Origin of the sequence: Indolivaga capnocytophagoides DSM 22835, assembly GCF_000426485.1 — a bacterium.
In the GTDB taxonomy this organism is placed as follows: Bacteria; Bacteroidota; Bacteroidia; order Bacteroidales; family Dysgonomonadaceae; genus Dysgonomonas_A; species Dysgonomonas_A capnocytophagoides.
This window is the reverse complement of sequence record NZ_AUFL01000017.1, coordinates 1-57671: the sequence shown is the minus strand read 5'-3', so window position 1 is coordinate 57671 and position 57671 is coordinate 1. Positions and strand designations below refer to the sequence as shown.

The 57671-nt window shown below is 38.1% G+C and carries 42 protein-coding genes, 1 tRNA gene and 2 pseudogenes (1 of these 45 running past the window's edge); 36 read left to right on the top strand and 9 right to left on the bottom strand.

From position 1 onward, the window contains the following. Both K322_RS0110320 and K322_RS0110315 read right to left on the bottom strand, forming a co-directional pair. Positions 1-116, bottom strand: the start of a protein-coding gene (locus tag K322_RS0110320; protein ID WP_026626820.1) for a helix-turn-helix domain-containing protein. It extends 2038 nt beyond the left edge of the window; 116 of the gene's 2154 nt are visible here — the first part of the coding sequence; it begins with the start codon at positions 114-116; the stop codon falls past the left edge of the window. A 34-nt stretch (positions 117-150) separates the two neighbouring features. Next, positions 151-522: a thioesterase family protein gene (locus tag K322_RS0110315; RefSeq protein WP_026626819.1), complete on the bottom strand. Its 372-nt coding sequence runs from the start codon at positions 520-522 to the stop codon at positions 151-153. A 581-nt stretch (positions 523-1103) separates the two neighbouring features. Between K322_RS0110315 and K322_RS0110310 the strand changes: the two genes are divergently transcribed. The 6 genes from K322_RS0110310 (at position 1104) to K322_RS0110280 (ending at position 11424) form a co-directional block, all read left to right on the top strand. After that, positions 1104-1988 carry a helix-turn-helix domain-containing protein gene (locus K322_RS0110310; protein ID WP_026626818.1) on the top strand — a complete coding sequence of 295 codons (885 nt, stop codon included), beginning with the start codon at positions 1104-1106 and terminating at the stop codon, positions 1986-1988. 352 nt (positions 1989-2340) lie between these two features. Beyond that, complete coding sequence (locus tag K322_RS0110300; RefSeq protein ID WP_026626817.1) at positions 2341-2889, top strand: hypothetical protein; 549 nt, start codon at positions 2341-2343, stop codon at positions 2887-2889. 106 nt (positions 2890-2995) lie between these two features. Further along, complete coding sequence (locus K322_RS0110295) at positions 2996-3793, top strand: fimbrial biogenesis chaperone (protein WP_026626816.1); 798 nt, start codon at positions 2996-2998, stop codon at positions 3791-3793. Further along, positions 3786-4826, top strand: coding sequence for a hypothetical protein (locus tag K322_RS0110290; RefSeq protein ID WP_026626815.1), 1041 nt, complete (start codon positions 3786-3788; stop codon positions 4824-4826). Before K322_RS0110295 ends, K322_RS0110290 begins: the two co-directional genes overlap by 8 nt. 224 nt (positions 4827-5050) lie before the next feature. Continuing rightward, complete coding sequence (locus K322_RS0110285) at positions 5051-7843, top strand: hypothetical protein (RefSeq protein ID WP_026626814.1); 2793 nt, start codon at positions 5051-5053, stop codon at positions 7841-7843. A gap of 305 nt (positions 7844-8148) precedes the next feature. After that, the gene (locus K322_RS0110280; RefSeq protein ID WP_026626813.1) at positions 8149-11424 is read left to right on the top strand and encodes a S41 family peptidase; all 3276 of its coding nucleotides are present in this window, start codon (positions 8149-8151) and stop codon (positions 11422-11424) included. A gap of 60 nt (positions 11425-11484) precedes the next feature. Here the strand turns inward: K322_RS0110280 and K322_RS0110275 are convergent, their stop codons facing one another. Further along, a complete protein-coding gene (locus tag K322_RS0110275) occupies positions 11485-13983 on the bottom strand; it encodes a sugar-binding domain-containing protein (protein ID WP_026626812.1) in 2499 nt (832 codons plus the stop codon). A gap of 409 nt (positions 13984-14392) precedes the next feature. Between K322_RS0110275 and K322_RS0110270 the strand changes: the two genes are divergently transcribed. The 22 genes and pseudogenes from K322_RS0110270 (at position 14393) to K322_RS0110160 (ending at position 47521) form a co-directional block, all read left to right on the top strand. Beyond that, the gene (locus tag K322_RS0110270; protein WP_026626811.1) at positions 14393-18304 is read left to right on the top strand and encodes a hybrid sensor histidine kinase/response regulator transcription factor; all 3912 of its coding nucleotides are present in this window, start codon (positions 14393-14395) and stop codon (positions 18302-18304) included. A gap of 191 nt (positions 18305-18495) precedes the next feature. Continuing rightward, positions 18496-21072: a cellulase family glycosylhydrolase gene (locus K322_RS0110265; protein ID WP_035331864.1), complete on the top strand. Its 2577-nt coding sequence runs from the start codon at positions 18496-18498 to the stop codon at positions 21070-21072. Between the two features lie 62 nt (positions 21073-21134). After that, the gene (locus K322_RS0110260) at positions 21135-24086 is read left to right on the top strand and encodes a SusC/RagA family TonB-linked outer membrane protein (protein ID WP_026626809.1); all 2952 of its coding nucleotides are present in this window, start codon (positions 21135-21137) and stop codon (positions 24084-24086) included. A 30-nt stretch (positions 24087-24116) separates the two neighbouring features. Further along, positions 24117-25706, top strand: a complete 1590-nt coding sequence (locus tag K322_RS0110255; protein ID WP_026626808.1) for a RagB/SusD family nutrient uptake outer membrane protein — start codon at positions 24117-24119, stop codon at positions 25704-25706. A gap of 58 nt (positions 25707-25764) precedes the next feature. Further along, positions 25765-27474, top strand: coding sequence for a DUF5114 domain-containing protein (locus K322_RS0110250; protein WP_084158562.1), 1710 nt, complete (start codon positions 25765-25767; stop codon positions 27472-27474). Between the two features lie 62 nt (positions 27475-27536). Then, on the top strand, positions 27537-28571 hold the full coding sequence (locus tag K322_RS0110245) for a glycoside hydrolase family 53 protein (protein ID WP_026626806.1): 1035 nt from the start codon (positions 27537-27539) through the stop codon (positions 28569-28571). Positions 28572-28945: 374 nt separating this feature from the next. Next, entirely contained in the window at positions 28946-31405 is a 2460-nt protein-coding gene (locus K322_RS0110235; RefSeq protein WP_051290750.1) for a DUF4982 domain-containing protein, read from the top strand. 186 nt (positions 31406-31591) lie between these two features. Then, positions 31592-32383 carry a DUF2797 domain-containing protein gene (locus tag K322_RS0110230; RefSeq protein WP_026626804.1) on the top strand — a complete coding sequence of 264 codons (792 nt, stop codon included), beginning with the start codon at positions 31592-31594 and terminating at the stop codon, positions 32381-32383. A 134-nt stretch (positions 32384-32517) separates the two neighbouring features. Continuing rightward, positions 32518-34572 (top strand): polyphosphate kinase 1, encoded by a 2055-nt coding sequence (ppk1, locus tag K322_RS0110225; protein ID WP_026626803.1) that lies wholly within the window; start codon positions 32518-32520, stop codon positions 34570-34572. Further along, on the top strand, positions 34544-35428 hold the full coding sequence (locus K322_RS0110220; RefSeq protein WP_026626802.1) for a Ppx/GppA phosphatase family protein: 885 nt from the start codon (positions 34544-34546) through the stop codon (positions 35426-35428). The genes ppk1 and K322_RS0110220 overlap by 29 nt, the downstream gene beginning before the upstream one ends. Before the next feature lie 100 nt (positions 35429-35528). Beyond that, the gene (locus K322_RS0110215; RefSeq protein ID WP_026626801.1) at positions 35529-36146 is read left to right on the top strand and encodes a TetR/AcrR family transcriptional regulator; all 618 of its coding nucleotides are present in this window, start codon (positions 35529-35531) and stop codon (positions 36144-36146) included. A 106-nt stretch (positions 36147-36252) separates the two neighbouring features. After that, on the top strand, positions 36253-37503 hold the full coding sequence (locus K322_RS0110210; protein ID WP_026626800.1) for a TolC family protein: 1251 nt from the start codon (positions 36253-36255) through the stop codon (positions 37501-37503). A gap of 11 nt (positions 37504-37514) precedes the next feature. Beyond that, positions 37515-38420 (top strand): HlyD family secretion protein, encoded by a 906-nt coding sequence (locus K322_RS0110205; RefSeq protein WP_026626799.1) that lies wholly within the window; start codon positions 37515-37517, stop codon positions 38418-38420. A gap of 4 nt (positions 38421-38424) precedes the next feature. After that, positions 38425-39336 (top strand): ABC transporter ATP-binding protein, encoded by a 912-nt coding sequence (locus K322_RS0110200; RefSeq protein ID WP_035331863.1) that lies wholly within the window; start codon positions 38425-38427, stop codon positions 39334-39336. Between the two features lie 4 nt (positions 39337-39340). Beyond that, positions 39341-40072 (top strand): annotated as a pseudogene (locus K322_RS0110195) (ABC transporter ATP-binding protein); the annotation flags it as partial. Positions 40073-40175: 103 nt separating this feature from the next. Next, complete coding sequence (locus tag K322_RS0110190) at positions 40176-41282, top strand: ABC transporter permease (RefSeq protein WP_026626796.1); 1107 nt, start codon at positions 40176-40178, stop codon at positions 41280-41282. 175 nt (positions 41283-41457) lie between these two features. Next, positions 41458-42570 (top strand): ABC transporter permease, encoded by a 1113-nt coding sequence (locus tag K322_RS0110185; RefSeq protein ID WP_026626795.1) that lies wholly within the window; start codon positions 41458-41460, stop codon positions 42568-42570. A gap of 146 nt (positions 42571-42716) precedes the next feature. Continuing rightward, entirely contained in the window at positions 42717-44816 is a 2100-nt protein-coding gene (locus K322_RS0110180) for a S9 family peptidase (RefSeq protein ID WP_026626794.1), read from the top strand. 158 nt (positions 44817-44974) lie between these two features. Then, positions 44975-45051 (top strand) — tRNA-Asp (locus tag K322_RS0110175). Between the two features lie 266 nt (positions 45052-45317). Further along, the gene (locus K322_RS0110170; RefSeq protein ID WP_026626793.1) at positions 45318-46556 is read left to right on the top strand and encodes a site-specific integrase; all 1239 of its coding nucleotides are present in this window, start codon (positions 45318-45320) and stop codon (positions 46554-46556) included. A 13-nt stretch (positions 46557-46569) separates the two neighbouring features. After that, a complete protein-coding gene (locus K322_RS0110165; RefSeq protein WP_026626792.1) occupies positions 46570-46989 on the top strand; it encodes an ArsR family transcriptional regulator in 420 nt (139 codons plus the stop codon). A 1-nt stretch (position 46990) separates the two neighbouring features. After that, positions 46991-47521: an ORF6N domain-containing protein gene (locus K322_RS0110160; RefSeq protein ID WP_026626791.1), complete on the top strand. Its 531-nt coding sequence runs from the start codon at positions 46991-46993 to the stop codon at positions 47519-47521. Between the two features lie 10 nt (positions 47522-47531). Here the strand turns inward: K322_RS0110160 and K322_RS0110155 are convergent, their stop codons facing one another. Genes K322_RS0110155 through K322_RS0110130 form a run of 6 tightly spaced genes read right to left on the bottom strand, consistent with a single transcriptional unit; the run spans position 47532 to position 51123 of the window. Further along, positions 47532-47708 carry a histone H1 gene (locus tag K322_RS0110155; RefSeq protein ID WP_026626790.1) on the bottom strand — a complete coding sequence of 59 codons (177 nt, stop codon included), beginning with the start codon at positions 47706-47708 and terminating at the stop codon, positions 47532-47534. 40 nt (positions 47709-47748) lie between these two features. Next, the gene (locus K322_RS0110150) at positions 47749-48348 is read right to left on the bottom strand and encodes an HD domain-containing protein (protein ID WP_035331860.1); all 600 of its coding nucleotides are present in this window, start codon (positions 48346-48348) and stop codon (positions 47749-47751) included. A gap of 8 nt (positions 48349-48356) precedes the next feature. After that, positions 48357-48644: a putative quinol monooxygenase gene (locus tag K322_RS0110145; RefSeq protein WP_026626788.1), complete on the bottom strand. Its 288-nt coding sequence runs from the start codon at positions 48642-48644 to the stop codon at positions 48357-48359. Positions 48645-48655: 11 nt separating this feature from the next. Beyond that, on the bottom strand, positions 48656-49906 hold the full coding sequence (locus tag K322_RS0110140) for a Y-family DNA polymerase (protein WP_026626787.1): 1251 nt from the start codon (positions 49904-49906) through the stop codon (positions 48656-48658). Beyond that, complete coding sequence (locus tag K322_RS0110135; RefSeq protein ID WP_026626786.1) at positions 49906-50685, bottom strand: hypothetical protein; 780 nt, start codon at positions 50683-50685, stop codon at positions 49906-49908. The genes K322_RS0110140 and K322_RS0110135 overlap by 1 nt, the downstream gene beginning before the upstream one ends. Before the next feature lie 3 nt (positions 50686-50688). Next, positions 50689-51123, bottom strand: coding sequence for a LexA family protein (locus K322_RS0110130; RefSeq protein ID WP_026626785.1), 435 nt, complete (start codon positions 51121-51123; stop codon positions 50689-50691). A gap of 344 nt (positions 51124-51467) precedes the next feature. On the opposite strand from K322_RS0110130, the gene K322_RS0110120 reads away from it, so the two are divergent. The 8 genes and pseudogenes from K322_RS0110120 to K322_RS0110085 all read left to right on the top strand — a co-directional run bounded on the left by K322_RS0110120 (position 51468) and on the right by K322_RS0110085 (position 57595). Then, complete coding sequence (locus tag K322_RS0110120) at positions 51468-51731, top strand: hypothetical protein (protein WP_084158561.1); 264 nt, start codon at positions 51468-51470, stop codon at positions 51729-51731. Between the two features lie 11 nt (positions 51732-51742). Then, complete coding sequence (locus tag K322_RS0110115) at positions 51743-52762, top strand: hypothetical protein (protein WP_026626783.1); 1020 nt, start codon at positions 51743-51745, stop codon at positions 52760-52762. Between the two features lie 5 nt (positions 52763-52767). Further along, entirely contained in the window at positions 52768-53148 is a 381-nt protein-coding gene (locus K322_RS20625) for a PcfK-like family protein (RefSeq protein ID WP_084158560.1), read from the top strand. Next, positions 53145-55346, top strand: coding sequence for an AAA family ATPase (locus tag K322_RS0110105; protein ID WP_035331858.1), 2202 nt, complete (start codon positions 53145-53147; stop codon positions 55344-55346). Before K322_RS20625 ends, K322_RS0110105 begins: the two co-directional genes overlap by 4 nt. Before the next feature lie 168 nt (positions 55347-55514). Further along, positions 55515-56525: a tyrosine-type recombinase/integrase gene (locus K322_RS0110095; RefSeq protein ID WP_026626781.1), complete on the top strand. Its 1011-nt coding sequence runs from the start codon at positions 55515-55517 to the stop codon at positions 56523-56525. A 112-nt stretch (positions 56526-56637) separates the two neighbouring features. Continuing rightward, a pseudogene (locus K322_RS20620) lies at positions 56638-56853 on the top strand (PcfJ domain-containing protein); the annotation flags it as partial. Beyond that, positions 56850-57086, top strand: a complete 237-nt coding sequence (locus tag K322_RS19130) for a hypothetical protein (RefSeq protein ID WP_051290749.1) — start codon at positions 56850-56852, stop codon at positions 57084-57086. The pseudogene K322_RS20620 and the gene K322_RS19130, both read left to right, overlap by 4 nt. Before the next feature lie 122 nt (positions 57087-57208). Beyond that, positions 57209-57595, top strand: coding sequence for a hypothetical protein (locus tag K322_RS0110085; protein ID WP_051290748.1), 387 nt, complete (start codon positions 57209-57211; stop codon positions 57593-57595). The last annotated feature ends 76 nt before the right edge of the window (positions 57596-57671 follow it).

Genomic DNA, 57671 nt, shown 5'->3' with positions numbered 1-57671 from the left:
TGATGTAGAAATGTTGTTTTTCCGGTACCTGCCTTTCCTGTAAGATATATAGACTGGGATGTATGGCAAACGATATCCGAAGCCAACTTGAATATGTCGTTTACCTCAATACTCATTATTTTATTGCTTATTTTGTATGTTTTTTCAGGTTTATAGTTTAGATAAGAACTTTTGACGGTCTACAATAAAACGAATATGAGTACCTTCGCCAATTGTTCCCTGGCTGTCTGCTGCTTTAACTGTAAATGTTAACTTGCGTTTATCTATTTCGGTCAAAACTGCAGTTGCTTCGATTGTTTCACCCAACCCCGACGGTTTGATGTGAGATACATTGATCAATGAGCCGACTGTAGCGGATTCTTCGGGAAGAAATGCTGAAACAGCTTTCATTGCAGCGTTTTCCATTAAAGCGACCATTGCCGGAGTCGCGAATACGTTCATGTCGCCAGAGCCTAAAGCTAACGCTGTATTGCTGTTATCAACTGTAGTTTTACTTTTAAATTCCAAACCTTCTTTAAGCATAACTTTATTTTAAGATAGTTGTTATTCAACTTTTAACTGATATACAAATAAGTCCGATACTTATATCTCTCAAAAATACTAAATATTCGATGAACCGAGGTCTTGTTTCTGAATAATTGCTGTTCGTAACAATGAATATAAACTGGTAGTGTTTCGGTAATTTACTGTTTTGCTATAGTTTATAATCTTATCTATATTCATTTTATTTATAAATCATTGAAGGGTGTGTAATGGGTTAGTATACAAGGTTTTGATGTTTTTGTGATTTTTTTTTTACTATAAATCTGATTTGTATTGTAAACTAAAGGTCTGAGTGCTTGTTCTCTATCATGATATAGAACGTATAATTCAAATTAGAAGATTGTGTTTTGTTATTATGATTGACTATAACTATTTACTTATGATCGAAAGAGACCAAAGGCTATTATTGAGTTAAAAGAATAAATAAAAATATAAAAAAATAGATTTTAAAGTTGGGAGTGTTTTGATCAACCTTGATAAAATTATACTGATGAGAATGATGCCTTTTGATTATTGGTCAGTCTTTTACAGGAAGAACTTAAGCCCTAAAATTAACCTGTATGAACAAAGATCATTTAAAAGCGAATGAAGTCCCTAATCCGGCAGATGGGGAAGTGGTATCTCAATTAACCGAGGTCGATGACTCGTTTTCTGTATTTCATGAAGATATAGGAAACCATATCACGATAGGAAATGTTGATGAAAATGTGATAATTTTTTTGCTAAGAGGAAGGATCGAGATAAAGAAATCTGATGGTTCTTCTATGTTGCTCATGGGTAACCGTATGTATTGTATGTCCTGTAATCATACCCCATATCATGGAGATGTTTTGCATACAGCTGTTTATATTATTCTCAAAACAGATTCGTTACTTCCTTACATCGATAAGCAGACAATACAGAAAGTGAAAAAATATAAAAGTGAGTCTGGAGATGAGATCGGGGCTTTGGATATTGAGAAAATGTTGAGGTTTTTCTTAGCGAGTATTGTTTTCCTCAAAAATAATGATCTAAAATCGAATGTATTATTTGCTTTAAAACGTCAGGAACTGTTATTCATCAGCCGAAAGCTTTATCCTCAGGAAGAACTTATTCGTTTTATTAAGCCGGCTATAGTCGATGTCAGTGAATTCAGATTGGAGGTTATGTCGAAATATACTAATTCGATAACAGTGAAAGAACTGGCTTCAGAATGTTTCATGATACCCAAAACGTTTACCAAATACTTTAAAGACGAATTTGGAGAAACCCCTCATAAGTGGATTATGGATCGTAAAATCAATAATCTGAATAACTTTTTCTTTTATAAAGGAGCTACTATCGATGATATTTTGAAAGAGTTCGGGTTTGTTTCTCTATCCGAATTGAATAAGTTTTGTGTGAGATATCAGTTGATAAATATTTTATCTGTGACAAGGGGAGTTTTGAAAAATCAGAAAAATTAGAGCTTTTTTAACTAAAAATTCCATATTTCTATACTACAATAACATGTATTCGGACGTTTTTATGTATTCTTTCCCTTTTTTTCCTTTTTTTCTCCCTTTTTTTTCTCTCTAAGATGTCATCACCGATATATCTTTGCATCATCAAAATGAGAACAGAATAAAGCTTTTAAAAGAAATCAATTATTTGTTATATAAAGTTTTAGGAATCAGTTTTACTCTTGATTTATTATTTTTTTAGATTATGATTATTGGATGTTTGTGAAAATAAAAAATGATTATTTGAAGTAATATTTTTGAGAGATTTTTTTAGAGAGTGTTGTAAAAAGTAAAAAAAATTAAATTAAAAAAGTAAATGAAAGTCAATTTTTTAACAGCCATATTGGCAGTTGTTAGTTTGTTTGGTGTAGTAACTGTAGCTAATGCGCAAAGTACTGGAAATGTAACCTTGAACATTAAATTAAATCCTATTCAAACTTTGGTTGTAAACTCAAAACAAACTACAGTAGATTTGAATTATACAACAAAAAATGACTATGCGAATGGTGTAAGCGTAGATCAAGCTGACCACTTAACAGTTTATAGTACCGGTGGTTTTCAGGTGAAGGTAAAAGCTTCAGGATCTCAACTTACAGGTAAAGCGAACAACATTAATGTAAGCGATGTTACATTAACTGCTTCTAACGGAACACAGGCCTTGTCTAACAGTGCATCTTTTAGCTCAGCTCAATTATCAGCTGAAGATAAAGTGATCGTATCGAGCTCAAAAGGTGGTGTTGATAAAACTATCAATGTGAACTATGCTGCAAAAGGAGACAACAATGCATATTTGGATTATTACCAAAATACAGAAAATCCTACTGTGTTCACTACAACATTAACTTATACAATTGTAGCTCAATAATAAGAACGAGAAAACAGCGCATCATATAAACAGGCTTTAGTGCCTGAAAAAGAAGAGTCTTATAGTGAACACTATATACTCTTCTTTGTTTTATAAGAAAAATTGTATGAAAAACAAGATTGTTTTAACAGTTGGGTTGTTGATATTGGCTATTGCCGGATATGCTCAAACCGGTATATCTGTATCTCCTCCGAGACTTTATTTTGAAGCTGATCCGGGACAAACGCAAACGGAGCAGGTTGTAGTGACTAATGTTAGTGCCAAAACTGTATTGGAGCTGGCTGTTACTCTTGCCGACTGGCAATATAATGATCTTGGTGAAAATATGATTTATCAGGCTGATACTCTGGCTAACTCGTGTGCGAGTTGGGTTAACTTGAACGGAAATTCATATTTGTCTTTAAAGCCCGGCGAAAGCAAGGCTATAGATATTAGTATAACAGCTCCGGCCGGATTAACATCTGATGTGCCGGTGCATACAGCGATGCTTTACGTAACGCAGATGAACCCTGTGGATGATGTTGATAAAGATGGGGCGAATATTAAAGTCAGCGTGAGATCCGGAATAAAGTTGTTTCATAGGACAACAACTCCCCGCGAACGAAAAATTGATGTACAGATCCTGTCTTTTGAGAAAAGCGACAATCGTATACTTCTGGTATTCAATAATGAGGGAAACGTATGGACTGATGGGGATATTTCTATCGACCTGTTCAATAAAAGTCTGGGCAAAGAAATTCATCTGGAGAATATGATCTTTTATTCTATGCCGATGGATCATCGGAAGGTATATATAAAAATGCCTGATAAATTAGAGAAAGGGAACTATACTGCAACCGTACTTATCGATTATGGAGATGAGAACAATATTGAAGCTGCTGAATTAGACTTTGTATATGAATAAACTTTTTTTTATATCGGTAATAGTTTGTACCTGCCTTCAATCCATCAAGGCGCAATTATCTTTCTCGACATGGAGCTCTAATTATATGAGCGTCAATTCGTATCAGGGATATACTGCTTCAGATGCGATGGTTACAAGATTTACCTATAGTGGCACAAACTTGAATATTTCGAACTGGAAACTGTCGGTAAGCGTACAGACTCCGATTAAATCAACCGATGGTACAGCCGAATTTCCATCGGATAAGATTGCATTTATTCCGATCAACACGGTAGGGCAAGCACAGCCTAAGGCTATTCCTACTATTTCGGAGATAGGTATGCCTTCTATTGTCCCTCTTAACGGGAGCAGCGAGGTGTATTTGGTTCCCCGTTCCAATGCCCCGTTATATAATGTTTCGGCATACAATTCGTATTACGACCTTCAATTGCATTACAACATTCAGGTACTGCCCGGTGCTTATCTGAAAGATCTGCAAGGCGGATACAATCAAAAGACATACTGGCTTGCTCTTACATTCAGGGCATACGGCAGTAATAATGAGCTTATAGGATCGTATCAGCAAACCTATCAGATAGATGTATTTAAGTTGACGGATAGCCCTATCGAAGAGAATACCTATTCGATCCGTATATCGAGCGAAGCTCAGAAAGGTTTTCTGGAAATGAAATCTCTTGCTGATTATGCAAGCGGAGTAAAGGTTGTATATTCGAGCGGGTTGAATGTGATTACGAATGTACCTTACCAGATATCACTACGGTCGGTATCTCCTCAGTTTGTATCGGATAAAGGGAGTACTTTACCTCTGAATGTAGTGAAGATGCATTTAGTGCCAGTTGGATCTAATTCGGCCTCGGTCAGTACAATTGAACTTTCGAATACATCGCAGATTATAGCGGACGGACCTTCAACCAAAAATGCACAGAGTTATTACGATATCCAATACTGGACATCGCCTGCCGATAATCAGCTGATAGAAGCGGTTATGGCAGAATACAGTACAACTCTGTTGTATGAAATAACTCCGAAGTAAGGGCGGCGTAGATTCCTTTATTGTTATTAAGGTCTCAGATCTTTTGTTGACTTGCAAGTATAAATGCATCAGATTGTTATCGCTTTTAAAAGCATTATTAAATACCTTCTGTTGCTTAATTAGAGATACTCACATCTTTATTCTATGCAGAGAGCATAGCAGATATGATATATAGAATGACTTATAAATGCTGGAGTAAATATTTACTGTTGCTAATTTTGTTTATGACTTCTTTTTCTGTTTTTTCGCAGGAAAATAAAGAAGGAGTAGCAATGGTTGTCCAGAAAAAACTGCAGCCGGCTTCCCGGCAAGGAGTTTTCAGTACAGTTGTTAAATTTAAGAATACGTCCAATAAACCTTTTTCGGGCGTGTTAAATCTCGAAGTTCCGGAATCACTCAGAGCGATAGCCGGAAATTCGGAATCTATCGAATTAAATCCTTCCGATAGTTTGTTTCTTCCCGTCAGACTTATTATACGCAGCGGTGTTGAGGCGGGAGCATCATCCATAAAGTTCAGCTTGAGTGATAAAGACGGTTCTGTTTTAGCCGAACAGGTTTCTTCTTTTGTTGTGGACGAAAAAATACAGTTGAATCTGGTTCTCGGTAATACAAATATACTGGTGGTTGATCCGAACGATTCGGTCAGAGTGAAAGCTATTGTCGGCAATCGCGGTAACAAATCACAGAAAGTAACACTCGTTTTTAGTATTCCCGATCTTACGGGACAAATCAATTTTATAGAGAAAAAAGCAACCATTGCTCCGATGGAACAGCATGTGTTCGAATTCAATTTTATGACATCCAAAAAGTTATTGGAGAAAGACCGCTTTGTGGTTAATGTTGTAGGAATGAGAGGGCGGGATAAAGAAATATTCGGAAACGGCTCGGTTACGATCCAGAATGTATTGTCTTCACGAAAGTTTGAAGATGCGTCTTATGATTTCGGAGCATTTTCCTCAAATCAGAAAAATACCATTACGGCTACGTATCGGAGGTATGGCAATTCGAGTGACGTATTCCAGCTGCAAGGAAAAACCGATTTCAATCTGCCGGCAGGTAGTTTGTCCCTGCAAGGGAATATGTATAGTAACTTATCGCAGGGAAATCAGGTAATTGCCACAAATACAGCATTGACTTATCGATTGAACAGAAATGAATTGACTGTTGGTAATATAAGTGAATCGCTTGACCTGTCGTTATTCGGGAGAGGTGCAAAAATGGTTCTCTCTAATGAAGGTCAGAGCAAACGACTTCAGGTGGGGGTTGTTGACGGAATGTTCAATCTTTTTTCATCCGATCCATTATTTAAACAAGTCGGAAGCTTTTTTGTGACAGGACAATTGGGAGCGGTAAATGCAAAACGGCAGTTTTATGCATCTTATATTTATCAGGACAATACTTTTGACGGTGCTCAATACAATGTGATTGCAACAGAGATGCGCTGGCTTATCAATAATACATGGTATACGCGCTTGAAGGTCTCCGGAGCTACCGGTAATTACGGAAAGCTGGACGAGTTTAAAACTTCAGGAGCTGTTGATTTTCAATATAGCGGACATACCCGTGATTTGGAGTTAAGCGGAGCATATTATTATAGCTCGGCATATTTTCCGGGAACAAGAAGAGGTGTTATTTCTGCCCAACAGTCTGTCACAAAAGGGGTGGGGAAAGGGTTTAGCCTGAGGTCAAATCTGATGTATTCGGATTATTCTCCGAGATATTTTCTGAACACCATCAATAGTACTTACCGTAATGTAAACGGAGAATTAGAACTTCGTCTGCCTGCATTCAAATCCGTTTCGGCAAGTATCGCTTATCAAAATCAGTTTGAGAGATCAAATTCTTATTACTTATATTTTGCCCCAATAGATGCTAAATCGACTGTGAATATGTCTGCCAACCGATTGGTTGAACGTCTGACATGGCTGAGTCCGAATCTGAAACATACACTGACCTCTATATTTGAAAACGGTTTGGTGAAATATCCGCAGCAAGACAGTTATGACTTTCAGATGAAGGCCAGTGCTATTTATTCTTATAAATGGCTTAATGTTACAGCTTCTTATCAGAAAGGCAGTTATTATATCTCGGAATATGCTCTGAACAGTGATAAGGAAAAGGAGTTTAACCGTGTGTTTCTCTCTGCCAATATTTATAAAACATTCAAGGACAATAAATACGAAGTAAGCGGTGGTACTACATACAGCAAAGATCCGCTAATGGGCAAATCTCCTTCGGTATTTATGAATGTAAAATACAATCCGAAAAGGACTTATTCGTTGTTTTTAAACTCTTCGTTGTATCATTATAGTCTTAGTAACCAGTTCAGCTCTAATATATATAATATAGAAGCGGGTGTTTCGGTGCATTTACCCGAATCGAATGTCTCGACCCGCCGGAAAAGTAAAGTATCGGTGTTTGTGTACTATGATAAGAATGCAAACAACATATATGATAAGGGAGATGAACCTGCTTCGGGCTTCGATTTTGTTATCAATAATATTGCGTTCCTTTCGGATGAGAACGGAGAATTTGTCTATTCGCAGGTTCCTTTCGGTGCATATGAGATAAAACCGGTATCAAGGAGAGGGTGGTTTTATAAAGGACAGCCTTTGGTTGTTTCCAAATACAACACCAAAATACAGATTCCTTTGCAGCAGACCGGAACTGTTTCGGGAAAAATTATTTATGATTTCGACAAAAAAACAACAGCCGAAATGATCCTGAAATACAGTAATATAAGATTTCGTATTATCAATGCCGAGAATGAGGTTGTCCAAAGACCGGTAACGAATGACGACGGTGCTTTTCTTGCTTTCTTACCAACGGGTGATTATAAAATAGTTCTCGATCAGAATTCACTCGAACAGAATACTTTTTGCGAACAACCCGAGCAAAGTTTTACTGTTCAGGCAGGAAAGATTTTTGAAATACCTACGTTTCATATAGGAGTAAAACATCGCAGGGTGAATATGAAACGATTCAATGATAGCTCAGAAAGTAATACTGAAAAATAAATTTGTAACATTTATTAGTATTTTGACGTCTTATAAATAGCATATTGTTATTTTTGTGTAATTGAGGGTATAGACCCCTTTGTATTTTTATCTATAGATAAGGAGTTCTTTTAGGGTCACAGACCTTCTTGTTGAAAAAGCGTCCTCTAAATGGCTGGGATAAAGTAACAGGAGGAAATAATTTGTTTCGGTGTCACTTTTGTTACCTTTTCGTGTAACTTGGAATTGTCCCGCATTAAGAGGTGGCTTAAAACTAACAGAGAACCTTTCAAATACAGATTTGCATCATTTATAAGACTTAATTTATGAAGTATTACTTATTTATGGCTTTTATGCTGTTGTTCGGAGCAACAGCTAAGGCTCAGGAATCTCCATTGTGGATGAGATATTGTTCTATATCCCCCGATGGAAATTACATTGCCTTTTCTTACAAAGGTGATATTTATAAGGTTGCCGTCGGTGGTGGGCGTGCATTACAGTTGACAACACATCCTGCACAGGACACTCGTCCGGTGTGGTCGCCTGATGCGAAGAGCATTGCTTTTGCTTCCGATAGGGAAGGGAGTTTCGATGTATTTCTGGTTTCGTCCGAAGGTGGAACACCTACCCGTCTGACTTCAAATTCCGTTGCCGAATATCCTATCGTATTTAAGGATGCAGCACATGTGCTTTATACAGCTAATGTATTACAGGACGATAAAGACAGTCAATTTCCTTCGGGACAATTTCCTCAGATTTATGAAGTAAGTGTAAGTGGCGGAAGACCGCAGATGTTTTCATCTTTGACAATGGAAGAAATCTCCATAGCTCCGGATGGAAAATCGCTTTTGTATCAGGATAAGAAAGGATATGAAGATCCTTTCCGTAAGCGTCATCAATCGTCTATAACCAGAGATATATGGCTGTGTCAGCTCGGAAAAGACCGTGCTTATCAAAAAATAACCACATTCAGAGGCGAAGACCGCAATCCTGTATGGAATGCCAATGGTCAGTCGTTTTATTATTTGAGCGAGCAAAATGGCTCATTTAATGTATATAAACGAGAGCTCTCAATATCTAAAGATACTCAGTTGACATCTTTCAGCAATAACCCTGTCCGTTTTTTGAGTTCGAGTAAACAGGGTTTACTTTGTTTCTCTTACGATGGAGAAATATACACAATGAAAGAGGGTGGACAACCGTCCAAAGTGGATATAAGGATTGTAACGGATAATCAGGAAAATAAGCTGAAATATATCAACTTTTCGAATGGAGCCCAGGAAATGGCTGTTTCTCCCAACGGAAAAGAAGTGGCTTTCATCATACGTGGAGATGTTTTTGTTTCGTCTGTAGAGTATGGAACTACTAAACGAATAACCAGTACGCCCGATCAAGAGCGCAATGTCTCATTTAGCCCGGATGGACGATCTGTGTTGTATGCGACAGAAAGAGGTGGTGTATGGAATATTTACCAGACAACATTGAGCCGTAAGGAAGATGCTTCGTTTGTGTATGCGAAAGAATTTAAAGAAGAACAGTTGACCAAATCGGATAAAGCTTCGTTTCAACCACTATATTCGCCCGATGGAAAAGAAATTGCTTTTCTTGAAAACCGTACAACACTCAAAGTGTTGAATCTAGCCAGCCGTAAAGTGAGGACTGTGTTGGATGGCAAATTCAATTATTCGTATTCCGATGGTGATCAGTGGTATCAATGGTCTCCTGATAGTAAGTGGATCATGACAGAGTATATCGGTATCGGTGGATGGAACAGTATTGATATGGCTTTGGTAAAAGCTGATGGAAGTGGAGAGGTAAAAGACTTGACTGAAAGTGGATATACTGATGCCAACGGACGTTTTGTTCAGGATGGAAAAGCGATGCTTTGGTTTTCTGACAGAGCTGGATACCGCAGTCATGGAAGCTGGGGTGCTTATATGGATGCCTATATCATGTTCTTCGATAATGAGGCTTATGATAAATTCCGGATGGATAAGGAAGAGTTGGCTCAATTAGAAGATCAGGAGAAAAAAGATAAGAAAAAGAAAGATGACGATAAAGCCAAAGCTGATAAGGATAAAAAGGACAAGAAGGACAAGAAGGGTAAAAAAGACGATAAACCCGCAGATGACAAGAAGAGCAAAGATGTAAAACCTTTGACTTTTGACTTCGAAAACAGCAAAGACCGGGTTATCCGTTTGACTCCTAATTCGTCTTCTATTGCAGATGCCTTACTGAATAAAAAAGGTGATAAACTGTATTATCTGTCGAGATTTGAGAAGGATTATGATCTTTGGGTATATGATCTGAAAGACAAGTCGTCTAAGGTTTTACTGAAAGGAGCCGGTGCCGGACGCTTACAGACAGACAGTATTGAGAAGAATATCTTACTGTTGGCAGGAGATAAACTGCAAAAGATAGATATGGAAAAAGGAACTGTTACTCCTATTAAGATCAATGCACAGTTCGAATATCAACCCGAATCCGAAAGAGCTTATATCTTTGAGCACGTTTGGAGACAGATCAAAGACAAATTTTATGTAACTGATCTGCATGGTGTGGATTGGGATACTTACAAGAAGACTTATGAACGATTCTTACCTCACATTTCTAACAATTATGATTTTTCAGAGATGCTGTCCGAAATGTTAGGTGAGTTGAATGGTTCTCATACCGGAGCAAGGTATTATGCACCTGCTGCACCGATGCAGACTGCTTACTTGGGGGCTTACTTTGATACAGCGTATGACGGAGAAGGATTGAAAGTCTCCGAAGTGATCAAGCAAGGACCTTTGACGATTGCTTCATCTAAAATAACCAGTGGGTCTATTATCTTGAAAATAGATAATCAGCCGATAGAAAAAGGTCAGGATTATTTTCCATTGCTTGCAGGTAAGGTTGGTAAAAAAGTCTTGTTGACTTATAAGGTGACTCCATCTGCGAAAGATTCTGAAATATGGGTAAAACCGATATCGGCAGGGGAGCAATCAGACCTATTATACAAACGTTGGGTTGAGCAACGCCGCGAAATTGTTGATAAACTGTCGGGTGGCCGCATCGGATATGTTCATGTGAGAGGAATGAACAGTGACAGTTTCAGGGAAGTGTATTCTGATTTGCTTGGTCGGTACCGTAATAAAGAGGCTGTAGTGATTGATACACGCCACAATGGCGGTGGATGGCTGCATGATGATTTGGTAACATTGTTAAGCGGAAAAGAGTACCAACGATTCGAACCCCGCGGGCAATACATCGGAAGTGATCCTTATAATAAGTGGTTAAAACCATCTGTTGTACTGATGTGTGAGGACAACTACTCCAATGCTCATGGTTTCCCATGGCTATACAAGGAATTGAAAGTCGGAAAGTTGATCGGAGCTCCCGTTCCCGGAACAATGACCGCTGTTTGGTGGGAAAGACAGATCGATCCGAGCTTGGTATTCGGTGTGCCTCAGGTGGCAGTGAAAGATATGAGAGGGAACTATCTCGAAAATCACGAACTAGAGCCGGATATTGAGGTTTATAACGATCCTGCTTCATCATTGCAAGGTCGAGACCTTCAATTGGAAAAAGCAGTAAATGTATTGTTAGGAAAGAACTAATAGAAAACCCGCTCATTGTAATTTCAATGAGCGGGTTTTTTTTATAATATTTACAGTGGCTTACTTTATGTTGATTGCCGTTTCTACAGGCTTCAACCATGGAGAAGTAAAGCGTACTCTTATTTGTCCTTCTGTTCCATTAGCTTGTATATAAGCTAATATATGACCATGGAATACTCGTTGCTTGTTGTCGGTATAGTCGCTCATGTCTTCATTATTACTTGCCTCAAGTCCTAATAACTTTGCAGGACCAGAGATCTGACAGGTAATTTCGTTGTCTGACAGCATTACAGGTATACCATGTTCATCCACAACCTGTACCACTATCTGAGCTAATCCTTTGTCTTTGCTGATTGAGGTTTCGGATTGTTGAATGGTTAGTGCATATGGCTGATTTGATGATTGAATAGCATACCGGGATACTTCCGATCCGTTTTTATCTAAGCCTACAGCTTCAAGCTTTCCCGCTTGATAAGGGATGTCCCAATATATAATGCCTGTATTATCATCATAGTCTTTGGTCTCACCAACGATCTTTCCGTTCAATTCAAGACGGGCTTTAGCTGCATTTGTATAGCACACCACACGGATAGATTGTCCTTCGGAGTAATTCCATATAGGCCAAGCGTCCATTGAAGGGCTCTTTTCTTCATAGCTTCCACCTTCGTTTTCGGCGTCCAGAGCAGACCATACGTCTTTCATCTGGCTTTTGCTTCCGCGTCCGGGTGTAGGATATGTACCAAGATATGCCATAGGCTTGTCTGACCATAAAGACTGACGGAAATATCCTCTGGGTTTAATAAATCCGCCAAAGTCGAGTAATCCCGAGTAGAATCCTCTTGATGGCCATCTACCCGATTCGCCTAAGTAATCGATACCTGTCCAAAGGAATTGTCCGAAGATGTACTCATTGTCTCTTACATATTTCCATGCTCCTAATTCGTGGCGGTTCTCACTGCCGTATATTACCCTGTTTGGATAGGTCTTGTGATCTTCTGCATACTTGCTTTCTGTATAATTGTATCCTGCTATATCAAGAGCCCCCGGATATTCGGTTTCGTTAGACATCGCAACACCTGCAAGTCCGGCTGTTGTAGGACGAGATTTATCGTATTTCTTTACTGCAGCGACCAATCGTTTAGCTATACCGCCCAAACGCATTGCATCAGGAGCATCCTTTTTGTAGCCGCCGTACATTGCCTGAGTAAATCCGCTTTCGGTTTTTCCGTCCAATACAGGATGGGAATACGGATCATTAGGATAATCAACCTCATTACCTATACTCCAAGCGAATACAGAGAGGTGATTGCGGTCTCGCCGAACCATATCTTCAAGGTCTTTTTCACCCCATTCTTCGAAAAAGTCGAATGATCCTTCAAATCCCGGTGTACCCTGATTCCAGCCTTGCAACCATTTGCGTTTTGGAAATTCCCATTCGTCAAAAGCTTCGTTCAGAACAAGTAATCCTAACTCATCACAAAGTTCATATAAGTCAGGAGCCTGAGGATTATGACTTGTACGGATGGCATTCACTCCGATTTCTTTTAATGTCAATAAGCGTCTTTTCCATACATCACGAGGGACTGCCGAACCTAATACTCCTGCATCATGGTGAAGACATACTCCTTTCATTTTCATCCACTCTCCGTTTAAAGCGAATCCTTTATTGGGGTCGAAAGTGAAAGATCTGAATCCGGTTGTTGTTTCTGATGAATCTATCGTTTTGCCGTCTTTTATAACACTAGTCCGCAATTTATATAAACCAGGTGATGACAGGCTCCATAAGTGAGGATTGGATACTTTTAGGTCAACCTGAACAGATGTTGTTTGATTATTAGCTGCTTGTACTTTCTGAGAACTTTTAGCTACTGTTTTTCCATTAGCTGCTATCAGTTCATTGGTAACTGTCAGTTGAGCTGCTTTAGATTCTGTATTATTGATTTCCACTTCTACTGCCAACACGCCTTGTTTAGCCGAGGCTTGTTTAGGGTATGTATAAACACCCCATTGTGCAATATGTGTCGGATTTGAATATACCAGCCATACATTACGGTAAATGCCCGATCCAGTATACCAGCGTGAATCGGCTGATTGGCTGTGATCGACACGAACCGAAACAGAGTTTTTCTCTCCATACTTTATGTAAGGAGTTGCATCGTACATAAATGAAATATAGCCGTTAGGACGTTTGCCCAGCAGGTGCCCGTTTATGTACACTTCACTTCGGTTATATACTCCTTCGAAGTAAAGATATACCTGTTCTCCCTTTTTGTCGGCAGGAATATTTAATGTTTTACGATACCAGCCTATACCTCCGGGCAGATATCCGGTAGCGCTGGCTAGTGTCGGGCTTAATTGACCTTTCACGCTCCAGTCGTGAGGGAGATCGAGTTTCTGCCAGCGAGAGTCGTCGAAGCTTACAGCTTCCGCTCCTTTTGGGTCACTTAGGGTAAATAACCAGTTATCATTGATTTTTTCGGGCTGTCCGAATGATGTTTGCGCCCAAGTAGATAATGGTATTAGAGTAATGATTAATAGTAATAATTGCTTTTTTATCATACTTATCTTAAGATTTAATGAGGAATTCAAAATTATAGATTCCTGTTACAGATATAGTTCACAAATCCATCATAAAGCACCTTTATTTGATCAAAACAGAATCTTATCAGTGTTTTTGATGAATTTACAGGTAATAGAGAATGATTATTTTGAAACATCCCATCGAATATTTTTTGTTAATTAATTGGTTACATGTTCTATAAAAAAGGTAACAAAGGTTACAGCAAAAATGCATATTTTTCGGTGTCTCTTTTCCCTTTTCAATGTTAACCGGAGACTGATCCGAAAGCCTCTTTTCCTATAGATAAAAATCGGGACGCTTACACTGAATATCTTTTGTTCTATACATTTCTTTATTGTAATGTTAGGCAGATGAAGTATATTTGTTGAAACTCTTGGTTTTCCCGTTATGTATAGATTGTTTTTATTGTTGATTTTGATAAGTTTCTCCAAAATTCCGATTTGGGGACAGGCTGTTAATTATCAGAATTTCAATAATATTGTATTAAGCACTGATGCCTCTACTATCAACTGTTTTTCGCAGGATAATCAGGGCATTATCTGGATGGGAACAAACAAGGGATTGTTTAGCTACGACGGGTATTCTCCACAGTCTCATTTTATATACAATGATCGTTCAAATACACAGATTCACTGCATCCTTATATATGATGGTACATATATGTATCTTGGAACAGACAATGGAATACTCCGATTCAATTATAAAACAGACAGGTATGAGCCTATCGATTTAGGAGGATCATTGACGGATGTGAGAGCCATGGTTAAACAGGGTAATACTCTGTGGATAGGGTCTCTTAACGGATTATATAAATACGATATACCGGCGAAACGGCTTATCGAAATACCGACAGGTTCTAAAACAGGATTGCCTCATAAAACCATCTATTCGCTGATCACTTCACGGGATAATACATTGTATGTGGGGACTTATAACGGATTTTGTAAATTGGACTCAGGTTCGGCTTTATTCGAAAAGATAAACCTACCTGCGGATAGAAGACGAAGCAATCAGTTTATCAATTCGTTGTATGAAGATCAGAAACACGATCATGTCTGGATTGGAACCGAAGGTGCATTGTATAAATACAATCCTCAATCTGAAAAAGTGTTTGATATTAATCAGTTTCATGATAATTCGATAAAATCATTGTCGATGGACAATGACGGATTGCTCTTATTGGCCACAGACAATGGATTGTATACTTATGATCAGCAACACGATCGCATTCAGCATTTAGTACATGACTCACGAAACAGTAAATCTTTGAGCAATAATATTATATGGAGTATTTTTGCCGACCGTACCGGAAATATCTGGCTGGGGACTGATTATGGAATATCGCTGGCATATCATAACCGCAATTATCAGACTGTAAGTATCTCTCAGTTGACAGGTATAGGAGAGGGCAACCGCTTTCATTCTATATATAAGGATTCTCGGGGTAATTTTTGGTTCGGCGGAACCAATGGACTGATTTTTAAACCTGAATCGAAAGAAGGAGTAACCGCTTCGGCTATCTGGTATAGAATGGGGGATAGTCAATATCCGATATCTCACAACCGCATACGTGATATTTATGAAGATAAAGATCATAATCTGTGGATAGCGACCGATGGCAGCATCAGCAGGTTCGATTATTCGAAAAGGCAATTTGTCAATTACAGTATTGTGGACAGTACACAAGCTTTTAACTCTAACTGGGCATATTATATTTTTGAAGATGATAAAAAACAACTTTGGATAGCCACCTGCTTGGGAGGGATATTTGTTGTGGATAAAGAAAAACTACTGAGCTCTCAGGGCAATTATGTAGCGGAAAAACATTACTCGGTGCAAAATGGACTGAGCGGCAACTTTGTAAATCAGATTCTCTCCGACCATTACGGAAATGTATGGGTACTGCTTCATAATAATGGAATAAATAAGATAGATGCCCGTTCGGGAGTTGTCTCGAAAATACATTTAGGCGACAAAGATGATAAAGTTGTACCTAACTACCTCATAAAAGATTCTGAAGGATCTATCTGGATAGGATACAGAGGAGGGCTTACCAATATTGATCCTAAAACCAATAATACCCATTCGATAAAATTCGATATATACGGAAATAACGAGATATTGTCTATGACCGAAGTATATAACAATATTTGGGTATCGACCACTGATGGTATCTGGGCAGTTGATAAAAAGTCGTACAGCCTTCAAAAACTGGATATAGCAAATAAGGCATTTACCTGTTCGTTCTTCGATAAGGAAACCAATAAAATATACATGGGTGGAGTAGACGAATATACGATACTTTCACCTGAAATACTTAATAAGAAGGTGAATGATAATCCTATTGTTCTGACTGCAATCTATGTAAACGATAAATTATATAATGCTGCAGACAATCACAATGGAAACAATATCCGTTATATAAATGAAATATATCTGGATTATACCCAAAACAATATCCTGTTCGATTTTTCGGATTTGTCGTTTGCCGAAGGCAGTATCAGTTCTTTCGTATATAAACTGGACGGGGTAGAGGATAAATGGAATATAATCAAACAAAATACAAACCGTATTTCATATACAAACTTAGAATATGGAAGGTACACCCTTCTTGTCAGTAAGTTGGATGCTTACGGTAAGCCTTCGGAAAATATGTTCCGATTCCATATAAACATAACTCCTCCTTGGTATTACACTGTTTGGGCTAAATCGGTGTATATTCTCTTGGTATTGGGTTTTATTATGTGGATTATTAATTTCTTCAGGGTAAGGAACAACCTCAGAATAGAGCGGATTGAAAAAGAGAAAACGGTAGAATTGACTAATCTTAAGATGGACTTTTTTACCAATGTTTCTCATGAGTTTAAAACTCCGTTGAGTTTGATCATTGCTCCTGTGAGTAAACTGCTGCACGAGACAAAAGACAGCCATAAGAAAAAAGAGCTGGAAGTAATCCAGAAAAATGCATTAAAAATAAATTCACTGATAAGGCAGATCATCGATTTCAACCGTTCGGAGAGTACAAGTTCGGGACAGATACTATCGAGGGTCGAAATTGTAGAGTTTGCCCGCAGCTTGTTTTCGGTATATGAAGACGGATATAGAGATAAAGGACTCTCCTTTTTATTCTCATCGAATAAAGAGCGTATTTATATGGATGTGGATGTCCTTAAAATAGAAGCGGTACTCAATAACTTGCTGACAAATGCCTGTAAATACACCGACGAAGGAGTGATTAACCTCTCTCTTATTTATAATGAAGAATCGGGATTTGTAGATCTTGAGGTCAGGGATACCGGTATAGGCATTCCCGAAAATGAAGTTCGTTATGTGTTTGAACGTTTTTATCAGTCGTCTAAAACTGCCGGAGATAAAGAAGGAACAGGTATCGGGTTATATCTGGTGAAATTATATACCGAGCAGCATCACGGATATATTAAGATCCAGTCGGTAGAGAATAAAGGTACATCTGTAACGGTAGGTCTACCCGTTTCCGATTATTCTGCTGCGGATATTGAACAACGTTCCGTAATTTTGGACGATCTGCCATATGTGCTTATTGTCGAAGATAATAACGAGATTGCCAATTTTATATGCCAGACTTTGTCTGATGGTTTTCGGTGCGAAATAGCTCATAACGGAAAGCAAGGACTGGATATGTGTTTAAGAACTAATCCGGCGTTGGTTATTGCAGATGTTATGATGCCTATTATGGATGGTATGGAGATGGTGCGCCATATCAGGAAAAATGTTCCGACATCTACTATCCCGATTATTCTGCTGACGGCGAAAGATGATAAAAGAACCGAATTGGATAGCATTGAACTTGCTGTCGATGCATTCATGCCTAAGCCCTTTGACCCTCAGATGCTTCGCTCTAAAGTAGAACAGCTTCTCAATACATCCAAACGGATGGAATCTAAAATAAGGATGGAGACAATAGCAGCACCTCAAATTATGGAGGTTACATCTCCGGACGAAAAATTTTTATCGGCAATTACTCAGATTGTCGAGGACCGTATAGCTGATCCCGATCTGAATGTTAGTGCGCTTAGTTCTTTGTCTGGAGTAGGTTCGAAACAAATCTATCGAAAAATAAAACTTCTCACAGGACTCTCTCCTGTTGAATATATCCGGTCTATACGCATCAAAAAAGCGGCGATATTGTTAAGTCAGAACAAATTTACGATCTCCGAAGTAATGTATATGGTCGGATTTTCGAATCACTCTTATTTCTCTAAATGTTTTCAGGCTGAATTCGGTAAAACTCCCCGCCAATTTTTAAGCGAAAATAATTAGGTGCTGATTGTCAGTGTTATATCATCTTTTTGCAGATTGGTTAAATCTGCGTAGTGTCCGTTTTGTGTTCTTATACGTCTAGTTTGTGCTGTTTGTTTTTCATGTTGTCCGGTATATTTGTCTTCATCTTGAATTGCAAATTGATTCGATTGTTGAATCAGTAAAACAGTCTGAGACCTTAACCGAAAACCATGAATACAACTTTAAAAAAATCAATCGCAACGTTCTGTTGCCTGCTCTCATTTATGGGAGTCTCGTCTCAAAACGAAAAAAATATCCCTGTTATTGATATAGGTAAAGATGGTGTTATGCGCTGGTCGGACAGTCATAAGGAAGCCTCTTTTTATGGAGTGAATTATACACTTCCGTTTGCGCATGCTTATAGAGCTATGTCTTATCTTGGTCAGGATCGTAAAGAAGCCATCGATAAAGATGTTTATCACTTTGCCCGCTTGGGATTCAATGCTTACCGTATACACGTTTGGGATGTTGAAATCTCCGATGCAAAAGGACAGCTTTTGCCAAATGATCATCTCGATCTGCTGGATTATTTAATAGCTAAACTGAGGGAACGTAATATCAGGGTATTGATCACAACCATGACTAATTTCGGAAATGGTTATCCCGAAAGAAATATCAATACAGGTGCATTTTCTTATCTGTACGACAAATGTAAAATACATAGTACACCCGCAGCTATTGAAGCTCAGAAAAATTATATCGGACAGTTTGTTCAGCATGTCAATCCATATACCAAGAAATCGTATAAAGATGATCCGTATATAATAGGCTTCGAAATTAATAACGAGCCCTGTCATTCCGATACGCCGAAACAAACGGAAGAGTATATTAATTCGATGCTTGAAGCCTTAAAGAAAGCCGGAAATAAAAAACCTGTTTTTTATAATGTGAGCCACAATATGGGTCATGTTGGGGCTTATTTCAATACGGCAATAAAAGGCACAACATATCAGTGGTATCCGATAGGCTTAGTAGCCGGACATACCCGAAAAGGTAATTTTCTCCCTTTTGTAGATAATTATGGTATACCATTTTCTAATACAAAAGGATTTGCCGAGAAAGCCAAAGCTGTTTATGAATACGATCCGGCTGATATTACCTATTCTTATATGTATCCGGCTATGACTCGGAGCTTCAGGTCTCAGGGTTTTCAATGGATTACTCAGTTTGCTTATGATCCGATAGATATGGCATGGGCAAATACCGAGTATCAGACACATTTTCTGAATTTGGCTTATACACCTAATAAAGCCTTGAGTATGAAAATCGCTGCTGAGGTAGCTTATTCTGTTCCAATGAATAAGAAGTATCCTAAATATCCGAATGATACGGTTTTTGATAAATTCAGAGTCAGTTATGCTCAGGATTTGAGTGAATTGAATTCGAATGATAAGTTTTTCTATTCAAATAATACGAATACCAGACCTTTGTCTGTTGATCATTTACAGGAGATAGCCGGATACGGAAATTCACCAGTCGTAAAATATGAAGGAACAGGTGCTTACTTTCTCGATAAACTCGAAGATGGAGTTTGGAGACTCGAAGTAATGCCTGATGCGGTGCAGGTACAAGATCCTTTTGAAAAACCATCATTAAAGAAAGAAGTAGTGACTATTGCATGGAATAACTGGAATATGTCGGTAAACTTACCTTCGCTGGGTGCAGATTATTCAATCAAAGGAATCAATCGGGAAAATAACTTTTCGGCAACAGCCCTTGGCGGTACTTTTACTGTTGCTCCCGGTGTATATCTTTTAACGAAAGCAGGTTATTCTCCCTCTCATAAATGGAATGCCGGCAGTGCTTGGAAAAACTTCCTGTTAGGAGAATATGTCGCACCGGCTGAACGTGCAAAGACTTTTTCGGTTGTACATAATCCTGCTTCAGTAATAGAAAAAGGAAAGTCATCACAAATAGAGGCTCAGATTGTTGGTCCTTCTTTTCCTGATTCGGTCATAATCTATACCGATAAGGTCTCATTCTGGAATGATAAAAATCCTTATGTAAAGATGCAAAGGGTTCACGGATATACCTATGATGCTGTTATTCCGGCTGAAATGATAACCGGCAATATGTTGCGTTATAATATAGTTGTCTGCAAAGACGATAAAAAATATACTTATCCGGCAAATGTAGAGGGGGATCCTTTAGATTGGGATTTTTACAAAAACTCTTATTGGGAGACAAATATTGTATCTGCCGATAGCCCTTTGCAATTAGTGAAAGTAACAGATGGATACAGTGGAATAGAGGTGTATGGAATTCCTGAGACATCTTATATTTCGGCTCAACTGGATAATTCAGATCTTCAAAAGCCCGCTTCACTGCTTTTCACACTGAATAAAAAAGATACTGATGCCTGTTTCTACTGGAAAAAATACATCAAAGATAATGTCTCTACCCGTCCAACGGCTTTGGCTGATGCAAAAGAGCTTTTTGTGAGTGTGAAAAAATCCGATAGAATCAATAACCTGAATGTGGGTTTTATCACTTCCGACGGTTTGTCTTATTCTGCTAATATTTCTCTGTCAGCAGGTGAGCAGGTATACCGGATTCCGTTGAAAGATTTGAAATTAGGAAAGACGGCTATTTTGCCGGCTCCATATCCGACATTTCTCGATAGATATTTCACACCAGATACAGATATTGTGTTTGATGTCCGTAAAATAGAAACTCTGGAGTTGTCAACAGATCAGTCTGTACCTGATGGGGCAGAGCTACAATTAAATAGTATTTGGCTGGAATAAAGGTCTCAGACCTATTTTCGAAATTTAGTATAATATACCTTTAACTTAATATTTTTACATCCATGAAAAAATGTAATAAACCAGTTCGTTCTCTTTTCTTGGTGATGTTATTACTGCTGATATTACCATTGGCGGTACATGCTCAGACCAAAAAAGTATCGGGAATTGTTACTGATGAAACAAATGAGCCCTTGATCGGTGTAACCGTTGTGGTTCCCGAGACTACTGTCGGTGTAACTACCGATATTGACGGGCGTTATACAATAACTCTTCCTGATGGTAAGAATCAGATCCGTTTTTCGTTTCTGGGCTGTGAGACTCAAACCTTAACAGTTACCGGTGCGACTATCAACGTAAAGATGATGCCGCAGTCCAATACACTGACCGATGTTGTAGTAATCGGTTACGGTACAATCCGTAAAAGTGACCTTACAGGTTCGGTAAGTAATGTGAGCAGCAAAGACTTTAATGCTGGAGTAAGTTCTCCCGAACAGCTTATCAATGGCAAGGTTTCAGGAGTACAGATTATGAGCAACAGCGGTTCGCCTACAGCCGGAAGTACAATCCGTATTCGTGGTGGTGCTTCGCTTAATGCCAGTAACGACCCTCTTATTGTATTAGATGGTGTGCCGTTGGAAAGCGGAGGTATCAGCGGTAATACAGGAAACTTCCTTAGTTTGATCAACCCTTCTGATATAGAGAGTATGAGTATCCTTAAAGATGCATCATCTACAGCAATCTATGGCTCGAGAGCTTCAAACGGTGTAATTATCATTACTACCAAAAAAGGAACTAACAGTGGTCTTAAAGTATCTTTTAATACAACATTCTCTACTCAAACCCGTACAAAGATGGCTGATATGCTGAGCCGTAATCAGTTTGTCGATGTTATAAATGCAAACGGAACAGCAGACCAAAAAGCTCTTTTAGGCGATGCATCTACCAATTGGAACGATCAGATATTCCGCACTGTATTTGGTACAGATAATAATGTAAGCATAGCAGGGCGTGTGACTCCTAATATGCCGATACGTGTATCACTCGGATATTACAATCAGAATGGACTTCTGCTTCGCGACAATGCAGAGCGTTATACGAGCAGTGTGTCTCTTTCTCCTTCATTCCTCAACGATTACCTGAAATTCAATTTCAATGTAAAAGGTTCTCTTAATAATAACCAGTTTGCAAATAGTGATGCAATATGGGCTGCATCGACTTTCAATCCTACATTACCGATATACTCTGATGATGCAACTTTTGGCGGATATAACGAAGCTATAGATAATACTAATAATCCGGTGAATGGTGGTGTGCGTAATCCTAAAGGTTTGGTAAAACAATATGATGCCCAAAGTAAAGTGAAACGTGTGATAACAAATGCAGATGTAGATTATAAAATGCATTTTTTACCCGATCTTAAATTTCATACAACTTTAGGTTATGATTATGCAGAAGGTAAGGGTTATGTATATGTACCGGCTGAGGCTGCTCAATATTATACAACATCGGGGCGTAACTATGATTACGGGCCACAGAAGAGCTCTAACCGTTTATTGACATCTTACTTTAATTATAATAAAGTATTTTCTTCAATTAAAAGTAATTTCGATGCAACAGCCGGTTATGACTATCAGTTCTGGAAAACAACTACTCCCTTATATTCAGAATTGAATACTTTGGGAGAAATACAGACAACTATATCAGCAAAAGACGAGCGTCACTCTTTGATTTCGTATTACGGTCGCGTTAATTATTCGTATGATTCGCGTTATATGTTGACTGCTACAGTGCGTCGTGATGGAACTTCTCGTTTTAATAAGGATAACCGTTGGGGTACATTCCCATCCGTAGCTTTAGGCTGGAGGATGACCGAAGAATCTTTCTTGAGAGATAATAAGGTATTGAGTAATCTTAAACTGCGTGCCAGCTATGGTATAACAGGACAGCAAGAAGGAATCGGTAATTACAAATATCTACCGGTATATACTTATAGTCAGGATGGAGCACAAGTGCAGTTTGGCGATCAGTGGTACTATTCATACCGCCCTAAAGCATATGTGTCGGATCTGAAATGGGAAACAACAACTTCGTGGAACTTTGGTTTCGATTTTGGATTTCTCAAAGACCGCATTACCGGTAGTTTTGATTTTTATACCCGTCAGACCAAAGATTTGTTAGCTACAGTACCTGCCGCTGCAGGAACCAACTTCAATAAAAAAATATTAACGAATGTCGGCAATGTAGATAGCCATGGTATAGAATTTTCATTAAATGCGACTCCTATCGAAACAAAAGACCTTACATGGGATGTGAGTTATAATATGACATGGCAGAAAATGAAAGTGAAAAACCTTTCGGTAGTTAAAGGCGGTGCTTCAACCAACACTTTGGTAGGGCCTACAATCGACAGCTACAACTTTCAGGTATTGACAGAAGGATATGAGCCATATATGTTTTATGTATATCATCAGCTGTATGACGACAAAACAGGAAAACCGATAGAAGGTGCTTATGCAGACCTTAATAATGACGGTGTAATCAATTCGAGCGACTTGTACCGTTATCATTCACCTGCCCCCGATTTTATATTCGGTTTGAGTACATCTTTACGCTATAAAAAATGGAATCTGGGAATGAGTTTTCGTGCTAATGTAGGCAACTATGTATATAATGGTATGGCTATGAATAGCGGAGCTTGGAGTACTGTTAGTTACAACTCTTACCAATTGAATAATTTATCGAAAAGCTATTTGTCGACAGGCTTTAATAACCGCCAGTATTTATCGGACTATTATGTAGAGAATGCTTCATTCCTGAAAATGGATAACCTTTCTCTGGGATATAATTTCGGACGCATCACCAACTGGTGTTCTCTTAATGTGAGCGCAATGGTTCAGAATGTATTTTGTATAACCAATTATAGTGGGGTCGATCCTGAAGTACCTAATGGTGTGGATGTTTCATTCTATCCACGTCCACGGACTTATTCGATTAATCTCGGATTTGAGTTTTAAGGTCTTATTAAGAAATAAAAAAATATTACGATGAAAAAATCATTATATATATTGCTGGCGGTATTTATGGGTACATTATATTCTTGTACCGATGACCTGAACCAGAGCCCTCACGAGGAAACTACATCAGAAAGTGTATATACCAGTGCCGCAAATTACAAATCGGTTTTAGCTAAATTATATGCTTCGTTTGTTACTACAGGACAGGAAAAGGGAGGAGGTTCTGGCGAAAGTCTCGATCTCGAAAGTAATACGGGGCAGGATTATATGCGCTGTTATTTCAACTTACAGGAGTGCGCTACAGACGAACTGGCTTCTACCTGGCTCGAAGGAGACAAAGTGTCGGATCTGACATTCTTTACATGGGATGCCAATGATCCCTGGGTTTCGGATATGTATTACCGTATTTATTATACAATCGCTCTTTGTAACGAGTTGCTGCGTAATGCAGGAGACAGTCAGATTTCTAAATTTACAGAAAGCGAACAGGCCGATATTCGCCATTACAGAGCCGAAGCCCGTTTTATCAGGGCATTGGCGTATTATCATGCGATGGACTTATACCGCAACATACCGTTTGTAACGGAAGCCGATGCCGTAGGAAGTTTTACACCTCCTCGTTATACAGCATCTCAGGTATTCGAATATATAGAAAGCGAACTGGAAGACATCGACAATGATCTGTTATCGAGAGACGAATGTGAATACGGACGTGCCCCCAAAGATGCAGCTTATGCCTTATTGGCTCGGCTTTATCTGAATGCCGAAGTATATACCGGAACTGCCCGTTATACCGATTGTATCACTTATTGTAAAAAAGTGATAGCCGATGGATATACATTGGAATCTGATTACAAAAAATTGTTCAATGCGGATAATGATAAACGTACAAATGAAATTATATTTTCATTTCCGGTCGATGCTACACATACCGTATCATGGGGTTCTACAACATATATTATCTGTGGAGCGGTGAGTAATACATCTGATTACCAAAAGGCTGCAGACTACGGTGTGACCAGCGGATGGGGGATGTTCAGAATAAGAGGTGAAGTTCCGGCTTTGTTCTCCGATAAAGACGGCCGTGCCCTTTTCTTCAAAGAAGGACAGACTCAATATCTGGATGTAATCGACAATCAGAGTAATGGATACTTTGTTGAAAAATGGACTAACCTTACTGATGCCGGAGTGGCTGCATCTAATACTGTAGATGGTGGTGTAAATACCGATTTTCCTGTATTCCGTTTGGCTGATGTTTATCTGATGCTTGCCGAATCTGTGATTCGTGGCGGTTCGGGTAGTTCTACAACTGAGGCGTTGGGTTATGTTAATGACTTGCGTAAACGTGCTTTTGGAGATAATTATGCAAGTGAAGGAACAGTTAAGCAATCGGAATTTACAAAAGACTTTATTCTGAATGAACGTGCCCGCGAACTTTATTGGGAAGGTATACGCCGTACCGATCTTATCCGTTATGGTAAGTTTACAACTTCATCTTATATCTGGCAGTGGAAAGGCGGAACAGTAGACGGGATGGCGGTAGATAGTAAATATAATATTTATCCTATTCCTACAACCGATCTTACCGCTAACCCTAATTTGTATAATGAAGATTATTAAGGCCTCAAACCTTTTTCTGTAACTTAATATATTGATTAATAAAATGAAACAAAAATATATGAAAGCACTAAGAGCAATGAAGACTATCTGTGCTATGCTGATGATGGTCTTATTAGCTGCATCTTGCGATAAAGATGGAGATAATATTCTGCTTTCCGGTTTAGAGGGCGGCAAGTTGGTTGCTATGGAAAATGAAGTGAAACTCACTCAGGAGACATCCAAACAGCTGGCTTTGTCTTTGGCTTGGAGCAACAGCACATTGTCGATCAATAATCCGAATATGGATGTCCCCGATATCCTGACTACTTATATACAGGTTTCGACCGAAAGCGATTTCTCTTCGAATGTAGTAGAATCTCTAGAAACAACTACATCAAAGGCTTATACGGGAGCCGAACTGAATACTGTAACTAAAAATCTATCGGTAGAGGGCGGTGTGTCGACTGTTCTTTATTTCAGACTGAAGGGAAGTATCGGTAATAATATAGATCCTGTTTACAGTAATGTAGTGGAAGTAAAAGTAACTTCTTATACCATCGATATGTCGAATGGCTATATTCTGAACAGTAAAATGGAAGAAACCGGAGGTTATTTGTATTCTGCTGCATCAAACGGTGTTTATTCCGGATTTATGGGAGCTACAGCATGGTATAATTACTATTTGAAAGAAGGTGATGGTACTATATGGGGTAATGATGGTGTAGATGGAACTGCTTTTCTTATGTCTTCTGAAAATGATACAGACAAGCGTTGGAATTTCTGGTTCCCCGGAGAAGGTGGTTGTTATTATGTTGAAGTAAATACACCGAAAAAAGTTTGGTCTGCATTACTTATTCCTACTTTGACAGTTAGCGGAGATGTAAATGCCGAGATGGTATTCGACAGAGCTAATCTGAAATGGACTACTACTATCAATGCTGCAACAGCAAAAACATTAAAACTGAAACTGAACGGAACAGGTAAACAATACGATTATTCGACAGGAGACAGTGCTCCGGTTACGACTTCGGTTGCGTTCTCTCAAAGTGGAACATCTTTGGCTTTGTCTGCTCAGGCAGGAGAAATAGCAGTGGCTGTTCCGGCTGCCGGAGAATATGCGTTGACTGTGGATTTAAGTAATCCCAAAGAATGGAAATGTGAAGTTGTTTCGGGATCTTCCGGCCCTGTAGAGGTGAGCAGCTATTTATATTTATCCGGTATAGATGACGGTATTAACGGGGGAAGTTGGACTTTTGATAATTTCCTGAATTTATACAATGAAGATGATCTTGCATATGCCGGTGTTATTAATGTCAACTCTCTTTGGGGATATGGGGTCTATACAGAGAAAGATAATTGGGATAGTGCTTATAAACAGGCTTCGGGAGATGCATTTTCCGGTACTTTAGTATCCGGAGGATCAACCAGCATTCCTGCACCTACAGCTGGCTTATATCTTTTTGATGTATCAATGAAAGCATTGACTTACAAATTATCTGCGGTTGGCAGCAGTATATATGTATCCGGATTGAATGAGTTGTGGGATTTCTCGACAGTTCTTTCCGCAACCTCTAATACCGGAGAATATAGCGGTAATGTAACAATAACGAAAGCTTCGCAGTACGGATTTCAGATACATTTAGATATTTCATGGAATCATTATTTCGGAGGATCTAATGGTAAACTGAGTTATAAGGGAAATAACCTGACTGAAGATAAAACTTTGGCTGCCGGTACTTATAAAATGACGGTGAATCTGATAAAAGGTACATATAGTATCACTAAATGATATGTATATAACCGACTATGTATTGCATAGTCGGTCGATAAATAACTAAAGAACAGAATAATATGAAATTGAAATATATTTTAATAGCTATAACCTCGATGTTATTTTCATTCACCGCATGCAGTGACGATGATAATAACGGAGGAAAAGAGCAGCCTTCATATGATATGACAGGTTTTGCAAAAGGTGCAGATGTGAGTTGGCTGACCGAAATGGAAAAGTCGGGTTTGAAATTTTATAACTCTGCAGGACGTGAAACCGAATGTATGACCTTGCTTCGCGATTTGGGAGTGAACTCTATCAGGCTTCGTGTGTGGGTTAATCCTACTGATGGTTGGTGCAACAAGAGCGATATGCTGGTGAAAGCCTGGCGGGCAAATGCTTTGGGCATGCGTGTTATGGTCGATTTTCATTATAGCGATACTTGGGCTGATCCCGGAAAACAAACAAAGCCTGCAGCTTGGCAGAATCTTTCTTTTGATGAACTGAAAACTGCAGTTGCTTCTCATACAACAGAAGTATTACAAGCTCTAAAGGATCTGAGTATTACACCAGAATGGGTTCAGGTCGGAAACGAAACAGGTAATGGTATGCTGTGGGAAGACGGTAAAGCTACCGATAATATGGCTCAATATGCCCAGTTGACCAATGCAGGATATGATGCTGTTAAGGGAGTTTTTCCGGATGCTAAAGTGATCGTACACCTGCAAAGTGGGGATGATAACGAAATGTTTCGTTGGTTATTTGATGGCTTAAAAGCAAACGGAGGTAAATGGGATGTGATAGGGATGTCTCTTTATCCTCAGGCCGATACATGGAAGGAGATGAACACTGCATGTCTTGCCAATATAAACGATATGATAAGCCGTTATGGATCGGATATTATGCTTTGCGAAGTGGGTATGCCTTGGGATGGGGCAGAGGATTGCAAAGAATTTCTCACAGATCTTGTGGCTAAAATAAAAGCTGTGGCTAACGATAAATGTTTAGGCATATTTTATTGGGAACCTCAGGCTTATAACGGTTGGAACGCTTATACTTTGGGGGCATTTGATAATACAGGAAAACCTACGGTTGCCCTTGATGCATTTAAGTAACGGAAAGTATTTAATGTCGCATTTTAAAGTTATAACTATCAATGGCTGTTATACTTGGATGGGCAAATAAATAGGTCTGTGACTTAAAGAATAGATTTTGAAAATATTATCTATAAGACGAAAGTCTTTGAATGATTGAAATAAATGTAGGGGCGAATAATCTTTCGACCCTACGGAATCCGTTAAATATTATTTCAAGAGAAGAAAAGAAGAATTCTAAAAATAGTGTCAATTTTGTAACCTTTGTCACTTTTTGGTTGTGTAAGATTCCGAATAAGAGGAGTTTTGCTGTTTTGAAAAAGTGACAAAGTTGATATGGTTGTCACTTTCTATGTAGAAATATGTAACTTTATAGAAACGAAAACTGGTAAATTATGATTAAATATTTCACGTCTATTTGTTTGGTTTTATTCTTTTGCAGCAATATTAATTCTCAATCGGTGAGAAGTGAATTTTTGCTAGAAAAAGGGTGGAAGTTCAGCAAAGGCGATTTTGATAATGCAAGTCAGGTAGGATTCGATGACAAGGCTTGGGAGTCTGTAACGATACCTCACGATTGGGCAATATTCGGTCCTTTCGATCGGAAACACGATCTTCAGGAAGTTGCTGTTACGCAAAACGGAGAAACCGTTGCTTCTGTAAAGACAGGGCGGTCAGGCGGTCTTCCCTATGTAGGTATCGGGTGGTACAGGCGCTCATTTGATGTGGATAATTTCAAGAAAGATGATAAACGTGTAACTCTTTTGTTTGATGGAGCAATGAGTGAAGCCCGTGTATATGTAAACGGAAAAGAGGCTATCTTCTGGCCTTTTGGGTATAACTCTTTTCATTGTGATGTTACAGACCTGCTCAATGCCGACGGTAAGAACAATATTGTGGCTGTTCGATTGGAGAACAAACCACAATCGTCACGTTGGTATCCGGGAGCAGGATTATATCGTAATGTTCATGTCGTAGTGACCAATAAGGTGCATGTACCGGTGTGGGGTACATATATAACTACACCCTATGTTTCGAAAGAATATGCATCTGTTAAGTTGAAAACAGAAATCGAGAACAGCGAAAATGAGGATGTACGTATCTTGACCGAAATAAAAGATGCAACCGGTAAAGTCGTTTCAGCGAAAGATAATACATTGAAGATAAATCATGGGAAACCTTTCGAGCAAAATCTGATTGTCGATAATCCTCATTTATGGTCACCCGAAAGTCCTTATTTATATCATGCTGTATCGAAAGTTTATGTAGGAGATAAGCAGGTTGATGAATATACAACCCGATTCGGGATACGTGATATCAAAGTTATAGCTGATAAGGGGTTCTTCCTGAACGGCGAACGCCGAAAATTTCAGGGCGTTTGTAATCATCACGATTTAGGTCCTCTTGGTGCAGCTATCAATGTTGCCGCATTACGCCGTCAATTGACTATGCTTAAAGATATGGGGTGCGATGCCATCCGTACGGCTCATAATATGCCTGCACCCGAATTAGTCGCTCTTTGCGATGAAATGGGATTCATGATGATGGTGGAACCGTTTGACGAATGGGATATTGCTAAATGTAAAAACGGATATCACAGATTCTTCAATGAATGGGCTGAAAAAGATATGGTAAATATGCTGCGCAACTACCGTAACAATGCAAGTGTAGTAATGTGGAGTATCGGTAACGAAGTGCCTACTCAATGTAGTGCCGAAGGGTATAAGGTTGCTTCGTTTTTACAAGATATTTGTCATCGCGAAGATCCGACACGTCCAGTTACTTGTGGTATGGATCAGGTTACTTGTATATTGAGTAATGGATTCGGGGCGATGATTGATGTGCCCGGACTGAACTATCGTGCACATCGCTATGTCGAGTCTTATGCAAAACTGCCACAGAATTTGGTGTTAGGATCAGAGACCGCATCTACAGTCAGTTCTCGAGGAGTATATAAATTTCCGGTAGAGAAAAAAGCAGATGCTTTGTATGATGATCATCAATCTTCGTCTTATGATTTTGAGTATTGTAATTGGTCTAATCTGCCCGATGATGATTTTGCATTGGCAGATGATTATGAGTGGACAATGGGGCAATTCGTTTGGACGGGATTCGATTACTTAGGAGAGCCCTCACCGTATGATACAGATGCATGGCCCAGCCATAGTTCGCTGTTTGGTATTATTGATCTGGCAAGTATTCCTAAAGACCGTTATTACTTGTACAGAAGTGTGTGGAATAAAACTGATAATACATTGCACATCTTACCTCATTGGAATTGGAAAGGTCGCGAAGGACAAAAAACTCCGGTATTCGCATATACTAATTATCCGAGTGCCGAATTGTTCATCAACGGAAAGAGTTATGGACGTCAGGAGAAAAATAATACAACCCTTCAAAACCGTTATCGTTTGATGTGGATGGATGCTATATACGAACCGGGCGAAGTAAAGGTGGTAGCTTATGACAGTAAAGGGAATATTGCCGAAACGAAAATCGTTCGTACTGCCGGAGCTCCCCATCATATCGAATTGGTGGTTGATCGTGACAGTATTTCTGCCGATGGAAAGGATCTGGCTTATATTACAGTACGCGTTGTTGATAAAGACGGAAACCTTTGTCCGGATGATAGCCGTTTAATTGAATTCACTGTAAAAGGAGCAGGTAGATACAGGGCTTCAGCCAATGGAGATGCTACTAGTTTGGATTTATTTCATCTGCCCAAGATGCATGCATTCAGCGGACAACTTACTGCAATTGTTCAGGCTGGAGAGTATGCAGGCACAGCTGTTTTTGAGGCTAAGGCTAAAGGTTTGAAAAGCGCAATCCTCAATATTGAAGTGAAAAATAAGTAACTGAAAGTATTCTATGACGTGTTTTACTGTGATAACAAGTTCTTGCTGTTGTACTTGTAAAGTCGATAAATAGGTCTGAGATCTTAAAATAAATAAGAATACTTAGGAATAACCCGGTTTAATATTAAACCGGGTTTGTTATTATATAGGCTCTTTGTATTTTTGTTGTAACTAAAATAATCGATTATGAGATTCTCAGGTCTTTTGACTAAAATGGAAACCCAATACGGTACGCCTATTCAATACTATTTGCATTTGGGTGAAGATGTGATTGATATGAATCAATTGCTGGGGAATAAAATAAGGGTGAAGTTCGACTATTGTCAATGTATTGAGTGCGGAAAAAAGAAAGAGATTTTTGCAATGGGATTTTGCAAAAACTGCTACTTTACATCCCCTCATGCCGGAGGATGGATCGTCAGACCCGAATTATCCACAGCTCATTTAGGGAAAGCAGACCGTGATCTGGAAGTTGAAGCTTTGGCGCAATTGCAACCTCATATCGTATATCTGGCTAATTCGGGAGGTCTCAAAGTGGGAGTTACACGATTATCCCAGCTGCCTACCCGTTGGATAGATCAGGGAGCCGAATATACTATTCGATTGGCAGAGACTGAAAACCGATATCAGGCAGGACTCATAGAAGTTGCCCTGAAACAACATATGGCTGATAAAACCAACTATCGGAAAATGCTGAAGGAGAATGTTCCTTATTCTGATCTGGTGGAAAAGAAAGATGAAATGTTGAGTTTCGTACCACAAGACTTGTCCTGCTATATTGAACAAGACAATCAAGTGTTGCATCTCGAATATCCTATCCGGGAATATCCATCGAAAGTGAATTCTGTTACCCTTAAAAAAGTTCCTGAATTTGAAGGAACTCTTATCGGTATAAAAGGTCAGTATCTGATGTTCGACAATAATTTTGTGTTTAATATAAGAGGACATGAAGGGTTTGTTGTTGACCTCATGGTTTGATGTTTCAACACCAGAGAGCAGAGTCAAACTCGTGTTTTGTGCTTGTTATCTGTTTCTTTATCAATTCGTCACCGTTTCGTTATAATGTATTTATTCTTTTGTGATACAAACTTGTGTGTTGTATTAGAATAGATATGATTAATAACAGAGATTTAAGCTGGTTGAATTTTAATAACCGGGTGTTGCAAGAGGCTCAGGACAAAACAGTTCCTCTATTACAGCGATTACGTTTTTTAGGTATATTCTCGAATAATCTGGATGAATTTATAAAAGTCCGGGTTGCTAATGTTATAAGGTTAAGCCAGATTAAAGGAAAGAAAGTTCCTTTGTTTTCGGGAAACTATACTCCCCGTGATTTGCTCATCAAAATAAAATCGAAGATAGCCGAATCGCAATTGAAGTTCGACAAAATATATAATGAGATTATATTAGAGATGGAGGAGCATGGTATATATATGCTCAATGAAAAACAATTAACTAAAAAACAAGAGGCTTATTGCCGCGATTATTTTTCACGGATAATAAGTCCTCGGCTTGTACCTCTTATTATCAGAAAAAGAACAGCCATCCCGTTTCTTACCGACAGCAATATATACCATGCTGTAAAGATGCAGAATAAGAATAAAGAAGATACTAAGTATGCTATAATTCAGATTCCTGTAAGTAACAATTGCCCCAGATTCATAGAACTTCCGTCTGAGAAAGGGCTCAATGATATTATCTTTTTGGATGATATCATACGGTTGTGTCTTGATCATATCTTCTTTATGTTTAATTATACTGAGATTTCGGCATATACTTTCAAGCTGACAAGAGATGCCCTGCTCACTGTTGATGATGATGTATCGAAAAGTCTGATAGAGAAAATGGAAGATGGGCTCGAAAACAGAATGCACGGACAGCCTGTACGACTGATTTATGATAAAGAAATGCCGGAAGATCTGTTGGGGATTATTATTTCAAAACTGAAGCTGAAAGATGATGACAGCTGTGAGGCGGGAGAGCGGTATCATTTGAAAAAGGATCTGATGAAATTTCCGAAAATAAGACCGGATCTCGAGTATATTAATCCAACACCGCTCATACATAATGGCATTAAGCCCAGTTCGAGTATCTTGACTGTTGTAAAGAAAAAAGATATTCTTCTTAATTATCCTTACCATACATTTAATCATTTTATTGATTTCCTGAGAGAGGCTGCGATCGACCCCAAAGTCGAAAGTATATCGATAACCCTGTACCGGACTGCCGAACATTCGAAAGTGATCAATGCGCTGGTGAATGCCGCGAAAAACGGAAAAAGGGTGACTGCAGTTCTTGAGCTTTTTGCTAGATTTGATGAAGAACAAAATGTTGAGAATACCGAATTACTACAAAAAGCCGGAGTTAAAGTTATACACGGAGCAGACGGGTTGAAAGTACATAGTAAACTGGTGTTGGTTGAGAGAGCCGAAAGAAAGGAAGTAAAGGGATATGTCTATGTCGGAACCGGTAATTTCAATGAATCGACAGCATTGGTCTATGGCGATTTTGGTTTGTTTACAGCCGAAAAAGCGATTGTTGCCGATACCAGACGGGTTTTCGATTTCTTGGAAAATACACATAAACATTTTCAATGCGATCGATTGATGGTTTCCCCCTATTATATGAGAAGGCAGTTTGAGCAACTGATCGAAAATGAGATCAAGAATGCGAAGAAAGGAATCAATGCATATATTTATGCCAAATTTAACAGCCTGACTGACGAAAATATCATAAAGCTGCTTTATAAAGCTGCGGATGAAGGAGTGAAGATAAGGCTTATCATAAGAGGTGCGTGTTGCATAAAAACAAAGAGTGAAAACATAAAGGCAATCAGTATTGTGGACAAGTATCTCGAACATGCCCGCTTGGTTATATTCGGAAATGGAGGAAAAGAAGAAGTCTTTATTCTGAGTGCAGACTGGATGACGCGTAATCTCGACCGGAGAGTCGAAGTCGGTATTCCTGTTCTGGATGTCAAAGTGAAGGAGACATTGAAATCCTTCTTTGATATTCAGTGGTCGGACAATGTAAAGTCACGTGACTTAAACTCGCCTGATCAGAATTCCTATATAGAAAGAATCGGTGATCAAAAAAACAGATCGCAGATTATGTTGTATGATTTTTATAAAAAAATGTATGAAGACAGAGACACTGGCTGCTATTGATATCGGCTCCAATGCAATCAGGCTATTGATTAGCAGTGTTGATAATAACGGAGGCGTTTCGGATTTTAAAAAAGCAGCGTTCCTGCGTGTTCCCATCCGGTTAGGCGAGGATGTTTTTACAAAAGGAGTGATTAGTGAAGAAAAACGGCAATTGCTGGTAGATGCTTTAACCGGATTTTCATATATAATCAGGGCTTATAAAGTATCCCGATACAGAGCTTGTGCGACAAGTGCTATGAGGGATGCCGCAAATGGCTCCGAAATTGTAGATTACATAAAATCGCATTGTAATATAGATGTTGAAATTATAAGCGGACAGGAGGAAGGTGATATTATATTTGAAGCCGGAGGACTGGATAAGGTGATGGATCGTGACCGCAATTACCTGTATGTAGATGTGGGAGGGGGCAGTACCGAAATTATTTTATATAGTAATTATCAGAAGTTGTTTTCCGAATCGTTTCAGTTGGGAACGGTAAGGATGCTTACGGATACTGTAGAGAAAAAGGAAAAAGGAAGATTTAAATCGAGGTTGCAAGAGATTTACGATCAGTATTATCCGTTGAGTATAATTGCTTCGGGAGGAAATATCAATAAGGTTCATAAAATATTGGGTAAACGGGATGGTGAATATATTGGGGCTACCGAACTGAAAATATTATATGACGCGATGAAAGAAATGAGCTATGAAGAACGGATTCTTAATTATAAACTAAAATCATACAGGGCGGATGTAATCGTTCCGGCTATGAAAATATTTTCAACAATATGCAAGTCCTGTAAAATCAATGAGATATATGCGCCTAAGGTAGGGCTGGTCGATGGCATAATCCATCATATCTATTATAATAGATAGCCGAAATATTTTGAATTTTATTTTTTTATTCCGGAAATATTCTCATATTTGTATTGTCTAACAATTTTGTTAATCAAATTAGATAATAGCCGAAGCAAATATGTCGATAAAAGAAACAGATAGCGAAAAACTTATCTTAGAAGCAGCCGAAGCCGAATTTATCGAAAAAGGCTACGGTAAATCCCGTACTACCGAGATTGCAAAGAGGGCAGGTGTAAACCATGCTATGCTGCATTATTATTTTCGGACTAAGGAAAATTTGTTTGAAGTTGTGTTTAAGAAAAAGGCTAAGCTGATGTCTGAAGTATTACTTTTTTCTTTTACGATGGATCTTCCATTTCTCGAAAAGATTAAAAAGGGGATTGAGGATCACTTCGATTTATTGGCAAAGAATCCAGGACTCCCTAATTTTATTTTTAATGAAATAGCCCATGATGACAGGCTGAGAACATTATTTGTGAATGTTATCAAAGAAAAGGCAAAAGCCATTCGTGATAGCCTGAAGCAGGAAATTGACAATGAGGTGGAGAAAGGCACAATCCGTTATATCGATGCTTACGATTTGCTTTTTAGCATTGTCTCTCTTAATATTTTTGTTTTTATCGGAAAGCCGTTGGTACTAGGGATATTAGAGTTGGATGAAGATCAGTTCTTGCGTTTTTTGGAACACCGTAAGCAGGTAAATGTTGAAATAATTTTGAACAGGTTGCAGTTGTAATTTTTTTATCTTTTTATTAACAAAATTGTTAATCATATTTGTTTGTCCGGGGTGTCAACAAAAAGGTTTTGAGAGCTTAAATAAAAGAATTAAATAACAATAGATTATGAAGTGTCGAGTGTTGATATTGCTTTCTTTGGCTGTTATATCCTGCTCGGGATATGCACAATTGAGCATCGAAGAATGTTATAAAAAAGCAGAAGCAAACTATCCGCTTATTAAGCAATATGGTTTGATAGAGAAGGCGAAGGACTATAATTTGTCTAATGTCGAAAAAGGTTATTTGCCTCAGGTTCAGTTGTCGGCAAAGGGGACTTATCAGTCCGGAGTGACAAAGATTCCCGTAGATATTCCCGGCATCAAAGGAATGAAGAAAGACCAGTATAGTGCAACACTGGATGTAAACCAGAGTATCTGGGACGGAGGAGCTATCAAAGCCCAGAAAGAAAGCATCAGAAGCCAGTCCGAAATAGATAAAAAAAGCCTGGAGGTTACGATGTATTCTATACGTGACAGGGTTAATCAGCTGTTTCTCGGAATACTTCTGCAGAATGAAATGCTCCGTCAAAATGGACTTTATGACGCTGAGTTGCAACGAAACTATAATCAGGTTTCTGCTTATATGCAAAATGGCATAGCCAATCAGGCCGATTTAGATGCAATTGAGGTAGAGCAGATAAAAAACAGGCAGAACAGAACCTCATTGTATCACAGTAAAAAGGCTTATTGCGAGATGCTTTCTGTTCTGACTGGGGAGGAGATAGGAGAAAATACTCAACTGATCAGACCGAATCCAGATCAGTTATACTCTTCCGGAAGTCAACGTCCCGAACTGGCAATGTATGAAGCCCAATATCATAATCTGGATGCTCAGAAAAAAGAAATCAACTCATCTTTGATGCCAAAATTCAATGCTTTTGCAACCGGAGGATACGGGCGTCCGGGGCTAAATATGCTTGAAAGTAAATTTTCTGCTTATTACATAGGTGGTATTTCTTTAAGCTGGAATCTAAGCAGCTTTTATACAAGGAAAAATAAACTGAGCAATATCGAAGTGAATAGGGGCATGATAGATTCTCAACGAGAGACTTTCCTGTTTAATAATCGACTTGACCGGGCTCAAAATGATAATGAAGTTTTAAAGATCAGAGAACTCTTAAATTCTGATGATAAGATAATCTCTTTAAGAGGATCGGTTAAAAAATCGGCAGAAGCTAAAGTTGCTAACGGAACACTCTCCGTATTGGAACTGATGAAAGAAGTCAATGCCGAACAACAATCTATTCAGGATAAAATTGTCCACGAAATAGAATTAATACAAGCCATATATAATCTGAAATATATAACCAACAATTAAGTAATAACAATATGAAAGTACTTAAATATCTGACTGCACTTTTTATAGCATTCAATTTGTATGCCTGCGGAAACAAGGGCTTAGAATACGATGCATCCGGTATCTTCGAGACCACGGAAGTGATAGTGTCTTCGCAAGGGAATGGAGAGATAAAACAATTCGATATTACCGAAGGTGATGTGCTGGAGCCTAATCAGCAGGTTGGGCTGATAGATACACTTCAGCTTTTTCTGAAAAAGAATCAACTGGAAGCAAGTATCGGAAGTGTAAAAAACAAAAAGACAACTCCTGCGACTCAGATCGCGGCTTTACAGCAGCAGATCGAGACTCAGAAAAGAGAGCAAAAACGTTATCAGAACCTAATTTCACTCAATGCCGCTAATCAAAAGCAGCTGGATGATATAAACGCCCAGATCAAATTGCTGGAGAAACAGCTGGCTGCTCAATATGAAACAATTAATAATACAAACAGCAGTCTCACTGATGAGGGTGTATCGCTTGAAGCTCAGATTGCTCAGCTGAAAGATCAAATTGCAAAATCGGTTATAACAAGCCCGATCAAAGGAACGGTACTGGCTAAGTATGCCGAGCAGGGAGAACTGGCGAAACAGGGCAAAGCTTTATTCAAAATAGCTGATATTGAAACAATGTATCTTAGAGCATATATAACCGCCAGTCAGCTTACGACAGCAAAAATAGGACAGAATGTAAAAGTATATTCGGATCTGGGAGAATCGGACAGGAAAGAATACGCAGGAAAGATTACATGGATATCAGACAAAGCGGAATTTACACCCAAAACCATACAGACCAGAGACGAGCGTGCGAACCTTGTGTATGCCATAAAGATAGAAGTTAAAAATGACGGCTATATCAAAAAAGGGATGTACGGAGAAGTTAAGTTAACAGATCAATAAACCGATGGTTACAGTAGAGAATATCTGTAAAAAGTATGGGCAGGTTTCGGCTTTGAGCAATATCAGCTTTGAGACGAGAGCCGGTGAAATATTCGGAATAATAGGACCCGATGGGGCAGGGAAGACTACTCTATTCCGTATACTTACCACATTATTGCTGGCCGATAGCGGCAATGCTGTAGTCGATGGCTGTGACGTGGTGAAAGAATATACGCAGATACGGAAAAAGATAGGTTATATGCCCGGAAAGTTCTCTTTGTATGAAGATCTCACGATAGAAGAGAATCTCGAATTCTTTGCTACCATATTCAATACAACTATAGAAGAGAATTATCACCTCATAGAAGATATATACAAACAGATTGAGCCTTTCAAAAAACGCAGGGCAGGAAAGCTGTCGGGAGGAATGAAGCAGAAACTGGCACTTTGCTGTGCCCTTATACATAGACCGACTGTGTTGTTTCTGGATGAGCCTACGACCGGAGTCGATCCGGTTTCTCGAAAAGAATTCTGGGAAATGCTGCGAAAGTTGAAATCTCAGGGTATTTCTATACTCGTATCTACTCCGTATATGGATGAAGCCTCGCTTTGCGACCGGATAGCATTTATTAGAAACGGGCAGTTTCTGGATATCGATACTCCATTAAATATCATATCTAAGTTCGATGATATTCTTTGGGCTGTTGAGGCGGATAATATGTATCATCTTCTTCTCGATCTGAGAAGTAATAAACAGATCAAGAGTAGTTTTGCATTCGGCGAAAATCACCATGTTACGGTTGATGCCTCTTTGTCTGCCAATGGGTTAATGAAATATTTGTCTGATAAAGGGCATACCAATATCAGTATACGTCCGATTGAACCTAGTATCGAAGATTGTTTTATGCTCATAACCGAAAAGAAAGAAAATGAATGATATAGTAATTAAAGCCACCGACCTGACAAAGAAATTCGGAAACTTTACAGCTGTCGATCACATTAGCTTCGAAGTTGGTAAAGGCGAGATATTCGGCTTTCTCGGAGCAAACGGAGCAGGAAAGACAACTGCTATGCGGATGTTATGCGGACTGAGCAATCCGACCTCAGGTGAAGGACGTGTAGCCGGATTTGATATCAACCGCGAACAGGAAAAAATAAAGGCGAACATTGGTTATATGAGCCAGAAGTTTTCGTTGTATGAGGATCTTAAAGTTTGGGAGAATATACGTCTTTTCGGTGGGATATATGGCATGAAAGAAAGCGATATAAAATCGAAATCAGAGCGGATATTAAGCCATTTGGGTTTTCTCACTGAAAAAAAAACATTAGTACGCGATCTGCCTTTAGGCTGGAAACAGAAATTAGCTTTTTCTGTATCGATCTTTCATTCTCCTAAAATTGTATTTCTGGATGAGCCTACCGGAGGTGTCGACCCTGCTGCCCGCCGTCAGTTTTGGGAAATGATCTATGAAGCGGTCGATGAAGGTATCACTGTATTTGTAACTACTCACTATATGGATGAAGCTGAATATTGTAACCGGGTATCTATTATGGTCGATGGTAAAATAGAAGGATTGGATTCCCCTAAAATGCTGAAAGAACAGACCGGTTCGCAGACAATGGATGAAGTGTTTCTGAAGTTTGCACGATGTGCGGTACGTTCAGATGGTTAGGTCTCAGACCTTTTTGTTGCTTTGGTAAGTAAAACAACCAAAGTCTGTTATAAACTAGAAGTATATCATTAAATACTTTCTGTTACTTATAATTAATAGTTATATGAAGCAATTCTTATCATTCGTAAAAAAAGAGTTTTATCATATATTCAGAGATGTCCGTACTATTCTGATATTGCTTGGTATGCCTATTGCTCAGATTCTGCTTTTCGGGTTTGCCATTACTACGGAAGTTAAAAATACTCAGGTTGCGGTATTCGACTTGTCAAAAGATGCGGTTACAGAGCAAATCATTCAAAAGATTCAGGCAAATGAATATTTTTCGCTGGTGGAGAATCTCAATAACCCCGATCGTATAGAGCAGGTGTTGAGAGAAGGAAAAGCCAGTATGGTTCTGGTTTTCGGAAATGATTTTCAATCCAATATGCTGCATACAGGAGAAGCTGCTGTGCAGGTTATTGTAGATGCTACAGACCCAAATCAGGCTACGACAATGACTAACTACATAACCAATATATTGTCGCAGTATCAGCAGGAAATAGCCGGGCAGTCAGGAAGTCCCAATCTAAAGATAGTACCTCAGGTAAAGATGTTATATAATCCTCAGATGGAGAGTGCATATAACTTTGTGCCCGGTGTGATGGGGTTGATACTGATGCTTATATGTGCGATGATGACTTCTATCGCTATTGTGAGAGAGAAGGAAAAAGGGAGTATGGAGATTCTGCTGACATCTCCGATCAGACCTATTTTTATCATTATCTCTAAAGCAGTGCCTTATCTTACCCTTTCGATTGTCAACCTTATTACCATTCTTTTGTTGTCGGTATTTGTCTTGAAAGTGCCTGTTGCTGGAAGCTTGCCTTTGATTTTTCTTGCCTCTTTTATGTTCATTCTTGTGGCATTGCTTTTGGGGCTTCTGATTTCAAATCTAGTGGAAACACAGGTTGCGGCTATGCTCGTATCGGGAATGGGATTAATGATGCCTACCATGCTCTTGTCGGGTATGATGTTCCCTATCGAAAGTATGCCGGTTGTTTTGCAATGGGTGTCGAGTATAATGCCTGCGAGATGGTATATAAGCATTATTAAGAAGCTGATGATTCAGGGTGTAGACGGTATTTATGTTATACACGAATTTGGCGTTCTGCTGTTGATGATTTCAGTTTTGCTCTTTGTTAGTCTCAAAACATTTAAAAAGAGACTGTGATGGGAATTTTATCTATAGATAACAAATGGGATAATATGCCAATGTGGAAATAAAGTAACAATGAAAAATGTGTAAATCTGCTGTCACTTTTGTAACCTTTTTTCGATTTTATACTTGTTAACTAGTCAACTTGTTTACTATATATACAATGATTAATAATAGACCTTGATTACTTATGTTGAAGTTTTTATTAGAAAAAGAATTTAAACAGATATTGAGAAATTCATTTCTGCCGAGAATGATATTTATGATGCCTGTTATGATGATACTGGTTATGCCTTGGGCTGCCAATCAGGAGGTAAAGAATATCAAACTGTCTGTTGTAGATAACGATCATCGTTCTTATTCGGAACGTTTGATAAATAAAGTTATTGCTTCCGGCTATTTTATTCTTGAGGATGTCTCGGCATCCAATAACGAAGCAATGAAGAGTATCGAATCGGGTTCTGCAGATATTATTCTCGACATTCGTCCCGAGTTCGAAAAAGATCTGATAAAGACTGGTACTGCCAATGTAATGATTTCGGCGAATGCTGTAAACGGAACAAAAGGAGGTCTCGGATCAGGCTATTTATCTGCTATTATGAATGATTTTGCGAGTGAAATAAGTGCCGAACTGGGACTGACTGTTGATAAGGGCATTACTCCCGTTATAAATATAGAGCCGCACAATAAGTACAATGTATTTATGGATTATAAGGTGTTTATGCTGCCGGCATTGGCCGTGATGCTGCTTACTATGATTGCGGGTTTCCTTCCGGCTTTGAATATTGTTGGAGAGAAGGAAGCGGGAACCATTGAGCAGATGAATGTTACCCCTGTAAACAGGCTCGTGTTTATTCTTGCAAAACTGATTCCGTATTGGATAATCGGATTTATTGTGCTTAGTATTTGTTTTATCTTATCAGCCTTGGTTTATGGACTTTGTCCGGTTGGCAATCTGCTGACAATCTATTTGTATGCCAGCGTATACATCCTTACAGTCTCGGGATTGGGGCTTGTTATATCTAACTATTCGGATTCGATGCAGCAGGCTATGTTCGTTATGTTTTTCTTTATGCTGATACTTATTCTTCTGAGCGGGTTATATACTCCCATCAGCAGTATGCCCGAATGGGCGCAGATGATAACGAAGTTCAACCCTTTGAGTTATTTTATACAGGTTATGCGGTCTGTTTATCTTAAAGGCAGCGGATTGATGGATTTGTTGCCGAAGTTGTATGCTTTGTGTGGATTTGCTGTTGTGTTTAATGTTTGGGCGATTGTGAGTTACAAAAAGAGTAACTGATGGGGTGTTGGTCTTGATTTTGAGATATTTGATCTTGGTTTAATACCCTGTTTTATTATCTTATGAAAAAAAAACAATAACTTTGGTTTTCTTTTTAGAGGTAAGTTAATAAATAGGTCTGGGACCTTAATCAATATACAACGTAAATGAAATACAAATCTATTATGGCAATTGCATTGAGTGCAGGCATGTTGGCTTGTGGTTCGGGCAAAGACAGTAAGGAGAAGGATGAGGCTGCGGCTCCCCTTATCGGAAAAGCGACGGTGAAAATAACTGACGGATTGATGACTCCCGAGGCTTTGTACAGTTTTGGAAGAATCAGCGAAGCGGTGGTGTCTCCCGATAAATCTAAGATTTTATATGGAGTAACTTATGTCAGCATTGAGCAGAATAAGACCAACCGTGAGTTATTCACAATGAATATCGATGGCTCTGATAATAAGCAGATCACAAAAACACCAACAGGAGAGAATAGTGCTGTGTGGGTAAAAAACGGTTCTAAGATTGCATTTTTATCCAGTGAAGGCGGTTCTTCGCAAATATGGGAAATGAATCCCGATGGAAGTGATCGGGTAAAGATCAGTGATGTAGAGGGTGGTGTCAATGGATTTAGCTATTCGCCGAATGAAAAGAAAATCCTGTATATTAAGAATGTTAAGTTCGGAGAACGGACTTCTGATATATATCCCGACCTTCCTAAGGCTTCAGGACGCATTATTGATGATCTGATGTACAAACACTGGTCGGAATGGATAGAGGAAATTCCTCATAGCTTTCTAGCAGATTACGATGGCAGTAAGCTAAGCAATGACCGGGATATACTAGAAGGTGAACCTTATGAGTGTCCGATGCTGCCCTTTGGTGGTATTGAACAGCTGGCTTGGAGTCCTGATAGTAAAACAATCGCTTATACTTGCCGTAAGAAAACGGGAATGGCTTATGCTTTGTCAACCAATTCTGATATCTATCTGTATGAAATCGACAGCAAAAAGACTTCGAATATCACAGATGGAATGATGGGATATGATATAAATCCGGTTTTCTCTCCGGATGGAAAATACATAGCATGGCAAAGTATGGAGCGTGATGGTTATGAATCGGATAAGAACCGATTGTTTGTAATGAATCTAGCGACCGGAGACAAAACTTATGTAACCGAAGATTTCGATTATAATACTGATTTCATACAATGGAACAACGACAATCAAAGCTTGTATATCATAAGTTGTGTTGAGGCGAAGACCCAGATCTTTAAGGCATATATTCATACCAAAGAGATTAAGCCTGTAACCGAAGGAGTGCATGATTATGAGTCATTCTCGCTGGCAGGAGATAAACTGATCGCTTTACGTCATTCTATGTCTCAGCCTAATGAAATCTATTCGGTTGATGCAAATACGGGAAAGGCTACACAGATATCTTTTGAAAATAAGGAGATTCTGAATCAGATAACAATGGGTAAAGTAGAGGAGAGATGGATTCCTACAACTGATGGTAAGAAAATGCTGACATGGGTAGTATATCCGCCAAACTTCGATCCAAATAAGAAATATCCAGCATTATTGTATTGTCAGGGAGGTCCTCAAAGTACAGTGAGCCAGTTCTGGTCTTATCGTTGGAATCTGCAGATGATGGCAGCGAAAGGATATATCATTGTCGCTCCTAACCGTAGAGGTTTACCCGGATTTGGTAAAGAATGGAATGAACAGATCAGTGGAGATTACGGCGGTCAGAATATGAAAGATTATCTTTCGGCAATCGATGCTTTGGCTAAAGAACCTTTTGTAAATGCCGATAAGTTAGGTTGTACAGGAGCGAGCTACGGCGGATTCTCTACATACTGGCTTGCCGGAAACCATAATAAGCGATTCAAAGCATTCTTGGCTCATGCGGGAATATTCAATCTTGAGGCTCAATATCTGGAAACCGAAGAAATGTGGTTTGCCAATTGGGATCTGGGTGGTTCTTTCTGGGATCGTAATAATTCTATCGCTCAACGCTCGTATGCTAATTCTCCTCATCGTTTTGTCGATAAATGGGATACTCCTATCATGATTACTCATGGCGAGTTTGATTACCGTATTCTGGCATCGCAGGGAATGATGGCTTTCAATGCAGCAAAGCTTAGAGGCATTCCTACCCGTATGCTTATATTTCCGGATGAAACCCATTGGATAGCCCAGCCGCAGAACGGAATCTTGTTTCAGCGTGAGTTTTTCCGCTGGTTTGATCAATGGCTGAAATAAAAATGGTTTTTGTAATAATCTGATATAAAACATTCTAAAGAAGGCGATGCAAAGAAATTGATTTTTATTGAAATTTTTCTCTCTTAAAATTTGGAAAATCTCGAAAACGCATCTATCTTTGCATCGCATTTCAGAGGAAATGACACTCCAAAAAAAACGGTGTGGTAGTTCAGCTGGTTAGAATACCTGCCTGTCACGCAGGGGGTCGCGGGTTCGAGTCCCGTCCATACCGCCAAAGTTAAAGCCAATAGGCGAAAAAAGTTAGTTAAATCCTACAATATCAATATATTGTAGGATTTTTCTTTTTATCCATATAGCCAGAAAAAGACATAAAATGGGCATCGAACGCCTTAATTCGTTCCCCAAAGTGTTCACCTTAACCGAAAAAAGTGTTCACCCTAAATTGTCTTTAATTGGCAGTGTATCAGACATTTTTGGAAGTGCAAGATTTACTCATTCGAAAAACAATAATATTTTATTTGTAATTTAAAATGAGTAGTTATGAAAAGTACATTCAATGTCATTTATTACATCCGTCGAGACAAACTTAAAAAGGACGGAACAGCACCTATCTTTTGTCGGATTACCATCTCTCAGGAAAAGGTCAGTTTTAATATAAAAGCTGCAATAAATACAGGTATTTGGGAATCAAGTACAGGCAGAGCAATCGGTAAAAGCAGAGAAGCTTTAAGTATCAATAAGATCATAGATTCTTATACCAGCCTTATCAATGAAAAATACAATGAGATATTTGATCGTGATGGGATTGTTTCTGCAGAAGGCTTGAAAAACAGTATTCTTGGTATCTCCTCGTCTCCTAACGACATACCAATCTATCTTTTGGAAGTCTATCGTCAGCACAATGAAGATATGGAAAAACTGGTCGGTAAAAAATTCTCTCCGGCTATCCTGCAAAAATACAAATGTGTTTATAAAAAGCTTCAGACATTCTTAAAATTCAAATATAATCTGTCTGATATTAAACTGAAAGATATTAAACACAGTTTCTTAACGGATTTTGAAACTTATCTTAGAATTGACGGGAATTGCCAGACCAATACAATCGGGCGCAACATGAGGCTTCTGAAGAAGATTATCAATATAGCAAAGAACAATGGTTGGATCATCGCAGACCCTTACGCGAATTATAAAATCCATTTTGAGAAGGTTGACAGAGGATATCTGACTGAAGAAGAGATAAAGGCGATTATTGAGAAAGACTTCTCTATTGGCCGGATCGAAAAGGTAAGGGATATATTTATATTTTCCTGTTTCACCGGACTTTCATATGCAGACATATACGAATTAACGTATGACGATATAAAGCCTCATTTTGATGATAATCTATGGATTATGAAGAAGCGTGTTAAAACGAATACCGATATAACCGTTCCTTTAATGGATATACCACTTTCTATAATAGAGAAATACAGAGGGGAACAAAAGAACAACAAAGTTCTTCCGACAATGTGCAATCAGAAGATGAACTCTTATTTGAAAGAAATTGCCGATTTGTGCGGTATTGAGAAGCACCTCACCTATCACATGAGCCGTCATACATTCGCAACGACGTTTTTATCGTTGGGTATTCCGATCGAGTCTGTATCGAAAATGCTGGGGCACACAAAAATCCAGACAACACAAATATATGCCCGGATAACTAATAACAAGATAGCCAATGAAATGAATGCTATTGTGGAAAAACTAAAAACTTACGAATCAAAAAGTGCTATTGTTTAATCTAGTTGAGTTTATGAAAACAGGATATATAAAGTTTACAGATATAGATACCGACAGACCAATCATTGAAGTAAAAATTGTAGATGGTACAGTTTGGATGACAGTAAATGAAATCGCTGATTTGTTTGGGGTTTATACCCCGACAATCAGCAAGCATCTCAAAGCTATATTTAAAGATGGCTTACTAAGAGAAAGTGAAGTAACAAAAGAATACAGGTATATCCGAAATGAAAAAGAAGAATATGTTCGCATTTACTATAATTTAAAAGCTATTATTTTCTTGAGTTTTCGTATTCAATCCCTATATACCAAAGCTTTTAGGGAATGGGTATTCAATGCTTTTTGTGAATACGAAAAGGCAAAAGCTAAATCTGAAATGATCATAATATTCAATGCTAACACAGGAAAACCATCATCTAAAACTCTGAATTGACATGAAATTACAGATTATTCAAAATAAGATATTTGAGGTTCGTGGCTTACGGGTGATGATCGATTTTCATTTAGCAGAACTCTATCAGGTTGAAACCCGAGTTTTAAAACAGGCTGTCCGAAGAAATATAGAGCGTTTCCCTTCTGACTTTATGTTTGAATTGACGGGGGAAGAAGCTATGGGATTGATAAACATGGGGGTGTCACAATCTGTGATACCCTCCGGTTATAATATCGGAGCAACTAAGATCTTTGCATTTACTGAGCAGGGAGTATCTATGCTCTCTTCCGTCTTACGAAGTAAGATAGCCATCGAAATCAATATTTCTATAATGAGAGCTTTCGTTGCTCTTCGTCAATATGCTTTAGGCTATGCAGAACTTAACCAAAAGTTAGAAACATTTATGCTCGAGACCAATATGCAGTTTAATGAGATATATCAGGCTCTGACAGAGTTGGCCAGTACCAGAGAACAGGACGATAAACCTAGAAAACGTGTAGGATATATACAAAATGAAGAAGAGGAGCAATAGCTCCTCTTTCTTATTTCTTAGACTCTTCGATAGATACCTTACGGAATTCTTTCAACGCTTTTTCTATTTCCAAAGACACTTTTCTGGCACGCTGTCCGGCTGCTTTGTTTCCATTCTCTACCTGAGTATTTGCATCTTTTGAAAAGTTAGCAAACAATTGACTTAAATTTTCTACTAAATTTTTCATCACTATCATATTTTAAATTTGAACTGCAAAGATAGATCTCTTATTGAACTTCCCTGTAAAATTCAGCAATATATTCTTCCATAAATGAATGGCGTTTTGCAGCTATCAGCTTAGCCGATTCTGTATTCATCAGATCCTTTAGTTTAAACAACTTGTCATAAAAGTGTTGAATACTTGAATTTTCTTTCTCTTGTTCATCAGGGCTATATAGAATTCGATTCTTACTACCGCCATATGCAAAACACCGGGCAATGCCGATTGCCCCGATAGCATCCAAACGGTCTGCATCTTGTACGATCTCAGCTTCTATTGAAGATGGCTTATTTCCTTTGCTGAAAGAAACCTGAGAAACAATCTCGACAACTCTGTTTATAATTGACTGCTCAACAAATAAGGATTTTAGAAATGCACTGATTAACTCTTCTGACTTATCTATTTCGTTATGAAGTTTATGATCGCCAAGGTCATGCAACCAAGCCGCCAGTTCAACCAAAAAGCTATCTGCATGTTCTATTCTCAATATCTTTCGGGCATTAATAACTACACGTTCTATATGATAATAATCATGCCCCGTTCCTTCTTTGAGAAAAGTTTCTTTTATATATTCCTGTGCTTTTATCAGAATATCTTTATTCTCCATTCTTTTACTTATTGAAAAATATCCATAATGGTAAATTCACATTCTTTGGATTGGTGTTTATTAATCAGAGGTACAAGTCGTCTGAAATGCTCTGTGCGGCAATGCCTGTTCAATGCTTCATGATCGGGCCATTCTTCAATGAAGATAAAGTGAGTTTTATCGTCCTGATCTATATAAAGGTTGTAATCTATACAATCTTTTTCCAGTTTGGTTTTAGCAACCAATTCAGCATAAAGAGGTTTTACTATATCCAAATACTCTTCTTTTATAAAATCCTCGGCTATAACTTTTATCATTTGTTTTTTTACTAAATTCTAATTTCAATAATATCATTAAGATTGGTCGTGTATCGTTTTGAGAGATGCTCCTGACGAATATTCTTACTATAACCGTTTCCCTGAACTGCAAGTTTTACAGTATCACGTCCATTCTTTTTATTTATCTCATCCAAAGTCTGGTTTAATCTCTGTAGCTTATCACGGTCTTTTTCATCAAAGAAATCTCGCAATGCATATTCTTCGGGGATAATATCAATCAATACAACTCCAGCCCTTTTATATTCCAGATTTGGCAAATAAATCGAATCCAAAGCCTGACGACAGTAACCGATAATCTCGCCTGTATCCGATGTATAGAATGACAAAGGAACAACTTTTGAAGGTTTATACACATCCTCTTCAAATCGATCGGTTTGCACAAAAATATAAACGGCTTTGGTTACAGTTTTCTGTTTTCTCAATTTAGCTACACTCAGAGAGGCTAACGAAGCGATAGACTCCAGTAAATTGTTGTATTCAGTAATTGGCTGCCCGAAACTTCTGGATGTACATATTTGTTGTTTCTTGGCCGACAGTTCGTCTTTTTCAATACAGGGGATACCGTGCAATTCCAGCCAAGTTCGTTCCCCGATTACAGTCATCTTACCTCTGACCCATGATCGAGTCTTTAGAGTCAAATCATATGCTGTTTTTACTCTGTGATATTCAAGCATCTTTGTGTGGCGACGCCCTATGCCCCAAACATCACTAATAGGTGTTTTCTGTAAGGCTTTGATACGTTTCTCCTCGCTATCAATAATACAAATATTATGATATGCCTTATATTTCTTGGCAAAGTGATTGGCTATTTTACCCAGAGTCTTAGTCGGTGCTACACCTATCGATACCGATATTCCTGTATTCTTTGTGACTGTACGAATAATATGTTCACTATAACTTGCAACATCTTTAATTCCGTGTAAATGAAGAAAAGCCTCGTCTACAGAATATACTTCCATCTCAGGTACGAGATTGGATAGAGTATTCATCACTCTGTCCGACATATCTCCATAGAGTGTGAAATTGGTCGAGTAAACCCCAACATTATATTGCTTAACGAGTTCCTTTATTTGAAAAAATGGTACTCCCATTTTTATCCCTAATGCTTTGGCTTCATTGCTACGTGATATAACACAGCCATCGTTGTTGCTGAGTACAACAACAGGACGATTGTTTAATGCGGGATTGAAGACCCGTTCACACGAAACAAAGAAGTTATTACAGTCGATTAGGGCGTACATTAATTACTAAAATTAAATGCTTTTTTTTGCTTGTTATATAAATCTTCAACTACCTTATCAAATATTCTTTTATATTCTTCATTAGAAGCTTTATACCCAAATTCTTGCTCGAAATCAGCAAGAATTCCATTTTTCAAAAATTCCGGATCATTCTCACATTTCCAAATAGTATATTTAAAAGCATCATCAAATGTTGTTTCCATATCTTTATAAAAAAATCTAGATTGAGTTTTCTCTGTGTCTATGAATGCCTGAATTATATTTCTTTGGTCAATTAAAGTTTCAAAAAGTAAATCAAAATCGTCCAATACCTCTTGCACTGTTACTTCTCTACTAGAAGAAATATACCCGGAATAAGGAGACTTTTTGTATGCATCATCAATCCCCGTATATAAAAAACGTCCATAGCATGTAGCCATAGTGATAAATAACCTATTATTAGTTTTTACATTAATAGGTCTGAATAGAGTTATTAATTCAGTCCATGATATATATTCACCATTCTTTAACAAAAGTCCATTGTTCTGATCTCCGTGCATCTCAAAATGGAATAATAATCCATCTAACATATATTCAGCATTAGTTTCATAATATTTGAATAATTCAATTAATTGTTCTCTATTCTGGATATCATAAAAGCTATGAGTCATTTTTTGCTCATTCTCTTGCATATAATCAATACGACGTTTTATACAGTCGTCATATAAATTTTGGCCTGTTTGCTGATCAGTAGCTGGTAAGCTTTGAAACACCACAATATGCTTTATATCTCCAATCATATTTTATCTTTGTTTCTTTATCGAATAAGTTACTATCCCCCAGATAAGGAAATCATTATCTTCTGTTACTTTGATAGGGCTATAGCTTTTATTAGCAGGTATAAGCCACACTATATCTTTTTCTATTTTAATGTATTTAATCGTGAATTCACCATCGACAAAGCAGACTGCCATATCTCCGTTTCGCGGCTCCAGCGATTTATCAATAATCAATATATCTCCATCATAAACACCAGCATCCTGCATGCTATCACCACGAACGCGTCCATAGAATGTACTGGACGGATGGCGAACCAACTCTTTATTCAAGTCGATAGCCAGATCCATGAAATCCTGAGCCGGACTAGGGAATCCAGCTTTGATTCCTCCATCAGCGATAGGTAGCGATAATTCAGTGTTTACTTCTGCACGAAATATTTCAAGAGCTTTCTTTTCCATCAAAACAAAAGTACATAAAGCTATAGAGATAATGCGAATTCAGAATCTTAATTAATATATCAATATTATAGAATTTCTCTTCCGTTTCTCCTTTTATAACTGCTCCTCTTTCTGCGGAGTCATCACTTGATCGGTCTTCTTGTTCATCGGGCAAAGGTATGAACGGCTTTTAGTTCTGCATATTCTTACGCCTGTCGGTTTTCGAAAAAATCTTCCTCTTTCCTTTCAGGCGAGCGTATTTATCCGAAAAAATATGCCTGTCTAAAAGCCTATACCAGCTTGTTGCCCTTGAAACAAAAAATGACCGACACGACGGATGACGCATGAAAAAAAAAGTCGCAGTTATGAGAAACGAAAGAAAAATATTGAAACAAAACTCCCTCCCCTCTGGAATCATCATAAAATTGGGTTTAGGGGTAGCAATAGTGGCTCTGTGTGCATGGATAGTGACACAAGTGAGTATAAACACCTCTGTTATTACAGGACTTATCGGTGGCTATCTAATTATCTGCTTTGTATTTAAAATAGTAAAGCTATTCATCAAGATGATATTATCAATTATAGCTTTTATCATCCTTATCTCCATTTTCTTATTTATAATCTTTTAAACCGTACAGCCATGACAAAAATCTATTCATTGTTCGCAGGAACAACAACTGATACTGAAGTGAAAGCAGTCGCCAAAAACCAAATCATTCAAATGGAAGGATACTCCTATGACCGTTATGTAGTCCACCTAATTACACACGACAAATACGGCTATCACTATCATCTGATTAACCTCCGCACGCTTGATATACAACAATCTGAAATCATTAAACCGTTGAGCCAAAAGTTTGGAATCGGTATGTATTACGATGAGAACAATATTGAGTTTATGCCCGAAGAAGAAGTTATTGAACTCTATACAAAAGCAAAGGCAAAAGAAGATGCAGAACAGGAAAAAGAACAACAAGAGAATGAGCGCAGAAAGGCTGTAAGGGAAATCGGTCGCAAATGGCTGAATGAAAACCTACCTAAAGATGCCAAAGCGATCATTGTGGCTCGCTTGAAAGCTGATGAATCCGACTCACAAACTGATTATTATGCCTCAAGAGTAACACGCACTGTCATCTTAGGCTTTTCCAAACACAAACGTGATATATTCTCCGAAATGCGGAAGTATGCTTCAAATTTTGAAGAAACAGCACATCTGGCAACCTATAACGAGGAGTATGAACACAGGGAAAAGTATTCAATGGGTGCAGGGTATTATCTCGGAGAAAGCAAATACCGCGGATGGATTATCGAAAAATCACCGATATATGACAGAAAGAACAAGATTGATGAATTTGCCTATGTGGCAGGATGTCCCGATGGTATTTACATCAATAAGAATAATGACAATGATACCTCTATCCAAGAGCAGAAAGAACCAACTCTTCAATTTGAATCCGATAACCTCTCTTTTGAGATAGTCGATTATTCAGAAAAAGCAATTGCCCTGTTCGGAGATACCAAAGAAATCAAAGATCTACTCAAAGCAATGGGTGGAAAATTCAATCCGAGACTGACACACAACAATGAGAAGCAAGCAGGATGGATATTTTCCAAAACCAAGAGAATAGAATTACAAACAGTATTAAACTTAAACAAATAACGACTATGAAATCAACAGCATATTTCACACGAACCATATTAACCCATTTAGAACAAAGGGCATCTGTAGACCCTTTGTTCGCCCAATCATTCGCAAATCTCGATAAGAACATTGACGATTGTTGTACTTACATTTTAAACGAAGTACAAAAAAGCGGTTGTAATGGCTTCACCGATGACGAAGTCTATTCAATGGCTGTACATTATTATCCAAAGTATATCATTATCCAAAGCTGTTTATATCCAATATTGATTGTCAATACTTTACAGTCAATAGTTTTCAGAATAGCTTTGGATAATATTAGCTTGATTTCTGGTAGTTTACTGCTTAAATTCTCTTTGCTTTTAGGTTTATTCACTACCTTTGTGAAAAACACAATAGGATGATACAGAGTATAAAGATAGATTGGTTAAACTGTTTTGGCATTAAGAGTCTTAACCATGAATTTAAGTTTTCCGCTGGAAAACAAGTGCATCTTATATATGCGGCTAATGGGACAATGAAAACATCGTTTGCCAAGACAATGAAATTTCTGTCAGAACAATCAAAAGAAAAACCTTGTGACCAACTTTGCAAGGAAAATGATGTTAAGTATGATTTAACAGCCGATGGTAATAATATATTGAATAAAAATATTTTTGTAGTAAATGGTGATGATGAGATAGATAGTTCCGGCTCTTTTATAAACTTCCTAGCTAGTGTTGAGCTTAAAACAAAATATGATGAAATATATCAAAAGCTAACAAAGGAGAAAGAATCTCTGATGACTAAGTTGAAGAGCAGTTCACAAAGTACCGATTGTGAAAAAGAAATAGTAGAAACCTTTACACAGAATGAAGATGATACTATTTTTAGTATTTTGGAGAAAATAGATCCTGAGGTAAATATTGGATTGCCAGTATTTGAATTCCGATATAATGATGTTTTCGATACAAAGGGAGCAGTAAAAGCATTTCTTGAAAACCATAAGGAAAATCTAAAAGAGTACATTGAGAATTATGAAAAACTTTTAACCGAATCCACATTGTATCGTTCTGTTGGAGCTCATGCTTTTGGAACTTATCAAGTAACACAGTTGTCTCAGTATGTTTCTGATGGCGTCTTTTTTGGGGTACAGCATAAGATTGTATTACAGGATGGAACAGAAGTCACCTCTCATGAGCAGTTACAGAAAATGATGTCCGACGAACAAGAAAGAATACTCAACGATGAAAAGTTGAGAAAATCTTTTGAAAAAATAACGAAAGCTATTGATAAAAACACAGAACTGCGAGGATTTAAGGCAGTAATTGAATCGCATCCGGAGTGGATTCTTGAAATGCTCAATTATGAAGATTTTCGCAAGAAAGTTTGGTTAGGCTACCTCGCTAAGACAGATGTAAAGCCACTTTTCGATTCATATATCCAGATTTATAACGAAAACAAGGATAAGTTGCTTGAAGTGTTGCTACAAGCCGGAGAACAACAAGAAAGATGGAAAGATATAATTAATCTCTATAATGCTCGCTTCCACGTACCATTAAAAGTTTCTATAGCTAACCAGCGAGACATTATCTTAAAAAAAGAAGCCGCAAAACTTCAATTTTCTTATATTGTGGAAGGGCAAGCACCCATTATTAAGGAAAGAAAGGAATTAGACAAAATATTGAGCCGTGGAGAGAAACGTGCTTTTATTATTTTGCAGTTTCTTTTTGAAATGGAGGCTCGCAAGATGGTTGGCGATGATTGCATTTTGGTGATGGATGATATAGCCGATTCATTTGACTACCAGAATAAATACGCCATTGTTGAATATATCAAGGATTTAGCTGAAAGAGGTGGCAATAAGTTTTATATGCTCATTATGACCCATAACTATGATTTTTACCGTACAGTTTCGTCTCGTTTGAGTCTATTTCAGAATAATCTTTGGATGGTTGAACGGACAGCAGACGGCAAGGTTACTTTGGAGACCGGACAATATAAGGGTAACGTATATGCTAATGCTTTTGTAGGACATGATGACAATGACAAAATTTTCATCAGCATGATACCTTTTGTAAGAAATCTGATAGAGTATACAAAAGGAGAGAAGGTGTCAGAATATATCACACTTACTGATTGTCTACATATGAAAGGCGACACAACGAGCATCACTGAAAGCCAAGTCATAGACATTCTGAATGATTACACATTAGGCAAAGGCATAAAGCGTACAAAAACTGTTAATAAAGTATATAACCTTATTATGGCTACGGCAGACGCAATTGCAAACGAGGCAACGCCTAATCCAGTGTTAATACAAAATAAAATTGTACTTTCTATTGCTATTCGTCATTTAGCCGAAAAATATATGCATGACAAGATAATTGCTTCTGGAAAAGATGAAGCGGTCCTTGTTGTTTCCGGTAATCAGACCGGAAAGTGGACAAGCTTATATAAGGATACTTGCCCTACCGATAGCAATAAGGATATCATAGAGCGAGTTAATATGATGACACCAGAACTCATTCACGTAAATAGCTTTATGTTTGAGCCATTGATAGATATGTCAATTTTTCACCTAATAAAGCTGTATAAGGATTGTAAGGAGAACTTAGCGTAATTGCAGCAGATGAGATGTGTAAAGATTATTTTATTATAATCTCATGTAGTTAGGATAGAAAAATAATGCCCTATACTATCTTCATTTCTCCATGGATATGGTTGAAGATATAAGAAACAGCCTTGAAGAAAAACTTGGTTCAATAATCCCAAATAATAAATCGAAATCATGAAGAATCCTACTGACTTTGCATATCATCTCACCAGATATTTCCAAGATTTTTTGGTAAGTTGCAGAAATTTGAGTAAGAATACTATATCCTCTTATAGTTATACATTCCGTCTGTTAATGTCTTTTTTCGATGAAAGGCTTTCGGTAAAGCCAGAGAAATTAGTATTGAAAAACATTGATAAAAAAGCAATATGCGATTTTCTCGATTGGCTTGAATCGGAACGACATTGTTCCAACGCAACAAGAAATAACCGTCTTGCTGCAATCCACTCTTTTTTTCGTTACCTTCAATCAGAAGATCCTAAGCAGCTTTACTGCTGTCAGACGATACTCAATATTCCATATAAGAAGAAAGATGTTCCTGCATTGAAATGTCTTGACAAGGAGCAGACTAGTTGTTTGCTGTGTGAGCCCAACCTTCATGATGTAAGAGAAAGAAGAGATGCGGTTATTCTCAGTGTTCTTTATGATACAGGTGCAAGAGTACAGGAAGTTTGTGATTTAAGAATGCGAGATATTAGACTTGAATCACCGGCTATTATCACGTTGACTGGAAAAGGAAGAAAAAGTCGTAATATTCCTATTGTAGGGAATACAGTAGAACTCTTAACCAATTATATGAAGGAGAAAAAAATGAATAGCATACACAAACTTGATTATCCTTTATTTTTCAATCAGAGAGGAGAACCTCTTACACGTGGAGGAATAACTTATATACTAAAGAAATACACTTCAAGGGTTAAAAGCATAATAATGCCAGAAAAAATATCTCCACATATTCTGCGGCATAGCAAGGCCATGCATTTACTTCAGGCCGGATATAACATGATAATAATCCGCGATTGGCTTGGACATGTGTCTGTCAAAACAACGGAGATCTATGCACGTTTAGACATTGATGCAAAGCGAAAAATCCTTGAAGAGGCTTTTCCGATAAAAGATGATGCATTAGAATATCCAGACTGGACAGAAAACCAAACACTCATGGATTTTCTGAGGAATCTCTAATTATTATGCGCAGTGTTTTAATGGAGAACATCTTATTATTTGATTGTTAACATTAATACTGCGCATAACTAAAGACTTTGCATAATGGTGCTTATGCATAATTACACATAAGCACCATTGTGTTGGCAGTTATCATTCAAAAGAAGATTCGCTGATTCTTTCGGCTTGTATAGATGGTAAACGGATTGAAACAATAGAAGTGTCAATTTCGCAATTAAAGGTTATCCAATCAAGAGGCGTTTGTAATAAGAATACCAAATACCACAATCAGATAATTGATCTCGTCAATCGAAACATCTCGCTTATTGAGGAAAGACTTGTAGCATGAAGATAAAAGATATTACAGGCCAATTAGTCGAAGTGACTAATCTGAATAAGGCTATCAAACAATGTCAATTATGTAAGGATAGTCACTTCCTTATGGATTCGGGATATACAGTCGGAGAAAATTATACTTTCATGCTCCGGCAACTCGAAAAGTTGAAACGAAAATCAAAAGGCAAACGGCGAGACAAAGTTCTCGCTGTCTTCTATTCTTATGAGATCTGCAAATTATTTTGAAGGAAATGTAAAATAATTTGCAGATTACTACTTAAAAGAAGTTTTGAACAGGTCGAAAAGTTTTTGTATTAAGTGCAATAAATTGATAATTTTTTTTTATTAATAATTTAATTGTTGACATTATGAAAATGAAAGATTTAAGTACAGATATGAAGTTATCTGTTAAAAGTGTAGCGGATAAAGACGATGAAGGTAAAGAACGAGTTTTTATAGAGGTTCTTGAGGACTGTAATTTATTTGACTATATGATTTTAGATACAACGTACAATAGTGATGGGAGTATATCAAACCTTTTGAGACATTGTTATATGTTTCCTGATTACGAAGTTAAAAAAGGGGAAGTATTACTACTCTATTCTACAAAAGGGAAAAATTATACGGGGCAGTTTACCAATACAAAAAGGACTTTTCATGCTTTTTATTGGGGCTTAGACAAGTCAATCTGGAATAATGAGGAAGATAAGGCTCTGCTACTAAAAATAGCAAATAGAATTGAAACAAATGTATGATGTATTTTATCCTTACTCAATTTTAAGAAAAATCCCAAGATAGAAGAATCTTGGGATTTCTGCTTTATTTTACCTT

Coding starts and splice junctions, on each gene's coding strand:
- K322_RS0110310 (WP_026626818.1), top strand. CDS start 1,104: ATGAACAAAGATCATTTAAAAGCGAATGAAGTCCCTAATCCGGCAGAT.
- K322_RS0110290 (WP_026626815.1), top strand. CDS start 3,786: ATGAATAAACTTTTTTTTATATCGGTAATAGTTTGTACCTGCCTTCAA.
- K322_RS0110220 (WP_026626802.1), top strand. CDS start 34,544: ATGAAGACAGAGACACTGGCTGCTATTGATATCGGCTCCAATGCAATC.
- K322_RS0110230 (WP_026626804.1), top strand. CDS start 31,592: ATGAGATTCTCAGGTCTTTTGACTAAAATGGAAACCCAATACGGTACG.
- K322_RS0110185 (WP_026626795.1), top strand. CDS start 41,458: ATGTTGAAGTTTTTATTAGAAAAAGAATTTAAACAGATATTGAGAAAT.
- K322_RS0110295 (WP_026626816.1), top strand. CDS start 2,996: ATGAAAAACAAGATTGTTTTAACAGTTGGGTTGTTGATATTGGCTATT.
- K322_RS0110095 (WP_026626781.1), top strand. CDS start 55,515: ATGAAGAATCCTACTGACTTTGCATATCATCTCACCAGATATTTCCAA.
- K322_RS20625 (WP_084158560.1), top strand. CDS start 52,768: ATGAAATCAACAGCATATTTCACACGAACCATATTAACCCATTTAGAA.
- K322_RS0110155 (WP_026626790.1), bottom strand. CDS start 47,708: ATGAAAAATTTAGTAGAAAATTTAAGTCAATTGTTTGCTAACTTTTCA.
- K322_RS0110160 (WP_026626791.1), top strand. CDS start 46,991: ATGAAATTACAGATTATTCAAAATAAGATATTTGAGGTTCGTGGCTTA.
- K322_RS0110270 (WP_026626811.1), top strand. CDS start 14,393: ATGTATAGATTGTTTTTATTGTTGATTTTGATAAGTTTCTCCAAAATT.
- K322_RS0110245 (WP_026626806.1), top strand. CDS start 27,537: ATGAAATTGAAATATATTTTAATAGCTATAACCTCGATGTTATTTTCA.
- K322_RS0110145 (WP_026626788.1), bottom strand. CDS start 48,644: ATGATAAAAGTTATAGCCGAGGATTTTATAAAAGAAGAGTATTTGGAT.
- K322_RS0110235 (WP_051290750.1), top strand. CDS start 28,946: ATGATTAAATATTTCACGTCTATTTGTTTGGTTTTATTCTTTTGCAGC.
- K322_RS19130 (WP_051290749.1), top strand. CDS start 56,850: ATGAAGATAAAAGATATTACAGGCCAATTAGTCGAAGTGACTAATCTG.
- K322_RS0110165 (WP_026626792.1), top strand. CDS start 46,570: ATGAAAACAGGATATATAAAGTTTACAGATATAGATACCGACAGACCA.
- K322_RS0110150 (WP_035331860.1), bottom strand. CDS start 48,348: ATGGAGAATAAAGATATTCTGATAAAAGCACAGGAATATATAAAAGAA.
- K322_RS0110250 (WP_084158562.1), top strand. CDS start 25,765: ATGAAAGCACTAAGAGCAATGAAGACTATCTGTGCTATGCTGATGATG.
- K322_RS0110285 (WP_026626814.1), top strand. CDS start 5,051: ATGACTTCTTTTTCTGTTTTTTCGCAGGAAAATAAAGAAGGAGTAGCA.
- K322_RS0110300 (WP_026626817.1), top strand. CDS start 2,341: ATGAAAGTCAATTTTTTAACAGCCATATTGGCAGTTGTTAGTTTGTTT.
- K322_RS0110140 (WP_026626787.1), bottom strand. CDS start 49,906: ATGTACGCCCTAATCGACTGTAATAACTTCTTTGTTTCGTGTGAACGG.
- K322_RS0110135 (WP_026626786.1), bottom strand. CDS start 50,685: ATGATTGGAGATATAAAGCATATTGTGGTGTTTCAAAGCTTACCAGCT.
- K322_RS0110280 (WP_026626813.1), top strand. CDS start 8,149: ATGAAGTATTACTTATTTATGGCTTTTATGCTGTTGTTCGGAGCAACA.
- K322_RS0110255 (WP_026626808.1), top strand. CDS start 24,117: ATGAAAAAATCATTATATATATTGCTGGCGGTATTTATGGGTACATTA.
- K322_RS0110120 (WP_084158561.1), top strand. CDS start 51,468: ATGAGAAACGAAAGAAAAATATTGAAACAAAACTCCCTCCCCTCTGGA.
- ppk1 (WP_026626803.1), top strand. CDS start 32,518: ATGATTAATAACAGAGATTTAAGCTGGTTGAATTTTAATAACCGGGTG.
- K322_RS0110085 (WP_051290748.1), top strand. CDS start 57,209: ATGAAAATGAAAGATTTAAGTACAGATATGAAGTTATCTGTTAAAAGT.
- K322_RS0110260 (WP_026626809.1), top strand. CDS start 21,135: ATGAAAAAATGTAATAAACCAGTTCGTTCTCTTTTCTTGGTGATGTTA.
- K322_RS0110105 (WP_035331858.1), top strand. CDS start 53,145: ATGATACAGAGTATAAAGATAGATTGGTTAAACTGTTTTGGCATTAAG.
- K322_RS0110170 (WP_026626793.1), top strand. CDS start 45,318: ATGAAAAGTACATTCAATGTCATTTATTACATCCGTCGAGACAAACTT.
- K322_RS0110180 (WP_026626794.1), top strand. CDS start 42,717: ATGAAATACAAATCTATTATGGCAATTGCATTGAGTGCAGGCATGTTG.
- K322_RS0110190 (WP_026626796.1), top strand. CDS start 40,176: ATGAAGCAATTCTTATCATTCGTAAAAAAAGAGTTTTATCATATATTC.
- K322_RS0110205 (WP_026626799.1), top strand. CDS start 37,515: ATGAAAGTACTTAAATATCTGACTGCACTTTTTATAGCATTCAATTTG.
- K322_RS0110130 (WP_026626785.1), bottom strand. CDS start 51,123: ATGGAAAAGAAAGCTCTTGAAATATTTCGTGCAGAAGTAAACACTGAA.
- K322_RS0110210 (WP_026626800.1), top strand. CDS start 36,253: ATGAAGTGTCGAGTGTTGATATTGCTTTCTTTGGCTGTTATATCCTGC.
- K322_RS0110115 (WP_026626783.1), top strand. CDS start 51,743: ATGACAAAAATCTATTCATTGTTCGCAGGAACAACAACTGATACTGAA.
- K322_RS0110215 (WP_026626801.1), top strand. CDS start 35,529: ATGTCGATAAAAGAAACAGATAGCGAAAAACTTATCTTAGAAGCAGCC.
- K322_RS0110200 (WP_035331863.1), top strand. CDS start 38,425: ATGGTTACAGTAGAGAATATCTGTAAAAAGTATGGGCAGGTTTCGGCT.
- K322_RS0110315 (WP_026626819.1), bottom strand. CDS start 522: ATGCTTAAAGAAGGTTTGGAATTTAAAAGTAAAACTACAGTTGATAAC.
- K322_RS0110265 (WP_035331864.1), top strand. CDS start 18,496: ATGAATACAACTTTAAAAAAATCAATCGCAACGTTCTGTTGCCTGCTC.
- K322_RS0110275 (WP_026626812.1), bottom strand. CDS start 13,983: ATGATAAAAAAGCAATTATTACTATTAATCATTACTCTAATACCATTA.